Genomic DNA, 56,978 nt, shown 5'->3' on the forward strand with positions numbered 1-56,978 from the left:
AGTATATCTCCGCTTGCGTTCTCACCTAAATCTTGCATGCATCACTACCTGAACATGGCCAAAGGCAATTACCGGATGTATTTGCAAGGGGAGGACGTTAAGATCAAAAAATATTTCTATGTACTGCGTCCAATTCTGGCATGTGACTGGATTCAAACTTACGACGAGATGCCTCCCATGGAATTCGAGCTGCTTACGGATCGCTTATTAGATCAGGGAAGTGCACTGAAGCAGGAGATTGATCAATTGCTGCTTCGCAAACGTTCAGGTGAAGAAATGGATGTTGAACCGAAGCTTCCTAACATTAACGCATTTATTGAAGGGAAATTGAACGAATATGAGTTGTTAGCCAAGGATAAGAAGCATCGAGATACAGATCTGGATCATAGGTTGGATGCTCTGTTTCGGGACGCACTGGTTGAAGCATGGGGAACCGGCGGACCGCAGTCATCTACGGTTTGACGAAAGGAGAGAGTCATTGTGGCAATTATTCAACTAAAATCAACAAATCCGCAGTTTTCGTTTCTCATTAAGAAGAACCCGAACTCCGGTATGCAGCTTCGGAGCATGAGGCAAGGCACGGCTTACGGATGGTATTCCGAGTCATCGGCGTTTAACGTGTATTTTAAGGACGCGGATAACGAAATATCCTTTAAACAGCATCAAGGGGAGAATTTCGAGTATTTGAACGTGTCCCGTTACAACACGCCGTTGTTCCCACTGGCTGCCATTAACGAATTTTTTGCCGCTCCCTTCAAACATCACGATGAACGGGATACGGAGGGACATGAGCATGTTTTTTATATCAATCTCATTCATATCGAGAAGACGCGTTATATTGAATTTTTTCAGAAGCATCTTGAGGAGTATTCATTCTCACATCGGCATGTTGCCCATAAAAGCTATGGGCTCACGATAACGACCCGAAAGAGTCTGTACCATCTGCTCCATACGGTCAATGTGCTATGCCTGTTCCTGGGGATGTTCGGGAACGAGTATCTTGATACCTCGGAGAAAGTGATTGAAAAGCATATTCGCAGCCTCAATATCATTGATGCCCCATACTACATACGAAGCCTGTTTGTACGCAATTTCCTGAATAACCGGGATCGATTCAAGCAGTTCAAGCAGGAGCTTGAGTGTACGCCTAGATACAGCATCGACTTTGTTTATGGAAACACGGCCATGCAGCGCCGAAGTTATATTGCTCATATGCTGCCATTTAATAAGCCGATTCTGGATATCGGCTGCGGAGAAGGATTTTACGCCCTTTCGTTTGCTGGAAAAATAGAAGAGACCTATTATGCGGTTGATATTAATGAAGCTTTGCTCGAAGTGGTGGAGCGCAAAGCGGAAGCGAAGGGGCTGGATAATCTGGTGACCTTTCCTTCGATCGCTCACTTTCTGGAGGGGTATGACGATGAGAGCGTGGACGTTATTTTGACTGAAGTAATTGAGCATATGCCGGAAGCGGAAGCTGCAGACCTCATCCGTCAAGTCGTGCAGGAGATCCGTTTTGGGAAGTTCATTCTTACGACGCCTAATGCAGATTTCAACCCGTATTATGAGCTCGAAGGTTTCAGACATGATGACCATAAGTGGGAAATGGGGCAGGAGGAATTTATATCCTGGTGTGATGAGATCCTCCAGAATTTGGGCGTTCAATATGAATATGTGATGATCGGTGACAGTGTGGACGGATTGCATACAACGCAGGGAATGATTGTTACGAGGAAGGGAGAGTAAGACTGTGGAATTACATACCAAAATGCACACGATTTTTATGCTGGTTGGCCCAACAGAATGCGGAAAGACGACATTTGCGAAAGAAATTCTGATTCCATCCTTGCAGTGGGAATACCCCGAGCGCAACTACAGGAGCAATGTCCAGTATGTCTCATCGGACGCCATCCGTCAGGAGCTGCTCGGTTATGATTATGATAAATACGATCAGGTAATGTTGGAAGCGAGCTCGCATGCGTTTCAGTTATTATTTGAGCGGCTTAAATTAACGACTTCTTTTCCAATCCAGGCTGACTTTGTTGTGGTGGACACAACGGCCTTGGCCGATGATTTCCGGAGCAAGATTTTTGAAATTGCGCATGAGAACAACTACCGAGTGGAAGTTATTTTGTTTGATTATCGGAAACGGGAAGATTACTACGCCTCCGATCGTTCCAAGAAGCTGATATCCACGCATATTAGCCGCTTGAAAAAGGAGGTGCTCCCCGTCCTTGCCCGGGAAGGATACGATGCCATTCATAAAGTGCGAGCGAAGGATTTTCTTAACACGGAGAAGGAGACAGCAAAATCTGCTTACGAAGTGATTGTGGACAATAAAGAGGAGTATCTGTCCTCGATTCTGAGTCAGGATAAGGAATATATTGTGATCGGGGACGTGCATGAGCGTGTGGATGCGCTTCAGGGGCTCTTAAGGAGTTATGGTTACGGGATAACTGACGGGAGGTTAACCATCCCGGAGAAACTGCGAAACACTCAGATCATTCTGGCCGGGGATTGGATCGACAAAGGGAAGCAGACCCGGGCCATGATCGATTTCCTGTACGATAATATGGAGCATTTCCTTCTTGTTATGGGGAACCATGAGAACTTCGTATACAAGTATCTAAAGGGAGAGATCAGAGGTGCTGATCCAGAGCTGCTGCGTTCCTATTTTGATTCTACGGAAACGTTAGGCCAAGATGAAGCACTGCGGCAGCGCTTCGATGAACTTGTAGGAGGGGCTAAGCCATTTTATCGATTTGTGGGCCGGCAGGGACCTTCATATTACGTTACCCATGCTCCTTGCCGGAATAAATATGTCGGTAAACTCGACTCGAACTCCCGGCGCCATCAGCGTTCCTTCCGTCTGGACCGGAGCAACCCGGAAGTTACGACGGAGCAGCAGCTTCAATTTTTAAGCGAAGAAGCGGTCAGTAATCATCCTTATCATGTATTCGGTCATGTCGCCGCTGTGAGACCGTTTCGGATCAAGAACAAAATTCACATCGATACAGGAAGTGTGAACGGGCATATGCTGACGGCCGTGCAAATCAGTCATAAACCGATCTATCGAAGCTTTAAGTCGCCGCTTAGGGAGCAGGACCCTGCATTCCTACTTGAAACATTACCGGATTTGTTTGCAAGATCAGAGCGCAGCAGCAAGGACATCCGGGATTTAGACCGCGAAGACAAGCGGAGATTGTTATATTGCGCGGAGCATAAGATCAATTTTATTTCCGGAACCATGTCGCCCGCGGATAAGGATGTGGCTAAGGGGGAACTGGAATCCCTCACAAAAGGGTTAGATTACTACAAGAATCAAGGGATTGAACATGTGGTGCTGCAGCCTAAATATATGGGATCCAGATGCAGTATTTATCTGTTCCGGGACCTGGAGCGCTGCTATGCCGTCAGCCGTAACGGTTACCGAATCAGCGGGATTGATTTAACTTCGGTGTATGAACGGCTGCTGGAAAGATTCTCGTCTCATATGCAGACCGAAGGTCTCGAAATGATGATGCTGGATGGGGAGCTGCTGCCATGGAAAGCACTCGGCAAAGGCTTGATCGACAGACAGTTTCAACCGATCGCGGCTGCGCTTGAGTCGGAAACAAGTTTTTTGAAAGAGGCGGGTTTTGAGGAGGCTTACGCTCAGCTGCTCACAGCCTATGACGAAAGCGGATTTGAGCAGGAACAGTTTCGACTCTCCAAATCCGCGCTTATGGATAAGCACGGTTCGAGCAGCTATCAATCCTATAAACATATACGGGATGTTCGGAAAGCTTATGTGCCCCTCGGGAAGCATGAGGAAGCTTATCGCTTGTACAAGAAGCAGCTTGAACTTTATGCGGGGGACGCAGAATTGGATTACAAGCCGTTCGCTATTCTGAAAGAGATTCGGGTTAGCGGAGAAGAAAGCATGCCGGGAATGAGCACCTCTGCCATGTTCCGTTTCCTGAATGACGACGAGATTCTGGTGCTGGATTTAGGTGTACAGGACAGCTACGAACAGGCAGAGGCTTTCTTCTCCACGCTGACGATTCAGAACGGTATGGAAGGCGTTGTGATCAAACCGGAAGAGGAGAGAGAGAACACGGCTCCTTATTTGAAAGTGCGAAATCCGGAATACCTCTCGATTATTTACGGTTATGATTATCGGTTTCCGCATAAGCATGCCAAGCTGCTGAAACAAAAGAACACGCACAAAAAGCTCCGTACTTCGATCGCCGAGCATCAGCTTGGTAAGCGGATGCTTGGGGTAAAGTATGAGGAGATTTCTCTGAGCAACGGGGACTACCAGGAGATTGCGATGCAGCTGCTGTTCGAGATGGACAAAGAGAAGGAAATCGATCCAAGGCTTTAATTAATGAGCACCGACATTGCTTTAGATGAAGCAGTCTGAAAGGCAGAGCCTCCGGCATAGGAGTCCGCCTTTTAGGCTGTTTTGGTTTGGTCGGGAATAATCAATCGTCCTATTGTTTCAACCACATGGCTCCTTAAGTAATAGGCATATTTTGGCTGATGGTGGATACAATGGTGAAGGGGGTTAAGGACAAACCTGGCCGGAGTCTATTCTCCAAAAAAATGATCAAAAAATCATGCAAAAGACTTGAAATTTCGAGACAACTTGAGTATCATAAAATTGGTTGTTAGCACTGAGGCTTGTCGAGTGCTAATACATAAAGCTTTGAAAAAAGCATCACAACATATTTAAAGGAGGCTATTTTTTCATGATCAGACCTTTAGGTGAACGCGTATTGGTAGAACCGATCGAACAAGAAGAAACTACAGCATTCGGGATTGTACTTCCTGATTCCGCTAAAGAAAAGCCACAAGAAGGTAAAGTTATTGCTGTTGGCAGTGGCTCCCTAAAAGATGGCGCACGTGTACCTTTGGAAGTTAAAGAAGGCGACCGTGTTATTTTCTCCAAATACGCTGGAACAGAAATCAAATACGAAGGTAAAGAATATTTGATTATGAAAGAAAGCGACATCCACGCGATCCTAGGCTAATGAACGCCTGAATATATCTTTGATGTACGATTATTCCATAATCCACTAGGGAGGTACGTAATACTATGGCAAAAGACATTAAGTTCAGTGAAGACGCCCGTCGCTCCATGCTTCGCGGTGTAGACGCTTTGGCAAACGCAGTAAAAGTAACACTCGGTCCGAAAGGCCGCAACGTGGTGCTTGAGAAGAAATTCGGAAGCCCGCTTATCACTAATGATGGTGTAACCATCGCTAAAGAAATCGAGCTGGAAGATGCATTCGAGAACATGGGTGCACAGCTTGTTAAAGAAGTAGCAACCAAAACCAACGATGTTGCCGGTGACGGTACAACAACTGCAACGGTTCTGGCACAAGCTATGATCCGCGAAGGTCTGAAGAACGTAACGGCTGGCGCTAACCCAATGGTTATCCGCAAAGGTATCGACAAAGCGGTTAGAGCTGCCGTAACTGAGCTTCAAAACATCGCAAAAGAAGTGAAAAACCACCAGGAGATCGCTCAGGTTGCTTCCGTATCCGCAGCTGACGAAGAAGTAGGTCAACTGATTGCTGAAGCAATGGACAAAGTGGGTAAAGACGGCGTTATCACCGTTGAAGAATCCCGTGGTTTCTTGACAGAGCTGGAAGTTGTGGAAGGTATGCAATTCGACCGCGGCTACATCTCTCCATACATGATTACCGATACGGATAAAATGGAAGCTGTTCTTGAGAATCCATACATCCTGATCACAGATAAAAAAGTAACCAACACTCAAGAGATCCTGCCGATCCTTGAAAAAATCGTACAACAAGGCAAGCCGCTCGTTCTGATCGCTGAAGATATCGAAGGCGAAGCGCAAGCGATGCTGATCGTAAACAAACTGCGCGGAACATTCAACGCAGTAGCTGTTAAAGCTCCAGGCTTTGGCGACCGTCGTAAAGCGATGCTGCAAGATATCGCTGCATTGACTGGTGGTCAAGTGATCACGGAAGAGCTGGGTCTTGACCTGAAAACGGCTTCCATCGAGCAATTGGGTACCGCTCGTCAAGTGCGCGTAACCAAAGAAAACACCATCATCGTTGATGGCGCTGGCAACAAAGAAGACATCGAAGCTCGCGTGAAGCAAATCCGCAACCAATTGGAAGAAACAACTTCCGATTTCGACAAGGAAAAGCTGCAAGAGCGTCTGGCTAAATTGGCTGGCGGCGTAGCTGTTGTCAAAGTGGGTGCAGCTACCGAGACTGAACTGAAAGAACGCAAACTGCGCATCGAAGATGCTCTGAACGCTACTCGTGCTGCGGTTGAAGAAGGTATGGTATCCGGTGGTGGTACAGCGCTCGTTAACGTATACAGTGCTGTTGCTGCTCTGGAAGTAGAAGGCGACGAGAGAACAGGCGTGAACATCGTTCTGCGCGCTCTGGAAGAGCCAATCCGCACGATTGCAGCTAACGCTGGCCAAGAAGGTTCCGTCATCGTTGAGCGTCTGAAAAAAGAAGAGATCGGTATCGGCTACAACGCTGCTACAGATACTTGGGTGAACATGTTCGAAGCAGGTATCGTTGACCCTGCGAAAGTAACGCGTTCTGCTCTTCAAAACGCAGCTTCCGTTGCTGCAATGTTCCTGACTACTGAAGCGGTTATCGCTGACAAGCCAGAACCAGAAAAACCAGCTATGCCTGACATGGGCGGCATGGGTGGAATGGGCGGCATGATGTAATAAAGGGCTCAAAAACCCTATAATACCGCATGATTAAAGGCTCCCGAGAGGGAGCCTTTCTCTATAAAATCACGAAAAAATCACATTCCTTGCAAAACTGGATCGTTTGCGGTGTTGAGAGTGTTGAAATTGAAGTTCAAAATATCGGTGAAGTATATACGGATTCTCTCGTTCGCATCTTTTCTCATTTTCTCAGTTACGTGGGTATAGATCCTTAATGTGGTTTCTGGATCATCGTGACCGACCCGCTGCATAATTGTTTTCAAATCCACTCCAGCTTCAGCGAGCATGCTAATGTGTGTATGCCTGAAGATATGAGGTGTTGCTGCTTTTTTTATTGATGTTTTCTTTAGAAGTCTTTCCATTCGATTTAATACGGTTTTCTGAATAAATGGGTATCCGTTATCCCGACAAAATACAAATTAGCGTCATGAAATTCTGGGTTATTCTCTTTATTTTCAATCATGACTTTCTGCTGAGGATCTTTGTAAGTCTTTAGTAAATTCATTACGCTCTCATCAATGTCTACGGTACGGATCGATCCTTTGGTTTTAGGTGTGACAAGTACATACTCTTTCATGTTATTGTTTTCGTTATAAAGCGTCTTTGTAATGCGAATTTGATTTGATTCGAAATATATGTCCGTCCATTTCAATGCGCATAACTCGCCTGAGCGCATACCGGAGAATGCTAATAGGTAAAACCTTTCTAGATCCATCGGCATACCATGAAGGAAAGCTGCTTCTAGAAATTCCGTTAGTTCGTTTTTCTCTAAGAATTCATCCTCGATGGATGGTGTTTTCGATTTCTTCTACTGTAAGTATCTTTTCAGGTATGATTGCACCTGTACAAGGGTTGTCAATCCTTCATTTTATTTTTTATTGCATACTTGATGATCATGTTGGCTGTAACATGAACTCCCTCGATAGTAGTTCTTGCATACTGGACTTATTCGATTTATGAATGTTATCGATTACCGGGACCTAGCGGCTAAAGAATATATCAGCTGATAGATGGATCAAAGAAATGGAATTGTTCTCACGGCTTTATTATTGGAAATTAAACGATCCAAGGGAGAGATAATAGTGAAAATCGATCTATACCCGAACTTATATCGTCAGTGAAGAGCCGGTAATGTGCATTGGAATAGATAAAGAATCTGATTATATTGTGTTCGCACCATTTTATTCAGATACGGAAGAAGGACACCCTGAGTTCATGTAGAGGATGGTGTCATGGTCATACATGTGAGAGACCTCGAAAACGATATCTTCCCGATTTCGCCTTATAGATATGAGCCAAAGTTCAAGCTATGGGCTGAGTTAGTTGGATTTACGGAGGTCAGACAATGAGCGAAGCAAACCAAGGAATTTATAACCTGAACTCTTGGAATGTGACTGGTGCGGCGATCCAGCAACGGAGTTGAGTCATCCTCATATGTTCGACCCGGCCATTGGTAAGCGCATGTGCCGCGGCTGCTGGGATCATGACCGTGATGTTTACAAAGGGGCGTATGGCGAGGATATCGGACCATTCAAACCTATTGAGGGGAAAAGCGCATGAAAGCCATAACCATAATCCAACCCTGGGCGACGCTGATCGCCCTTGGCGAAAAGCAATTTGAGACACGCAGCTGGTCCACAAAGCACCACGGCGAACTTGCGATCCATGCTGGCAAGAAGATCGATCGGGAAGCGTGCCAAACTGAGCCTATACAGTCAACGCTGGCAAAGCACGGATATACAGCAGATAATCTCCCAACCGGAGTGATAGTGGCTCTATGTAATTTAGAGGAGTGCTACATGGTGGATAACAGTCATGTTTATGGGACAATCGGTTTGAAAGCCAAGAGTGGCAAATTCATTATGTGGGGCGGCAGTCGAGGCAACGAGTATTATTTCGGTGATTATACAGATGGCCGTTATGCCTGGCAAACGTCAAACGTTCGGCAGCTACCGGCACCGATCCCGGCTAAAGGCATGCAAGGGCTCTGGAACTGGGCAGGGTAGAATTTGAATGTACTATGATGAGGAATAACTTCAAATGCCGATGGAGTTATTTGCAATATGGGTAGGTAATTGGATATTAAACCAATTAAAAACATGGACAAGAGCAAAAAAAGAGCTGCATTCACAGCTCCTTTTATAAACAAATTATTCTGGCATTATCCAAACGATTTCGGCAATGCGGACAAAAAACTTCTTATGTCTTTGATCAAGAACAACATGGTCTTGTTTGACATCAACGACACATCCGTCGATTCTACCACGTGTGGTTTCCAGTATAACAACTTTTCCAATGTGTGACATTAAAGTTTCAACAACGCAAGTATCTACAGGATTGACCACGATAGTTCGAGGCATGTGATGCATATGTGGCTTATGGTGCATATGAGGCATGTGATGCATCATTGGATAATTGTTCAAAAAATTACCTCCCAAGTATTTATACAGCATTGTACGCAGATGCCTACAAATTGATTGGGCGAATGCCCAGAAATCGTAAATATAACTAACCAGGCAGAAGAAGCAGTAAAGATGCAAAGGAGGTATAGAAGATGTTAGAACAACTCCCTGAACGCTTATCTAATTATCGTACAGTACCAGGTCATGGTCCGGACATATCCAGGAAGACAGATTATGTGAAATTGATGGAGAGCATGTTCGACACTGCTTTTAACGAAGATGCTTACAAGGACAATGATGATATCTAATAGAACGGACGGCAAGCATAAATACTTGATGCCGTTAAACAAAAAGATGCGACGTAAAATAAAGCATCTACAAAAATCTTATCCAAATAAAAAGGAGGACGCGGTAACGTCCTCCTAATCGACCAGGGTATCCCCCGGCTGAGATAGCGGCCCGCCACGCGTGGCATTTTGCAGACATCCGCTATCTCGTATCCAATACTAAATGGAAGCCGAGGGGAACATCAATGGGAACACCTGAGAATAAAGATTTGCTTATGCAGCACGAGTTTCAAGTCATGGAAGGTATCCTCGAGAGCAAGGAACAATACCGCAAAATCGTCAAGGCTGGCATAGCCAAGTGGGTCAAGGACTTTCAAGATGGTCGAATCGAGATCAAGACGGTGGACGATCTGAAAAAGCTGATTGAAATAGATATTGAATTGCAAAGAGATACAATCTGATTGGTTAGAAAAGAGGGCCGGAGTATCCGTTTAGACGGGCAATTACCCCGATTTGTCCCACATGGTATGTCTCATGATCGAACACATGATGAAATATCCAGCGTAGAGTAGGAGGAGAAGGTGGTTGCCAACCATCTGAATAAGTAGGAAGTGGGATCGCGGGATCATCCTCATTAAACAGCATTGAATTGAGTCTGAGATCAGTTTGATTCCGGATGTCTATATAAGCTTGCAAGAGTTGCTGGGGGGATTCTATTTTATGGGGTAATTGCAACTCTGCCTTCAAAGCAATGACATTGATCCATTCATCTTCGCTACGAGCGATATGTTCAACGATCCAGGCTATTGAGTTAGGGTGATCAGGGTGTGTCGCATACCATTGTTCTATCGTTAGTTCTTTTAAGTAGGGAATTAATGTCTTTCTTACATCATTTCGATAGGGGAAAAAAGTTGCAAGGTTCATATGATTCCTCCTGATAGATTTGTACATTCTGGTTCAGTCTATCAAAACCAGTAATGGCGTCAAGGACAAATATCGGAGGTGGTGATGGTGTAGCATGGCTAGAGAAAGAAGTCCAGACCGGGACAAGGCAAAACAGATGTGGCTGGAAAGCGGCGGTTCGATGAAGCTTAAAGACATCGAAGCCGCTCTTTTTATTGGGGAAACGCAGGTCCGAAAGTGGAAATGACATAATCTCAACCAACTAAAACATATGCGGGAGGAGTTGCGGAGTGCGAATGCTTCGTATATGCTATCTAATATCAGGTTGTGATAAAAAGAACTTCAATGAATTAAGAGATGAACTGTACCCTTTAAGCTCGAGGATCTACTTAAGCTAAAGAGAATCTGATAAAGAATAGAGACGTTTTATAACGAAACTTTTTCCTCCAGGCAAGGCAAAAAAATCACTAAAAAAATCACGAAATCGGCGGTTAACGATGAATATCCACGATTAATTAATTTATGGAATACAGAAACAGAGCGAATTATCGACATTAATGAACGACGTCGAACAAGGATGAAGTGATGTGAAAGATGGGCGGCATGATGTAAGTAAGGCCTTAAAAGCCTGTCATATCAATACAAATGAGACCTCTTGGGGTCTCTTTTCTTGTATAAGGTCACAAAAAGGTCACATTTCTTGCGTAAAGATGCCTGCAAGTCATTCTGCTACAGGATTGCAAGGGTTCCTTTTTTTCATGATCCGCAGATGCTGCGGGTCTTTTTTGTATTCAAACGAAAATAAAAAAAATCTGCACAAACGTATTGACATTATTGAACTACAATTGTAGTATTATATCGAAACTACAGATGTAGTTTATGAAAATAAAAATTATAGGAGAGGAGCATTAGCAAATGAAAGTAGCAACAAAAGTAGCAATCGCGACACTAAGCAGCATTTTATTAATGGGTTCTTCCGTAAGCCTCACGGCGAAGGCGCAATCCTACGAAAAAGCCCCAAAAGCTACTGTTAAAAAAGCAACCGAAACAGCCAAGCCTATATCTGAAGAGGAAAAAAAGTTCATCGAAGATGAGATCCAGAGAGTGAAGGAGTTGGCCCAAGAATCGGGTGATATGTATGTCCTGTATTACAAGTACCCAAAATTAAATAGCGGGTTTGATATTAGCTATTGGGGAGGGATACATGAATTCACTTCATACGAGGACTACTTGAAAAAAGCTTCAACCCTGAAGGGATCCATCTTGAAGCAGCCTGCCAACCTGCCTAAGGGGTATAAGTTTTTATCAGCGGTTATTGAAGCCCCGATCGAAGGAAAGTTCGTTGATGAAGTAAGAGCCGAAGGTAAGAAGAGCGGAAAGCCCATCTATGTGAAAAAGATAGATTGGAAAGAGGCCGCAACCATCCGTCTTAAATATACGAACGGAAAAGACACGCTGGGTTTTACCAAGTATACGGCAGACTCGGAAGGAAGTAAGAAAAAAGGTTTCTTTGACGATAAGCTGCCGGCTCATATCTTTCCAAAATACGTTTTTTGGAATGATGGCGGCAAATTCGAATACAGCATTTCAACCTCCTCCAAAGATATGTCCAGAAAACAGAAGATCGAAATGCTAAAAGCAGCCGTAAAAAGATAACATTTTGCATGTAATAAAAACGAGAAAATTACGCTCTGACAAACAAGTTGACATTACTAAACTACAAATGTAGCATGTGTATTATAACTACATATGTAGTCTGAGTAAATTGACTTTGGAGGTTTCATGCATGAATCAAATACCACCGATTACAGATGCAGAGCTGGAAATTATGCGCGTATTGTGGACAAATCCGGACTGCCCTTCCAGCGAGGTCGTAAAACAAATGACGGATCGAATGGGGTGGAGCCCCAATACGACCCGGACGCTCCTCACTCGTCTGGTGCAGAAGGAAGCAGCGGGTGCGAAATTGGAAAAGGGTTCAAAGCGCACCCAACTATTTTATCCGATCATCAGCGAGCAAGAGTATCTGCAGTCCGAAACCAAATCCTTCATGAAAAAGCTTTATGGGGGAGCTTTAAAGCCGATGCTGGCCAACTTTCTGCAGGATAAAAAACTGAATGCGCAAGAAATCGAGGATCTAAAGGCTTTGTTTGACGAAAACCACAGCGACGGGGAAACAGAAAAGAGAGAGCCCTGATGAGTTTTACATTGCATGAACATTTATTGTCTTTTTTTGGCTGGGTGATTCGCGGATCGTTCATGGCCTCCATTCTGATCGTACTTGTCCTCATCCTGCAATTTCTATTAAGAAACAAGATTGAGGCCAGATGGAAATATTGGCTTTGGCTTCCTGTGGCCATTCGCTTGCTGCTCCCTTGGGCCCCGGAATCCTCGCTTAGCCTATACAATGTTTTGTCCCTGGAGGCCATAGCGCCCGGTATTCATCAACAAACTCAAGCTTCATCGGGTGGGAAGGAAGCGGGGAGAATAAGCGAGGCGACGGTTCATGTTGAGCGCTTTATAAACCCGCAAGCAAGCGGAACTTGGGAAGTACCTGCTCCATCCCTTGAATCGGGACCCGGGCAGGAGAGCAGCTTTTGGTGGAATGGGTTCAAGCAAATAGGCTTCACCAATACGCTGATTGCGGTTTGGCTTGCGGGCGTGCTGCTTCTTGCCGCGAAAACGGTATACGACCAGCTTCGATTGAAACAAGCCCTGCGCGCGGGCCGAAAGATAGATACGCCTTTTCTATCGGCAGTGTTTCACGAGACGAAACAGCAATTAGGCGTGAAGCAAAAAGTGCAGTTTGTAGCCAGTGAGCGAATTCCTGGACCTGCCGTGGTCGGTTTTAGCAAGCCGGCGATCGTCCTTTCGCCAAGTCTGCTCATCACGCTGCAAAAGGATCAACTTCAATATATTCTGGCGCATGAGTTTGCACATATTCAGAGGCGGGACGTCGCCGTGAACTGGTTAGTGCATATCATCCTGATCATTCATTGGTTTAATCCGTTATTATGGCTAGCCGTACGTAAAGCAAGACAAGACCAGGAGATGGCCTGCGATGCGTGCGCCTTGAATCGGATGAGTCCGCAGCAAAACAATGCATACGGACAAACGATCATCCATGTGTTGGAGCATTTTTCAGGAAATCAACGCCAGCCGGGGCTTGCCGGCCTATCCGCCACGCATAAACAAATGAAAAGGAGACTTACGATGATTAAACATTTTCACAAAAAATCCTACCGCCTGTCCATTCTGGGGATGGGGATGATTCTCGCGCTTGGCAGCGTGACATTGGTTAATGCCAAGGAAAGCGGTACAGGGAACGTACCACCAAAGGCTTCCGTGCAATCGGAACAGGATTTAAAAGCTGCTGATATGATCTATCCCGAGGGAGATATAGACCGCGAGCTCTACAAGAAAGAACTGGAAAAGGCGCAGAAAAAAGCAGAAGTTGCAGCCAAGGCTCTAACTCCAGAGGAAAAGAAGTATATCGAAGCTGAGACCAATAGAGTGAAGAAGCTAAGTAATGAGACAGGCGATATGTACGTTCTGTATCATAAATATAAGGATCTTAACAGCGGACTCGACCTAAGTTATTGGGGAGGGATAGAAACATTTACCGCTTACGAGGACTACTTGAAAAGAGCCTCCACGCTGGAAGGTTCCATCCTGAAGCAGCCCGCCAACTTGCCGGAGGGATATAAGTTTTCCAAAGCGAGAATTGAAGGTCCAACTGAAGGCAAGTTCCTTGATGAAGTAAGGGCCGAAGGCAAGAAGAGCGGAAAACCCATCTATGCGAAAAAGATAGATTGGGAAGAGGCGGCAACCATCCGTCTTGAGTATACGAACGGGAAAGACACACTGGCCATTTCAAAGTATACGTTGGACTCAGAGGGAAGTAAGAAGAAAGGCTTCTTTGAGGATGACTTCCCGGCGCATATCTATCCAAAATACGTTTTTTGGCATGAAGGCGGCTTTGAATACAGCATTTCAACCACATGGGATATGTCCAAGGAACAGAAAGTCGAAATTCTGAAAGAAGCGGTGCAGAAATAATAACGTAGGTTATCATTTTACGTTCATGTCACAAATTCCTTGATCGGTATTGTTATATAAATAGACAACAACAACTACCGGAATATGCTTATGAAAAAAGATGCGAAAATGACGATTGCTGCCTTAAGCGGTGCATTTCATGCTGGGTTCCATGAATTTTGCAGCCGAGGCAGCACCGGGTAAGTCTGCTAACTCGGCAGCCGCTGTGAGTAAAGCGGAGCAACTTGATAAAGAGGAAACCGCCAGAATTAACAAATTGCTTGAGAACCATCCTGATGATTCTTATGGTATACATCAGCAATGAATTGAGTCGGTCCTTACAGCAGCGAATATCATAATGAACTGAAAGCTGAGGCTCCCGGAAGGGAGCCTATTTTATATAACACTCACATTTTTCGCAAGAAATTCTGATCCTCTTCATTGATAGAACAACAGCAAGCTATTAAATGAGCAGGGTGTATACCCATTAGTTTTTAAAAAAATAATTAATAAAGACACTGTACAAATTAATTAAATCAGTTATAATGTGATAAAAAGCTTGAGGAAAGCGACTGGAAAATAGAGTCGAATATCATGTAAATGGTGATTTGAAAGCGCTTAATGTATGCGTTTCCAATTCAGTGACTGATATTCCACTTATGGGAGGAGTTGTTTAATAAACGAATCTTGAACTTGGAGTACATGAATGAATGGAGCCTAAAAAGGGGAGTTAGGTAGCAAAGAATGAATGCGTTGAAAGGAGTTTGAACATGGCTGGCTTTGAACCGACAATACAGATCGATACGAACAAGAAGAAGGGCACCAAACTTCAGGTAATGGCCAAAGAGCTTGTATACAACAAATGGCTTTACATTATGTTTCTACCTGTTTTTATATGGTACTTCATATTTGCATATTGGCCGATGCATGGATTGTTGATGGCATTTCAGAAGTACAACGTAGTCAAAGGAATATCTGGAAGCAGCTGGGTCGGCTTTAAGTATTTCCAACAATTTTTGGATGACCCCCATTTTTTCAGATTGATAAAAAACACGCTTCTTCTTAATGTTTACAGCTTGATATTCGGATTCCCGGTGCCGATTATTTTAGCTCTTTGCTTCAATGAAATACGAAACCTCCTGTTCAAAAAGATTGCACAGACGATCAGCTATTTACCATATTTTATCTCTACGGTTGTCGTATGCGGGATGGCGCTTACCTTCCTATCGCCAAGTACGGGAATCGTCAATATTATTTTAAATAAACTTGGAATGGAGAGTATTTTCTTCTTTCAAGATCCGGATTACTTTAGAACGATTTATGTGCTACTAGGGATTTGGCAGGGAGCCGGGTTCTCCGCCATTATTTATATCGCCGCTCTTTCGGGCATTAGCCCTGACCTCTATGAAGCAGCCAAGATCGATGGGGCGGGCCGATGGAGTCAGCTCCGTTACATTACATTCCCAAGTCTGGTCCCGACTATTATTATTATGCTGCTGTTAAACCTGGGCACGATTTTAACGGCTGACTTCGGCAAAATTCTGTTGTTATATAATCCAACAATTTATGATACCGCGGATGTCCTGAATACTTACGTGTACAGAAAAGGACTCATCGACAACAACTACAGCTATGCCACAGCGGTTGGCCTGTTCCAGGCGGTAATTGGTTTTATTCTGGTATACGGAGCTAATTACTTGAGCAAAAAGGCTAACCAGACTTCGCTTTGGTAGAAGGGGGAAGAACATGCTTAAGAGCAGAAAGAGAGTGGACGTCAGTGACACCATTTATTTTGTATTCATCTATCTGTTTATTATCGTCACTTGTATCGTGATGCTCTACCCGTTCATTTATATTCTATCCGTTTCAATCAGCAATACGGACAGTGTGATGCGAAATGAAGTGCTTCTTTGGCCCAAAGGAATCAATTTGTCGGCTTATGAGACGGTTTTGAATTATAAGGGAATGATCGTGGCCTATGGCAATACGATTTACTACACGGTGGTGGGAACATTTCTCAGCTTACTGTTAACAACGCTGGCGGCCTATCCGCTGTCACGGAAAAATTGGAAGCTGCGCAATTTTGCCGCTATCTTTTTGGCGATTCCATTATGGTTTGGTGGCGGAATGATTCCATTTTATATGGTCATGAGAGATCTTCATTTGCTTAATTCCCGAATGGGTATCTTGCTTTACGCAGCGATATCTACGTTCTATATCATCATTGTACGGACTTATTTTGAGAGTCTTCCCAAAGAGATCGAAGAATCGGCCAAGATCGACGGAGCCAGCGATATCAGGATATTCCTGCAAATGGCGCTGCCTTTATCCAAACCGGTTCTTGCCGCTATCGGCTTGTATTATGCGGTCGGCAAATGGAACTCCTTTTTTTGGGAATTGATACTGCTTAGCAAGGAACAATTGATGCCGGTTCAGGTGCTATTGGTTCGGATTATCCGGGACAGCTCATTTGATAAGGAATTGGAGAAGGCGCTGGTTCAAAGTTCCGGAGTTCTGCCGATCACCATTCAATATGCGGCTATCGTGGTTACCGCTCTGCCGATTATTATGGCCTATCCGTTTCTGCAAAAGTATTTCGTGAAAGGGGTGATGATCGGCGCCGTTAAGAGTTAGTAGATCAGTAAATGAAGATGTGCTGCGTTTAATGAATAATCCAAAGTGGAGGTCATAAGAATGTACAGACAATGGAGAAAGAATGGGATATCCTTATTGATCATGGTAATCATTATGGCTCTTCTGACATCAGCTTGCGGAGGCGGAGCGTCAGATGGAGAAGCGTCGCCTTCAGACAATAAGAGCGGTGATGATCAGCCGGTGAAATTATCGATTTTTATTGCGAGCCGGGCAACGGATGAAATGTACAGCAACGAAACACTGGTATGGAAGGAAATCGGGAAAAAGTTTAACGTGGAATTTGACTTTATTACAGGTGATGCCAAAACGATGCGTGACAAATTTCCGCTTATGATTTCTTCCAATGAGTATCCGGATATCGTTGCGGATGCGCCTGGCAACTTTAACAAGTACGGTCCGCAGGGCGTGTTCATCCCGCTGAACGATCTGATTAAGGATAAGCCTAATCTGCAAAAATACTTAGTAGAAGACAAAATTGCCAAATCTCAGATTGTGAATGCGGATGGCAATATTTACGCAGTTCCCATGTTGTCCGCGGTTCGTACATCGGAAGGTCCCTTGGTTCGTCAAGACTGGTTGGATCGTTTAAGTCTGCCAGTACCCGAAACGATTGATGATTGGTATAATACTTTGAAAGCGTTCAAAGAGCAGGATGCCAACGGAAATGGTGATCCGAAGGATGAAGTGCCGTTTTCTACGGCCGGCACTTTTTATTTGAACTTTGCCGATGCTTGGGGCATTGACTTGAATGAGGATGGCCGCTGGATGGAGGAGAACGGCAAGATGATCTATACGCCAATCGATCCACGCGCCAAGGAATTTCTTACTACGATGAACAAATGGTACAGTGAAGGATTGTTTGATCAAGAGATCCTGTCGAGACAAGATAAAGACTATACTTCGATGATCTTCAATGATAAGGTCGGTGCGACCAACCATTGGGTTGGATATGTGGCAAGTTTCAATGCGAGACCTGAAGTTGAGAACATTAAAGGATTTAATTTTCAGGTTACGCCACCTCCAGTCATGAACAAAGGCGACAAACCGCTTACGAGCAGGCAGCAGCAAATCGTGGTGCCTGTTGCTTGGGCCATCAGCGGCCACAACAAGCACGTCGACAAAACGATGGAAATTTTTGAGTATGCTTACAGTGACGAAGGTCAATTGCTATTTAACTTCGGGGTTGAGGGCGACACCTATACGAAGGAAGCCGATGGAACGCTGAAGTATACCGACAAGATTATGAACAATCCGGATGGGGCTGCTAAGGCATTAAGTAGAATCGGAGCGCAGCCATGGATCGGTTTCCGTCAAGATGAGCGTTATGAGAAAGCTGCTGCGGTGAGCGAGGATGCTGCCAAGCAACTGTTCTATTACGTCGAACAAGATTATTTCCGGGATCCGGTACCAGCCTTGAAGTACACTGAAGATGATTTTGAGACGAGTACGGAGATCAAAACGCAGATCGATACCTATGTGAATGAGATGATCAGCAAGTTTATTATCGGGCAGGAGCCTTTATCCCAATTTGATGCATTCGTTGAGAAAGTGAGATCCATGCGTTTTGATGAACTGGAAGCGATCCAGAACAAAGCATATCAGGCGAATAAAGAATTAATGAAGTAATGGGTAAGAACAATGGAAACTAGGGGGTTTCTTTTTCTAGAGAACACATTACCCTGGAGAAAGGTATAGCAATGAAACATATTAGAGGTAACGTATATCTTATGAAAGAAATCAACCGAGCGACCATCTTAAGCTTACTTCATAGGGAAAAAGCGATGTCGCGCGCGGATATCGCAAAGGTTACGAAGCTGAGCGCTACGACCGTGTCTTCCTTGGTGGATGAGCTGATTGCCGAAGGATTCATTGTCGAATCAGGTGAAAAGTCATCGGTTGGGGCGGGGCGTAAGGCCATATCGTTGGAGATCAGCAAGGACAAAGGGTTTGTCATTTCAGTCGGTTTGGGAAACAACTCATTTTATTCCACGCTGTCCAATTTCCACAGTGAAATTGTCGCTGAGCTTACAGTTCCAGCCGTAAAAGGAAATGACCAGGTGCTGCAGACGATATTGCATTGTATAAGCGAGATTGCCCGAATTGCAGGAATCCAAGATTTTTCCCAAGTCAAAGGAATCGGTATCGTTTCTCCCGGCATTGTTGACGAGGGTAGCGGGACAATATCGTATGCACGTTACTTGAATCTAAAGGATTTTGAGATCGTCAAGCTGCTTCAATCCCGTTATTATAATCTGCCTATTCACGTCATGAACGACACCAATGCGGCTGCCTTTGCGGAATATTACTTGGAGACGAGTCCGAGCGTTAAGAACGTGTTATATGTATGGATTTATGAAGGCGTTGGAGCCCGGTTTATCGTGAATGGCCAGGTCTATTCTGGGTACAAAGGAAGAGCAGGAGAGGTCGCCCTGCTGCATGATAATTGGTTTAACAGTACCTATGTGCTGGAGCAGGCGCGGAAAAGGGCAGTCAAGCATGGCTGCCCTGTACCTCAAACCATTGAAGAAGTTGTACAAGCGTATGAACGCGGGGAAATTTGGATCGAGACGATGATGAATCGAAGCCTGCTATTTTTGAGTAGGGCGGTTGCGGTTATGATGAACCTGTTTGGTCCGCAAAAGACCATTTTGGACGGGTGGTTCATGATGTCACCGAAATGCCTTCAGAAGATCCACGATCATCTAGCCAAATTTACGGTGGATGGTTTATATGACTCGAATTGGGTTACCCCTGCAAGCTTAGGCAAAAGAAATTATGTGATCGGCGTAACCACGATGGTTTTGCATCAGCTGTTCAAAGGTAAAATTTCGTTAACTTGACCATCGACTTTACAAGCAGAGAGTGCCGAGAATTTTGATCCCGTGAGGGGTCTTGTTAACTTGGATGTAACCATAGAAAAAAGCGAGAATGATACGCGCGGCTGCATGAATGCGGCATATGACTGAGGCGTAAATCTTCTCGCTTTTTTTAGTAAATCAGTCTTACAGAAATCTTTAGAAGAAAGTTTGAATAGGCAATCAGAATAAATAGAAGTACACCAATCAACATGCGACCCCAGAGAGCAAGGTACGTATCGTCTATCATAAACGAAATAAGAAATATGATAATGTTCAAGATTACATACAGAATTGTTATGTACACAAATGTAGTAAGCTGGGACTTTGTGTCTTTGTCCTGGCTTGCATTATTAGAAGCGAGTGCAGCAATCGCAGCAAGTAATGCCCTGTAACCTATTGAAATCGAAATGTTTAAAGTTGCTAATTATGGATGAAGTGATGTGGAAGATGGGTGGCATGCGACCTGTGTTATTTGTTCCAAGACGAATCCGGTTCAATTCATTTTAATTAGCTTCATTGTTGAAACCTCCTTAACAGGTTTTTGGTCTAACTAATTTCAAAGAAAAAGACCCTAATAACGGGTCTTTTTTTAGGATTCGCTTTTTGCCAAAATTCTAGTAAGTAATATGCCACTCAATATTCCGAATATAATGTTAAATAAAACGCTCCATATTTGCTGCAAGGGAAAGCTCACTAATGTATTTGTTCATGGATACGTAGGAATGATCAATAGCGAGTAAGATAACAAATATAACTATTCCAACAACAAGGAATGTGATGATTTTCCTCAATTTTATTTAATCCTCCTCATCTGATTCACTTGCTAAGTCTAATTGCTTTTGTTTCCCTTCCCATATATGTCATGCCTTTATACCTGGACGAACCTCAAGTACATTTCATTTTAGATAGCAAAAAGAACCTACTAGGGATGTGTCAGTAGGTTCTTTTTTACGTCTAGTCGTATTAATCGACTCACATGCTTTATTTCCTCTAATGGCACCCAGACTGGCCCATAAGGACTCCGCATCTTTAAGCGATCTGTACAAGTATCTGGTATGCCTTGTAATACTGCGCCGTCAATAAGGTATATCGTCACGATTTGCTTCTTCTGTATAGCTATTTTCAGTTCTTTATCCCACATTTGATTAATCACATACCTATGCCTAAAGTTATGCTTTCAGTATATCAGAGGTGGGTAAAATTTACTATGAGGCATTTGAACAAAGTAGATGTTTTATTCATGAAATTGGTTTGCTGCTAACTGACTTTTACAATAGGAATCGAACGGCTGGTGGTTCTGGCTGCTGTTGGTGTAATTCCATGTAAAGCCTGAAAAGCGCGGGTGAATGCGTCGGGTGAACTGTAACCATACTTAACGGCGATATCGATCACTTTAAGTGTTCTGTCCTGCAAATCCAATGCTGCGAGTGTGAGACGTCTGCGGCGAATATATTCTTGAAGAGGAATACCTGCCAGGTATGAGAACATCCTTTTAAAATGAAAAACTGAACAGTAAGCACGTTTTGCTATCTCGTGTTCATCAATCTCATTCTCCAGATTCTGTTCAATGTAGTCTAATGCTCCATTTAAGTTTTCAAGCATATTCATCCAACGACCTCCGTTCATCTATAGGATAGCAGGGACTATCGGCAGGCATCCGACAGATCTTGTTCAGCTTCTGCAGGGTGCAGGGAGTAACTAACACTCGTTGGTTAACGTTCTAAAATATAAGGAGATAGAATAATTCCTGAGTGGCTCGATGTGGAGCACTTTCTACAGTCACAAGCATGACCGTTAGTTTATGGGGGGGATTTAAATATTTATAAAAAAGAAAAGCCTAATTCTTTCACTATTGTTGGCGATCATCCTTGCAGCGGCCTGCTATTATTATTTTGCCATTTATAATTCGGTTCGCAATATTAGAACTTACCCAGATTATAAGGGATACTCAACGGGAAGAGCATTATTTTCGGGTGCCGAGCTAGTCGTTATTGGAAGTCCCGTGAAAGATTTTGAGGATCGTGAAATGACGATTAGAACAGTTGAGAATGGTGCAATTATGGACTTTTACACACTAACCGAGATTGAAGTGGAGAGGGTTTTGAAAGGTCCAGAGGAAGACGCGAGTAACTTGAAAGTGATAGAACCCATTGTTCTGAGGCAAACTCTTTCGGGGAAAGAAAAGTTAAAAATGGCAGGATATACTGAAATGAAAAGCGGCAGCAGTTATATGATCTTTATGGTGAAGAATACGTATGGACAATACAGCGTAATTAATATGCAAGCTGGTAAATTCAATATGGATGGGACGGATCTAGAAGATGCGTATACTGAGAGCGTAAGCAAGCAAAGAATTTTCTCAGAATTGAAATCATTGCAAAATTTGCAGTAGAGAAAGAACGAGACTTTATGCGTTCACACCAAACAGATCAAAAAAAGTAACCGAACCGAATGCTAACTAGGCATTTCATGGACGGTTACTTTTTTATTGAAACAGTATGTGATGGTGCAAGCTGGTAAATTCAATTTGGATGAGAATAATCCAGAATGGTGAGAATAAACCTCACTCACTTGTCGACTTTTCCATTCGATTTATCTTTTCTTTCAGGTTTTTGACCTCGATCCTCAACTTAGTAATATCTGTTTTGAGTTCTGAACGGTTAACAGCAAGCTTAACCAATCGATATACTATTAATAAAGTAATTAAAAATATGATTAGCATAGCTATGATACCCGCGTAACCAACTGCTGATGCTGATCCCATTTCAAAAAGCCCCCTTTTTATGATCACCACTTTATCGTAATCCCTCTGTTAGCTGAATAGATAGACGATACCTGCTGCTGCCAGAAAGGCAAGCCCGGCTAGGAAGAACCCGTTGGCCACTTTCTTTTTAGAGGCGCGATCATCCTTGGAGTCTACATAGAAGTTGTCCCTCTGTTGATATCCTGTCGTAAAGGCTTCTGACAACAGCCCGGTAATTGCCAGGCATAATAATCCTGCAGTTATCAGAAAATTCATCATGCCCTTGGTTTTCGCCCTCGTCATTTCTTTACCACTTTTATTCTATCACATTCATTTTTTGGAAGTGCATCAAATTTCCATATCCCCTTTACTTCTCCCTGGGATACTTCTTCTAATGGGTGGGTTAAATTTACATTGATAAAAGAACGAGTGTTCGCATATAATACAAACGAATGTTCCTATTTCATGACTTGAAGGAGGAAATAACCGTGAGATCACCCAAACGGATTGTGATGTTAGGTGATTGCCAATCGTTTTACGCCAGTGTAGAGAAGGCAGAGCATCCGGAATACAAGGATCGTCCGCTCGTGGTTGCTGGCGATCCGGAGCGCCGGTCAGGAATTGTGCTGGCTGCTTGCCCGCTTGCGAAGAAAAAAGGGATAACCACGGCGGAGAGACTTGGGGAAGCTATGGCGAAGTGTCCGGATCTCGTCGTTATCAAGCCCAGAATGCAGCGGTATATTGATGTGTCCATGCTCATCACGGACATTTATAAGAGATATACGGACCTGGTGGAGCCGTACAGTATCGATGAACAGTTCCTGGACGTAACCGGCAGCATGCATCTATACGCCGATACTCCGGAAGAGCTTGCTCAGATGATTCAAACGCATGTTCAGGCGGCAACGGGCGTGTACACTCGCTTTGGAATTGCGGAGACGAAGATTCTGGCGAAGACGGCATGTGATAACTATGCCAAAAAAAATCCCTCAGGCATCTATACCTTGTCCAAGGATATGCTTGCCGAAACGCTCTGGAAGCTGCCGGTGAATAAAATGTTCATGGCTGGCAGCCGGATGACCCGCCATTTTAATGTCATGGGTCTGCCAACGATCGGCAGCGTCGCACAGACGCCGCTTGCCAAGCTCAAACAGATGATGCGGCGCAAGTTTGGAAAGAACTCGGACATCCAGGCCGAGATGTACTGGCGAATTGCTAACGGAATCGATGATAGCCCTGTACGTCCGGGTACGCATCAGGTCGATCCTAAGTCGGTGGGACATATGATGACGCTCCCTCGGGATTACAGCAAGCTTGAGGAGATCAAGGTGGTGCTGCTGGAGCTGACGGAACTGGTGTGCCAGCGCTGCCGCGGTCTTGGTTTTATGGGGCATGTGGTAACGGTCGGCTGCATGGGAGCAGACTTCGATCGACCTACCGGCTTCAGCCGCCAGCTTAAAATGGAAGACCCCTCCAACATTACGAATCAAGTCTACCAATGGGCTTGCCGGTTACTGGAGAAGTATTGGGATGGCTTACCGATTCGGAGAGTGGGCGTAAGTTTATCGCAGCTTAGTCCAGACTCGGAATATCAGATGTCACTGTTTGATACCGGCCGGGAGCGGTCGATGGCTCTGGAGCGGGTGACGGATGCCCTTAAGAATAAGTATGGAAATTCGATTGTAATTCGGGCCGTATCCAAGACAGACGCAGGCCAAGCGCTGGACCGATCAGCCAAGATAGGAGGACACTATAAATGACAACAACACGCAAAAAGCTGGAGGGAAACGGACTATGGGAGTCCAGCCGCATGATGCTTCCCGAGCACAAAGAAACCATTATCCGCCGGCAGCTGGAAGAGGGAAGAAGGGAGCGGCCAATCCTCGATCCACAGGAAATGGAGCTGATCGAAAGTGCTTTGGCCGAGTCCTTTCATGAGCACCACCAAGTTACAGTAAGACTGTTTGATGAATATGGGAATACGGAGCTGGTTGGGATTGTGGTATTGATCCATACATTCAGACGGGAGATCAAATTGTCCATAACCGAAGAGGAATGGCATTGGATTAAGATTGATGACATTGTTTCCGCTAGATGAGAAATCCCTCACAGCTTTCCTGCTACAATAATGACCTAAAGATCAATTTCTAACATCGATCGAGCCGCCGTCATTGGGGTCGGTTACGGTTTGCTCAGCTATAAGCTCCCCTTGTTCATCAAAAGCTTCGATATCAAAAGGAGTAAAAGTGGACGAGGGCAGAAATGCAAACCAGATTCTCTTCCCGCTGCCCACGGCAGCCAGTTCAGCGTTGTAATGGCCCCCGCCTTTGCTCTGAATAGCGATACTCGTGACCGAGGGGTCAAGAATATTTCCGAAAACGATGGGAAAGGTATCTGAAATATGATCAGGCCTAGGCATGATCATATAGTTTAACGCAGACTGTGGGGACTTACTCATACCATATCCTCCACCCCAAGCCCATTTCCATCCAAACCATGTTTTTCGTACATACTCTATCTGAAGATTGCTGCTGTCCTCTTTACCATCCCGGTCCATAAACAAAAGGGTGCCCCCTCTTACAGGTTCATGGTGAATAACCCGCATCGTCGATGGGCCTCTAAACTGTTCAATAGCATCTTCCGGTGACTTGCCAAGCGGGATTCGAATCGTACCCTCGAGTCCCATGGTGCGCGATATACGCCAATCCGAAAACCCGCCAGGTTGTTCTTTCATATAAAGCAGTCCGTAGAACAGAATGACGGAAGACAACATGAGCATGATAGTAATTAGGGTCATACGTTTGTGCTTGAGCAGCATCATTAGATTTCACCACCAACATGTTTTATATAATGAAAATTTCCTCTGAGAATGGAACAACGACTCCACCAATATACCATAAATTAGGGGGTGCTAAGACATGGATTGTGAAAGCAGAAGAAGAAGAATTAAAGTAGGCGATAGGTGAAAATCCCGTTTAATAACTTCGATCCCAGCAGGGAAACCCCGCTTTATGTCGAAGTTTGAAGCGGGGGGGATTTACATGTTAAAAAAGTTGAAGGTTGAGATCTTTTGCGATTCCGAGCTGGATGAACTGCAGGAAAAGGTGAATGAATTCCTGTATAATCTTCATCCGGATGATGTTAAAGATATCAAGATGTCATCGTCAGATGGAACGTTTGATGTCATGATTATTTATAAAGAATAAAGAATAAAGAATAAAGAATAAAGAATAAAGAATAAAGAATAAAGAATAAAGAATAAAGAATAAAGAATAAAGAAAAAAAAGCACCTTGAGTTGGTGCTTTTTCTTTATATCTGTTCATCCTAGAGCAAGAGCCCTGTTCCGGACGATTACGGGGTTTTTTCGATTGTCGAAATGCCCATAAGAACTGAATTTGTAGTCCCGCCACTAATATTTTCAAATGAATAATAGGTAGCCGGCACGCCCCGCATCGTTACGTAATCGTCTTGAAGAATATCGCCAGTAGTATGGGCGTAATAGCCGAAAATGGAGTTATCATAATCATCAATGATATGGATTTCGGTAACGGTAAGACCCTCATCAATCTCTTCTTCCATGATTTCAACAACATATCCGCTGACCTCAATCATTTGTTCTAAATATGGATTGATATTTTTAAACAGATGTCGGGAATCGATGTTTGGGTTGACTTCGGCGATCGCCTTCTTTTGAGTTTCACGTGTTAGTGCTGGAAATAACGTATAGTTCTTAACAATGTAGTTATAGTTTTTTTGGTCAAGTGCTCCGTTTTCGACTTCGATCGGGATGATATAAGCCATCATTTCAGCAAAAAGATTTTCCTCCGTAAGATCGTCGTTGTTCGTGCCAGCGTTAGCATTCGGGTCTGCAACGGCATGGTTAGCGTTAACGATTTCGAAGGAATCTATTATGTTCTGAACAATCGCTTTCCCTCCATTATCGTAAGCATCTTTGGGGGAGGCGATGGAAAGGATATACATCGCTTGGCCATCCGAGACAAAGTATTGCGTTAATATGACCTGCGCGTTCAACTCTCCCTGCGTGTATTCAGCTTCGAGGATCCCTGCAGCTTTATCCGCTATATCCATGTAATTTAATTTTTTGTAATTTTGTATTAGCTCTCCGCCAGCTCCACTGGCTAAACCTTCTGCGGAGATATCAGCTGCTTCCTGAGGTGTGGCAGATGATTCTTCGATAATTAGGTTTACGTTTTCAGCAAAAGGCCCTTGGGGATTCGGATTTACAAACGCAGCAGTAATTTGAGGAACGTCAAGCCCGGCATCCTTCCAAGTCGAGGGGTAGGAAAAGGAGAAGTTCTCCCCTGAAAATTGTTGTGTTTTATTAGGTACTTCTTTCTCCTTTGTATCGTCAGTGGAAGTGTTTTTTACTACTTCTTCTTTCGGCGTAGGAGCGGGTGACTCCTCGGCTGTTTTTTTCTCTGAACTGCAGGCAGTTAGCATGGCCGTTAATAATAGGATGAACAGGGTGAATTTTACGCTTGATCTCATTTTTTCTTCTCTTCTCTTTTCTTTAAGTCCCTATCGGCTAGGGGATTGGCTCAGGCGGAATAATTCCACTTGTTGTTAATGAGGGAATAGCTATAAATAAATACATCCATCATAGGAAGATTATAGACCAGTCTATCAGAACTAGGTATTTATTTCTATAACAGGATGCTAAATTGTGAGAATATTGGAGAAAAAAGAAGTTTAGGTGAGCCGAAAGAACTACTACCGTAAATTTTGATTGAGGCAGTGTATGATCATCGTAATTATGGGAGTGTGCTAACTTTTTATGTTCCCCTAATGAAGCTTTAAGGTTTTATTAAGCTGCATATTTTATGATGAAATCACCTCTTAACAATAGATTAGGAGCCCCTCTAATTCCGTGGTTAGAGGGGCTTCTCTTGTTTACATAAGTTTTTGGCTATAACGAACGAATGGAAGGGCTGCTTCTTTGACATGCCGATACGATGCCGATGCACGCACAAGCATGTTCCACTAAAGGTTTGATTCTTCCTATTTTGTTAGGCTATGATAGAATAGTATTTTTAAAAGACAAATGTGTTTAAAAGATTAGGAGAATTTGTATTATGGGAGATTTCATTTTGTGGTTGAAGTATTTGCTGCTGGGGATCGTGCAAGGGGTTACGGAGCCTATTCCGGTATCCTCCAGTGGACATCTGATTGTCGCCCAGAGACTTATGGGCATGGAGCAGAACGGACTGTCGTTTGAAATTTTGACCAATACGGCATCATTAATTGCGATTGTGTATATCTTTCGTAAGGATGTGCAGCGCCTGATCGTCAATGGCTTAGGTTACTTGCGCACACGAAAACCGGAATATAAATCAGACTTCCTGTTTATTCTGTATATTATTGTAGGTACAATTCCGGCTGTCATTATCGGGCTGTTGTTTAAAGATCAGATTGAGGAGATATTCGCCTCTGTACGTACGGTCGGAATTGCGCTGCTGTTCACGGGCGTCGCCCTGTGGCTGATTCGGAATTTGCGGGGGCGCAAGCTGGATAATGATCTGTCATTTAAGGATGCGCTGATTGTAGGTCTGGCACAGGCTGTAGCGCTGATTCCGGGTATTAGCCGATCGGGCTCAACCGTCATTACGTCCATTGCGGTAGGTATGAAACAGGAAACGGCTCTGCGGTTTTCATTTATGTTGTACATCCCGATTAGCCTGGGGGGCATGGTGCTGGGGGCAAAGGATATTGCATCAGATCCTAACATCTCCTCGCTGTTTATCCCGTATCTGATCGCGTTCATCGCTACGTTGGTCTGTACTTATTTTGCGATGAAATGGTTCATGAATATTATGGCGCGCGGGAATTTGAAATACTTTGCTTATTACTGCTTTGTCGTGGGAACGTTGCTGATTATTTTCCTATAAGAACGAAAACGGGGGGCTTCTCATAGGTTCATTGAACTTGTGGGAAGCTTCTTTGTTTAATAGTGAAATTGGACAAAAATCAGGATATGATTAAATATAGAGGAAAGATATAAGAGGTAACCAATAGGAGAGTGATTGTGATGTCAAAAGTTCCTTTTCAATCGGTTATTACATCAGAGGATGAGCTTCGGGATTTGTTCGGCGAGTCCAGCCCTGTGGTCAAAAACAAGGAAATTGATCGATTGGACCATCACTGCATAGACTTCATAGCAAAAAGTCCATTGTTATTTATATCTACTTCCGATGCATCCGGATCCTGCGATGTCTCGCCCCGGGGCGATGCAGCGGGATTTGTACATATAATGGATGAATCCTATTTGGTTATTCCGGAGCGGCCGGGCAATCGACGGTTTGATTCGTTGCGCAATATCCTGTCTAATCCGAAGGTTGGACTCGTGTTTGTCATCCCCGGCTTGAAGGAGACCTTGCGAATCAACGGCAGTGCCGTCTTGGTAAGGGATGAGGACATTTTGGATCACCTTAGCGTACAGGGCAAACGGCCATGGCTTGGCATCGGAGTCAAAGTTGAGGAATGCTATATCCACTGTGCCAAGTCATTTATGCGTTCGCAGGTTTGGGATCCGGATTCATGGCTGGCCCGCGAACAGCTTCCGAATCCGTCCAGGATCATAGCGGATCATGTGAATCAAGAGAGCGTGACGGAAGAGACCGTTACTAGGGCACTGCAGGACAGTTACACGAAACGGCTTTATTGATATTCATTTTATAATAGGTTTAGTGATATCAGGAAATGATGAGATATGACGGTCAGTTTGAAGATAAGGGGACCCATAACTTTGATAACGACCAGAGAACAGATTTTAGATCGATTACATAGAGGATTACAGACCCAAGAGCGATTGATTGGCGTTGCGGCAGGAGCGGGAATTTCAGCAAAATATGCGGTCAGGGGCGGTGCCGATTTTATATTGGCCCTGAACTCTGGCCGTTTTCGGCAGATGGGGCTCGGCTCTTTGGCTGGGCTCATGCCCTATGCCAACTCCAATGAGATGGTGATGGAATTCGGCTCGAGGGAGATTCTGTCAGCGGTCCGCGATACGCCGGTCATCTTCGGCTTGTGCGGAACGGATCCAACGGTCCAGATGGCGGATTATTTGGCATGGATTCGGGACAGTGGTTTTGCCGGCATCATCAACTATCCGACCGTAGGATTAATTGATGGACAATTTCGAGAAGCTTTGGAAGAGGAAGGCATTACTTACCTGCAGGAGGTCGAGGCCATTCGAATCGCCCATGAGCAGGGGATACTTACGATGGCTTTTGTATTCAATCCGGAGCAGGCGAAGTGGATGCTGGAGGCCGGAGCGGATATGATCTGTGCCCATCTGGGTGTCACAGCAGGCGGCATGATGGGCACCACGAAGTCATGGTCGCTGGAGAAGGGGGCGGAAATCGCCAGAGGCATATTCGAAGTATGTGACGCTTCGAGCAAGCAGCCAATCAAGCTGGTTTATGGCGGCCCGGTTCATACGCCGATTGATGTGCAATACATGTACGACAACACCTCCGCCATGGGTTACGTGGGCGGGTCGAGTGTTGAACGGACGCCGACGGAAGAAGCCATTGTGGATGCAACACATCGCTTTAAGGCTATGGGCCATCTGGAGCAGGATCAGCAGCTGATGAATAAGCTGACACAGCTTGAAGAGCCGCTGGATTATGTTGCTTATGTTAAAGAATATGTCGCCGAGCATTATGCAGACCCGATTTCAATGACGGAGCTGGCAGAGATGATTCATGTTTCAAGAACGCATCTGAGTGCGCTTTTTAACAAGGAGGTTGGATGCACCTTTCCGGAGTATATCGCCAAATACCGGATTCACAAGGCGCAGGATATCATGAAGCAGAGTAAGTTGTCCCTAGGCAGAATAGCAGAGCTGGTCGGGTATCCTGATTATGTTCACTTCAGCAAAACCTTTAAAAAATACACGGGTATATCTCCCCAATCCTATCGTCAGCAGATCAAAGACAAATATACATAAAGATCGTACATGGATACGATCCTTTTTATTTGAAAGCGCTGTATTATGGTCTTGTAGGGATCAGATGCCGGACTGGTCGGGACGGACAAGCGATCCCGCAGGAGACATAAGAGGAGGTCTGTGCGGTGAAGACGGTAGCGATTGCAGGAACTTTTGATTCAAAGGGTGCCGAGTTTTCATATGTGAAATCGATCCTTGAGAGCTTGGGTTTAAAGACGTTCACGATCCACTGCGGTGTGTTTGAGCCCATGTTCACACCGGATGTAACCAATGTGGAGATTGCAGCAGCGGTAGGCATGGATATACACGAAATTGCTGCTCGGAAGGACCGGTCAGCTGGGACCGAAACATTAGCCCGCGGGATGGAGCACATCGTGCCGAAGCTCTATGCAGAAGGTAAATTCGATGCCATGCTGTCATTTGGCGGAACAGGAGGAACGTCCATCGTTACAGCGGGGATGAGAACCTTGCCGATTGGCGTCCCGAAACTAATGGTGTCCACGGTCGCTTCCGGCAATACAGCACCGTACGTAGGGACAAGCGACATTATCATGTTCCCTTCCATCGTAGATGTATCCGGACTGAACTCGTTTTCCACCAAAATATTTACGAACGCGGCTCACGCAATTGCCGGGATGGTGACGTTTGAATCGGCACCTCCGGCGGATAAGAAACCCTTAATTGCAGCAACGATGTTTGGAGTTACAACTCCTTGTATTGATTATGCCAGGGAGCATTTGGAGCAGCATGGTTACGAAGTGCTTGTGTTTCACGCAACAGGTACGGGCGGACAAACGATGGAGAGCTTAATTGAGGCCGGATATATAGATGGCGTACTGGATTTAACGACAACGGAATGGTGCGATGAGCTGGTTGGAGGCGTGTTGGCGGCTGGACCGCATCGACTGGAAGCTGCTGGACGCTGCAAAGTGCCGCAGGTTGTATCGACAGGAGCACTGGACATGGTCAACTTCGGTCCTTATGAGAGCGTGCCTGAGGCATTCCGGGGACGGAATCTGTATAAGCATAACCCTTCGGTTACGCTGATGCGCACGACGGTCGAAGAGAACCGGCAGCTTGGTGAGAAGATCGCTGAGAAGCTGAATGAAGCACAGGGTCCTACAGTGCTGATGCTCCCTTTGAAGGGCGTATCGATGCTCGATGTCGAGGGAGAAGCATTTCATGGAACGGAAGAGGATGAGACGCTGTTTAATACGTTAAGACAACGCATTGATCGTAAAAACGTTGAGTTGATCGAGATGAATACGGATATCAATGATCAAGCTTTTGCAGTGGCTGCGGCCGATAAACTGATGGAATTGATGAAACAGCAGTAAGGTTCGTCCAAGCCTGTATCTTAAAGGAGGAAATGATCATGGGAATGACAACAAGAGCAGAAGTATTAGCAAAACTGAAATCTGAGGTAGCAGCCGGTCATGTATTACTGGGAGCAGGAGCAGGGACGGGCATCTCAGCCAAGAGCGCTGAAGCCGGTGGTGTAGACTTGATCATCATTTACAATTCGGGCCGTTACCGGATGGCTGGTCGCGGCTCGCTTGCCGGGCTGATGGCGTATGGAGATGCGAACCAGATTGTGGTGGATATGGGGAATGAGGTACTGCCAGTCGTGAAGCATACACCGGTACTTGCAGGGGTGTGCGGCACCGATCCATTCCGGATCATGGATATCTTTCTGAAGCAGCTGAAGGAGCAAGGCTTTGCCGGGGTACAGAACTTTCCAACGGTGGGTTTGATTGACGGTGTATTCCGGGCGAATCTGGAAGAGACGGGCATGGGCTATGATCTTGAGGTTGAGATGATTCGGAAGGCACATGAGCTGGACATGCTCACAACTCCATATGTGTTTGATGTTGATCAGGCGAAGAAGATGGCTGAAGCTGGCGCGGATGTCCTGGTTGCTCATATGGGTCTTACTACGAAAGGAACCATAGGCGCTAAAACCGCATTGACGCTGGATGATTGTGTGGAGAGAATTCAGGCGATCTGTGATGCTGGTAAAGCTGTGAACCCGGATATTATGATTCTATGTCATGGTGGTCCGATTGCGGAGCCTGAGGATGCAGCATATGTTCTGTCCCGAACCAAGGGTGTAGAAGGATTCTTTGGAGCATCCAGCATTGAGCGTTTTGCGACCGAGGTGGGCATCAAGCAGCAGACAGAGGCATTCAAGAACATTTTGAAATAAAGTTTTGGACAGAAATGATTCACAATATTGAACCCCACATAAAAGGGACCCCGCTAACGGAGTCCCTTTTGGGTTTTGTCGAAGAACGGCTCCCCCAGTATATTACTTACCTTGGCGATTTAACATAAAAGGCAGAAGCCTTAGCTCTCGCCATCACGCCCTTGTGGTCACGCTGACAATGAATGAAGGCTCCACCCAATTTTAGTGTAAAGTATGAAAAGCATTCCAGATCAAGCTTTTTTATTGCTGTTCATCTCTTGCCTTCATCTTGTAATCCTTCAGCGCACTTAGATTTGCTCTGGAATTTCCAAGGGACGGCTTTATATCACGCGGAAGATGTTGAAGCACTTCCCTAAGCAAGGTATTATTCTCCGACACGATTTCATAGATATCGCCGACTGTATAGAATAGCGCTCCCGAGATGGTGCCGCTTATGAGCCAAGTAATCCCTGTCGGCCAGTCGCCTTCCATAATAATAAATACGATGACACCTCCGATAAAGCCGCCAATAAACCATATAGCAGCAAGTGCCTTGAGTAGTTTAGACATAAGCTACCTCCTAAGGAATGATGTAATTCATCATATCAAAATAAGGGAAATATAGGAACATCCGTGAAACGTCTATGGAACCTTTCCCCCACCGCCTCGGTCTCCTTTTTGAATAGGGGAACCAATCATGATAGTATCAGAAATGAAGCAAGTGGATGGAGAGGGGGAGATGGGTTATGGCTAATATTAAAGAGATTGCCAAGCTTGCAGGTGTGTCGGTATCGACCGTGTCTCGAGTGCTGAACAATCATCCTTATGTCAAAGAAGATAAACGGACACGCGTGCTGGAAACGATGGAGCAATTGAAATACGCCAGAAACATGAACGCGGTCCATCTGATTACAGGCAGGACGATGAATATTGCTATCATGCTGCCGTTTATTCATCACGCCTATTTCTCCTTATTGATGGAGGGCGCCGGCCAAGAAGCGCTTACCGCAAGCTATCGTCTAATTCTGTGCCAAACCGGGTATGCACCGGACAAGGAGCTGGAAGTGCTCGAGATGCTGCGCAATCGCGAAATCGATGGCATCATGATCTTATCGTCGGCGGTTACCCCTGAACAGATTGAAGCTTACTGCACTTATGGGCCGATTGTTTGCTGTCATGATGCGGGTGAACGATTATTTTCTTCAATATATATAAACCATGCGGAAGCCTTTCGCAGTGCCATGCAGTACTTGATGAAGCGGGGCCATCGACATATCGGATTCACGGTAGGTAGACTGGATAGTCCAAGCACGAGAGCACGTCAAGTCGCGTATGGCGAATTCCTTAAAGAGATCGGAGAGCCTTACCGCGAGGAATGGATCCTTGACGGATGTATCAATCTGGAAGACGGCGCTGCGATTATGGATCGGCTGTCCGGCATGGAGGAGCGTCCGAGCGCTTTGTTGGTAACGGGTGACCATGTGGCCGCCGGGTTAATCTATGAAGCGGGAAAGAGAGGAGTGTCCATTCCACGGGAGCTTGCTGTCATCGGTTTCGACAACCAGCCGATCGGCAAAATGCTGGGTTTGACTACCATCGACAATCGGCTGTTTGAGATGGGCTCGGAGGCTTTCAGGATGCTATATGCACATATTCAAGGCGAGCAGAAAGAGCCGGTTCGCAAGGAGCTTGCTTTTGAGTTGATTGAGCGATCCTCGGTGTGATGAATGGCATAGGCAAGTTCTAACAAACGGATTACAAAGTTCGACAATTATGTTATTCTTATTTATGCAAGTTCTATGTTTCACAACGTCCAACGTCTGCAAGCAGTTGCAGGCGTTCTATTCTGTATTTTTACAAATTTCATCAAAGGAAGGAGCATATCTAAAGTGGATGCCCTTGCACAGTTCAAAAAAGCTTCCCGAATCAAAGTGATTCCCGTCATGCTGATTCCGGTTGCTTTGGGAGCGCTTGGGGCTTATGTATGGGAGGGCAAATTTCATATAGGCCTCTTTTTATTGACGTTAATCGGAAGCGGCGCCGCCCATCTGTTCTCCAATATGGTAAATGATTTGTGGGACTATAAGAACGGAACGGATACCGAGGCGCAGGAGCATGTCGATGCGATCTCCACAAACTCCGGCTTTCTTACGAAAGGTGTCTGGTCGCTGCGCAAGTTTGAGATGATCACCTGGGGGCTGTTTGGGATTGCGGCGCTGAGCGGCATCATTCTCAGCTTGATTAGCGGCTGGTGGGCATTTATCTTCGGCGGACTCGGCGGACTGATCGCTTATTTCTATGTTGCACCGCCGATTCAATTCGGATACCGGGGCAAGGGTTATAGCGAAATTGCGATTTTGCTATCCTTTGGTATTTTGCCAGTGATGGGCGCATACTACGTTCAAACCTCACATATGGATGTTCGGGCGCTGCTGCTGTCCCTGCCCATTGGGCTGTTGACGACACTGATTTTGTTCAATCATCACTTCTTGCATTGGCAGGCAGACCGTCAGGCCGGGAAGAAAACCTTGGTCGTGGTATGGGGCGAAAAAAGAGCGCTGATCTTCTCGCGAGTTCTGCTGCTTCTGGCTTGCTTATCCTTAATCGCATGCGTGTTAGTCGGGGCGCTGCCGCCCTATGCATTAATTGCACTACTGACGATGATTCCATTGTATCTGGTTTATGGAAGACTGAAGAGCAGCAACCGTTCTGAAGCGTATTTACCGCTGATGGGCGCATCAACCATGACGACAATGCGCTGCGGCGCTGTATTAATTCTATCGTTGATCATCCAGGGAATCATTCAGACTTTGTAGAAAGAAGGGGAATTAGATGGAACAACAACGTATTTTTGGTGATTTTCACTCCATCCTGTCTGAGAGCGGAACGTGGAAGATTGGTGGCTTTCCGCTGCCGGACGGTTCATTCTGGGAATATCGCGAGCCGAATGCAGTTGTAATCGTACGCAACGACATTCTATATGTGCGTGCGCCGCTGAGCCGTCAGAATAACCAGATTCAAATTCTCGACAATGCCAAGCATATGTACTATTCCAACGAAGAGGTGGAAGTGCCGGAATCCGGAGAAGTGACTTTTGAGCTTCAAATTCGTGCACGCACTCAAGGTACCGTTCCCGGTGATTTGTATGACGGATATGTATCCTTGAACCTGCTTGATTTCAGCACAGGAGCTGCCCTGGATTTCTTTGCTTCGAACGACAAATATGCCAGTGTGTACGCAGTTCTGCCGTTCCCTGGTGTAGAGGTGCCGGAATCGGACAAGACCCGTTTCTTCTGCATTTTTAAAGAGGAAGATACCCATTTTACCCCACGCGAATTCAATACGTACAAAATTACGTATAATCGCGGCGAGGACGAGGCGATCTTCTACGTGAACGGTGAAGAGATCCGCCGGGAGAAGAACATCCCGGTCAAGTTCAACAAATTCACCATCGCCCTTGGAATCATGACCGAAAAAGACCTGACGCCGCAAGGCAGCGTATCCGTGCATGGACAAACCGTTATCGCCGAATACTCTCCTGTGACGGTTACGATAAAAGAGTAGTAGATAGAAGAAATTAGATTTAGGCAGTAAAAAGATCATGCCCATGATGTAGGGCATGATCTTTTTGCTTTCTAGAGCGAGGGAGCCTTGTGGTGGATATAATGCTACAAGGCCGTATGGGGGAGTTGTAAGCTCCCGAGGGGCCGAAGAAGCTGCGCCGACAAGCCTGTTGAGTCTCAGAGGGGGTACGCAGCTTGTTCGGCAATCCGGGTGTAGAAAGATTGTGGCCAGCTCGGGGCCAGACCACAAGCTGCGCCGGCAAGCCTGTGAGTCCCAGGGGGATTCACAGCATGTTCGGCAATCGGTGTGGAGAATGAAGGTCGGCCAGTGCCAGACCTTCAAAGCTAAGCCGACAAGCCTGTGAGTCCCAGAGGGACTCACAGCTGGTCCGGCAATGCAAACCAGGCAAAGCTGACCGTGTAATACTGGTCAGCTTTGCCCCTTCCCCGCCCCGCCCAAAAAGCCATCCCAGAGGAGTGGGATGGCTCTCTTCATGTGGGGGTGGAAAGATTGGAGGCCTTGAGCTAAGAATTGGAGGATGTATCCGTGGAGGAGACCTGGCGTTCGCCTTTGAAACCGGGAAAATACCGCAAAGTATAATCCTCATTTTCCTGGTTTCAACAGCGACCGGAGCGGATACATCCTCTTCCACAGTCAGGCCAACAATCTTGGAACGCATGCCTACATAGAAAAAAGCCACCCCATATACTATGGGATGGCTTCTGCCATTATTTCAAATCTTCAATCGAATTAGCTTCCACATAAGATGGAACGACAAGGCCGGTTTTTACGCCTTCCATGTTAGCGCCAAGGTCTTCCACTTTGTCCTTGAACTTATCCCAGTAGTCGGCATGCGTGAGTGGCAGCCAAGCTGCTACTGTTGCATCCACGTCGCCATTGGCAACACCAGTCCACATTGGGCCTGCTTCTACTTGAAGTGCATCCACTTTATATCCCAGCTTGTCTTCCATGATTACTTTCAGAAGATTCGTGCTGGCAATTTCGGAATCCCAAGCGACATAACTGAATTTGAAGCTTTTACCGTCAACCGGCTGAACGCCTTCAAGCCATGCGTCAACCTTCTCGGTATTGCTGTCTGCCCACTCTTTAGCGGCAGCTTCAGGATCTTGACCTTCTTGAATCGCGGTCATAATTTCACCCATATCATCAGAGGTCCATTTGAAGTTACTCAGGAACTTGTATGCTTCCGGATGATCTTCCTTGAGTCCAAGACGGACAACCGTATGAATCTCTTCAGCTTCACCGTATACTTTCTTCGGATCATCCAAATATTTCAGATCATACTTGGCGAACATCCAGTGTGGAGTCCATCCGGTAATAATGATCGGATCTTCATTCTTGATAGCTTTAGCAAGCGTTGCAGTCATAGCAGCACCGGAACCTTCAATCAGTTTCCAGTCAGTCAATCCATATTCTTCAATAGCAGCAGCCGTTGCTTTCATGATACCTGCGCCTGGATCGATACCGATGATTTCATGTTTAACTTGTTCGCCGAGAGAAGCGGTTGAGCCTCCATTCGTACCTTTGTCGGTGTTTCCATCAGCGCCGTCTTTTCCGCTCTGTCCGCAAGCAGACAGCACTAGAATGGCGACCAAGCTTAGTAACAACCAAAATTTCTGTTTCTTCAAATCAAGCACCCCTCTTTTTAGATTTAAATATATTTTGTGTAAAGCGGTCGAGCACAATCGCCAGAATGACGACAGCCAAACCGGCTTCAAACCCTTTACCAATTTGCAGTTGAGTTACTGCACGGTAGACCTCGGCACCAATACCCTGCGCACCGATCATCGAGGCTATAACAACCATCGACAACGAGAGCATGATGGTCTGGTTAATGCCGGCCATCAAGGTTGGCATCGCGAGTGGAAGCTGAACCTTGAACAGTTTCTGTCCGGAAGTTGAGCCGAATGCATCCGCAGCCTCCGTCAATTCCTCCGATACTTGCATAATGCCAAGGCGAGTCAGACGAATCGTTGGCGGAATGGCGAAGATAACCGAAGCAATAACCCCTGGCACCACACCGAGGCTGAAGAATGTAACAGCAGGCAACAAGTATACAAAAGCCGGCATCGTCTGCATAAAGTCGAGGACCGGTATGATCACTCGGGATGCATTCTTGCTATAAGCAGCCCATATTCCCAGCGGAACACCTAGAATGATGGAGATCAATGCTGCTGTAATAACCAGACTGAGTGTGCTCATCGTTTGTGGCCAGTAACCCAAGTTATCGATAAGCAGAAAACCGATGACAGTGAACAAGGTCAACGGCAGTCGGCCCAATAGATAGGCGATGACAGCCAGAATGACGATGAACAGATACGGATGGGGCAGCATAAACACATCAGTAAACAACTGCACCACGTTTTCGATGATGAAGGAGATCGCGTCAAACAATCCGGAAAAAACATCTCCCAACCACTCGACAAATGAATCAATCCAGCTTGCGAGAGGAATCTTAGGCATCTTGTGTAACCCCCTCATTCTTGCTTTCTCCAGCCAAGGCGCCAAGAACGGCACCGCGGACGATGACGCCCATCAATCTGCCGGTATCATCCACAACGGCGAGTGGCACCTTGGACATGCTCGTAATTTCAAACAATTCATTTAGCAGTGTGTCTGGTCCGACACTTGGACCGTCCGTAATAAGAATATCCGCAAGCTTGAGGTTATTCTTCATCGCATTTGATGCATCCTCGGCGGTAATGACGCCAAGCAGTTTCTTGGAACGGTCAATGACGAACAGGTTGGAGATCCCTCGTTCACGCATAAGCTCCAGCGCAACACGAGGTCCGCGATCCATCGTAATGGTCTCTGGGCGGCGCATAACATGTGCTGCGGTAAGCACCTTGGAGAGATCGACATCTTCCACGAACCGTTCAACATAATCGTTGGCAGGCTGGGTCAGGATTTCTTCCGGCGTTCCGATCTGCACGATCGAACCGTCCTTCATCAAGGCAATGCGGTCCCCGATGCGAAGAGCTTCATCCAGATCGTGTGTAATGAACACGATGGTTTTCTTCATTTTGTCTTGAAGCTCGATCAATTCATCCTGCATGTCTCTGCGGATCAGTGGATCCAATGCGCTGAAGGCTTCGTCCATCAGCAGAATTTCGGGATCATTGGCAAGTGCGCGGGCAAGCCCGACACGCTGCTGCATGCCACCGCTGAGCTGATCGGGCATTTTCTCCTCCCAGCCTTTCAAGCCGACAAGCTCAAGTGACCTCAGAGCCGCTTCGCGGCGCTTGCTCTTGTCTACCTTTTGAATCTCTAATCCGTATTCCACGTTGTCTACAACCGAACGATGGGGGAAGAGGGCGAATTTCTGGAACACCATACTGATTTTCTTACGGCGCACTTCCCGCAGCTGCTCTTTGTTCATTTTTCGCAGATCTTTACCATGAATCAATATTTCGCCTGATGTTGGTTCAATCAACCTATTTAGCAAACGGACGAGTGTGGACTTGCCGCTGCCGGAAAGCCCCATAATCACGAAAATTTCGCCTTCATGAATATCGAAGCTGACGCGGTTGACGCCAACCGTTATATTTTTCTCTTTCGCAATTCGCGCTTTACTCCAGCCTTGCTCTAGCAATTGAATCCCTTGTTCTGGATTCGCGCCGAACAGCTTGCTGACTTTGTTAACTTGCAGAATAGCCAAAAATACTCCTCCTTTTATTGTAGAGAGACTCTTTCCCTTGGACGAGTCTGTATCGCTGTCGTCTCGTAAACCCATGTCACCCATTGTAACAACCGATACGTAAAGTATCAAACGTTATATCCGTACGTAAAGTACGTACAGTAAAAACTGTACAATGTTATCCTTTGAAATGCTCCCATATGCTCCTATATGCTCTTGGGCGACCATCTTTACTTTTAAAATAGCTTTCCCTACAATAGATCAGAGAATGTGTGTGAGTTGGGTTGGTTTAGATTTGTTGGAGATCGTTCACACTACACTTCGAGTCCATCAAGTTATGCTGACATGACTTTATTGGATGGCTACAGAAAGAGGAGGCTGCAAGCATGGGCTTGTACCATTTAGATGATGAACGGCAGGCAGCCGTGCATAAGATTCGTAAGCGAGTCATTGAAAATATTGGACGGAATATGGATTTGTACGGCATTCCAATCTCAACGGGACATTTATACGGGCTGCTTTATTTTGCGGATAAACCGATGAACCTCGATGAAATGGGACAGGAAATGAAAATGAGCAAGACTAGCATGAGTACAGGCGTACGCACATTACTCGATTATAAAATGGTCAACAAGGTGTGGGAGAAGGGCTCCCGCAAGGACTTGTATGAAGTGGAGTACGATTGGTACCAGAGCTTCGTGGATTTCTTCGATATTAAGTGGCGTAAATCGGTGGAGAGCAATATTCATGTCCTGCGAAAAGCGCTGGATGAAACGGAGAAACTGTGCAAAGCGCATGAAGATGATGAAGAACTGACAGCGGTGCTGCAAGAGGATCAGGCGAAGATGCGTGAGGCCGTTGCTTACTATAAATGGCTGGAGCGATTGATTGATACTTTAGTGGATGGCGAGATTTTTAATTATGTGCCGAAAGAGCCGCCGGAGGGCAAAATCTGATATTGAAAATGGAGAAATTGCCCAGTATAATAATGGGTAAGGCAATGCTTACCCAAGAGGTACAACCTGATTTGATCAGGTTGTGCCTTTTTTTGTTGGTTGGATCGCCTTGAGAGATTGAAAAACGCATTTGCAAATGCGACGGGTGCAAAATTAGTCAGGAGGGGTTAGAATGGTCAGTATGTCCTCAAGAATGGTAGAAGTTGCAGATTTTCCATCGGTTAGCTTAGGCAATTCCCGAAGTTTGTATGTATATCTTCCGCCCAGTTATCATGAGAATACGGAGAAGCATTATGCCGTACTCTATATGCATGACGGGCAGCATGTATTTTCGGCCGATGAGCGAGGCGGCTCGTGGGATATGCATCTCACCGCGGATCGGCTGGTTTCCGAAGGACGGATGAAGGAAATTATTATCGTTGGAATTTCAACGGTTCCCCATCAAAGACTGAATGAGTATTTTCACGACAATCCGAGGATGCATCTGGTGTTCGATCCGCCGTTTGCCGGCGAACGGTACGAGTCATTTATCATTGAAGAAGTTATGCCATATATCAACCAGCGCTTTCGGACGCTTCAAGGACCGGAACATACCGCGATGATGGGCTCGTCCGCAGGCGGCATCGTCACCTACAATATTGGCTTCAGAAGGCCGGATGTGTTCGGAAGTATTGCGGTCATGTCGCCTTATTTTGTCAAAGCCCATTTTGATGCTGAGGGCGAGCTGAAAGAACACCCCTTTTATGAAAGATACGGCACGCACCCCAAGCTTCGAATTTGGCTGGATATGGGCGGGGCCGAAGGGGTCTTTATGGAAAAATACGCACGGGAGGAAGCAGAGCGTCTCATTCAAGACGGCTTTGTGCCCGGGGAAGATCTCATGCTGTTCTTGGATCCGGGAGCGGCTCACAGCCAGAGCGACTGGGCTGGAAGAGCGCATGCACCGCTGCTGTATTTTTTCGGCGATATTGGAGAACCTGCTTCGATTAAGCTCTATGGAGATAGCGTCGTAGGCGTAAGAGGACCCGTCAAACAACTGAATCCGGTCATTACATATAATAGTGGTTTTGTTCAAACGTTAATAAACGGAACATACCATGTGGAATCTCCGGAATTGCTTATGCTGCTGCCTGACGGAAAGCTGAAGCCTCAAACAACCGGCAGCACCCGGGTTACTCTGCAAATGGGGAAATTGATCGCAGATAAAGAGATTACAATCGTAGAGGAATTGCCCGAACTTGTGAAAGTTGCGATTCAGGTGAAGGTACCTCCTTCAACGCCGGTTTCTCCTATGATCTATGCCGGATTTGAGATTCCGTACTGTGGGGAAGGTGTGTACAAGGGAAGTGCGATGGTACCACATGGTTTGTCTTTTACGTTCAAGGTGTCCAGAGGGTTTGGATTGCATGAGAAGATTGGGGATCCGGAAGTGAAGCGGCGCTCTTTTACTGCTTTGTCGGATATGGAGCTGTTATATGAGGTTGAGGACTGGGATATTTGATATGAACTAGCAAAAGCAATACATGGAGGTTGAGACATAATTATGACGATAAGATCAGCAAGACCACAGGATGCGCCCGAAGCCGCTAGACTTCTGTATGATGCTCTGCATGATATAGCACATCAACTGACGGGAGAAGCAGAAGAAGAGAAGGCTTTGGAAGTGCTGGAGCAATATTTCCGCGCGGATGAAGGCAGGCTTAGCTATCGTCAGGCAGCTGTGGAAGAGATCGATGGGAAAGTAGCGGGCATTGTGGTTGCTTATGGGGGCGATCAAGCCGCCGAGTTGGATCGTCCGATTCTGGATCGTCTGCGAAAGCTCAAGAGCGACCCTTCCCTGGCGCTGGACAAAGAAGCGGATGAGGATGAATATTATATCGATACATTATCTGTTTCTCCACAGTTTGGCGGAAAGGGGATTGGTTCAGTTCTGATATGTCACGTGGAGCATCAGGCAAAGGAACTAATGTATCGTCAGATCGCCCTTGCCGTGGTGACGGACAATCAACGTGCCTATTCTTTATACGACAGAAGAGGTTATAAAACAGATAAGGAAATCATGATTAACGGGCATGTTTATTATCATATGGTCAAACCCGTTTAGAAAAAAACAACGATAATATAAGCCGCCTATTTACAAATGGTAATAGGTGGTTTATTATTATGCCATATCGATCTAATAAATTAGAATGATAAATTAAATTAGAACGAACTAAATTTATCGTACATCTTAGAAATATTGAACGTATAACTTAATTCGATTGGAGTGTTTCTTTATGAATGAAAATCAGAATCAGAGCATCGAAATATCGGTGGAACAAGCGAAGCTGCTCGGCAGTGCCCAGCGGGTGAAGATTATCGGAACCATGCTGGATACGGCCAAAACCGCCAAGCAAGTCGCGGATGAACTGGGAGAATCGCCAGGGAGCATTCACTACCATATCCTGAAGTTATATGAAGGCGGATTAATAGATTTGGTGGAGACCCGAGCCGTTGGCGGTATTGTAGAGAAATATTATAAGTCCAAAGCAAAGTGGTTTAACACCAAGGGGACGCAGATGGTTGATCCGGTTCTAGCCGACGATTATGCAGCGGCCAGCCGCACAAGGATCAGTTTGCGAATGCAGCTGAATGAAGAGCAGTACGAGGAAATGACACAGGAATTCAGGGAACTGCTTGAAAAATGGGTGAACAAGACTCTCGCAACCAAAGGGGAAGACAGCAAGGAGTATGCGGTAGGAATCAACGTGGTTTCCACGGAAACGTCCGAATAGGAGAGGCCTGTTCAGCCTCTTCCTATTCAAAACTAAACAATCAAACTATACTTAAGGAGTGCTTCCTTATGAACATTTTAAAAAACCGCAATTTCCTGCTGTTATTCGTTGGCCGGATTCTTACCAATATCGGCGACAGCCTGTATGCCGTAGCAGCCATGTGGCTGGTGTACGATCTGGGAGGTTCGACATTGTATACGGGACTTGCCGGATTTCTCTCAATTCTCCCTCGAATCATTCAACTGTTATCCGGTCCGATGATTGACCGCGTGCCTTTACGGGGGCTTCTGGTGTACACCCAATTGGCTCAAGCGCTTCTTCTGTTAATCGTTCCGAGTGCCTATTATTTCGATTTTCTGAATGTCGGACTTGTACTGGCGATTACACCGATTCTATCAACGCTGAATATGTGGGTATACCCAGCCCAAATGTCGGCCCTTCCCAAAATTCTCGATAAGAAGCAGCTCACGCAAGGCAACTCGCTGTTCTCCCTAGCCTATCAAGGCATAGATGTTGCTTGTAATGCCATATCCGGCGTATTGATTATTGTGCTGGGTGCAGTCTCCCTGTATTTATGGAACTCGATTGGATTTTTCATCGGAGCATTGTTATTCTCTCAGTTGAAGATCAAGAAATCTATCAAAACTTCAGATAACAACGCTATTAAGACATCTGCGAAAACAACAGTAACTTCAAAAACAATGCGAAAGGCCCTTAATAAGTATTGGGCAGACATGAAAGAGGGTCTTCGTTACATTCTGGCAACCCCGCTCGCACGGGTACAGATGGGGATTATCGTGATCAATGCTGCGGGCGGCGCTACCTTTACGGTTATGCCTGCTTTTGCCGACAGCCTTGGAGGAGCCGGCGTGTACGGCGTATTGCTTATGGCTCAGGCTTGCGGAAGTTTGCTGGGTGCGATATTGGCTCCATATTTGAAGCTGGAACGACTGCCCCTTGGATATCTTTTTGCCGGAGCGTTTTGTCTGTCGGGCGCTGCCTGGTGTCTTAGTGTATTTACCCCTTGGACTTGGCTAGTAATTCTGGTGTATGGCCTGGCCTGGTTTCCCGGAGGCGTTACAAACGTCATCATCAATTCGGTCATTCAGAAGGCGATTCCTGCGAAAAGATTGGGCACGGTGTTCGCGGCAGCGAGCGGACTTAGTGGGATTGCCATGCCGCTTGGCAGCCTGATCGGAGGTTCCCTTGGCGTGGTTGCCGCAAGTTCCTCTGTTATCGCGGGATGCGGAATTGCTGTATTCTGCGTAGGGATCTTCTGGGTGTTCGACTCGACGACCCGCAGCCTGCCGTCACCTGACCATGTGGATGAAGAATGGTTCGCACCGTATACGAAGACTGTTCCTGAGCAGTCGGTTGTGCATACCTCCTCTTAAATCTTTCCTCTTTCTGGATGAATGGATGAGCTGCACGATATAGAAGATCAATATAGTACTGTTCTACAGAACCTATAAAAACGAGCTATTGGAATCGTGATCGTCCAGGATCGCTAAGCCCATTGTTCGTTTTTTTTGTTACAAGCCGTTATAGAGCCTGCCGTGGTTTACGTTCACGGTGCTTGTCAGGCTAGTCTGCATAATGTGACCAAGTCCCTCATAGACATGTATCAATCAAGTCAAAACAAGTATTGAAGGGGATGATGACATGCGCCGGATTTCATGGGTGCTGCTCGCGGTAGTATTATGCTTAACCACAGTACTGGCGGGATGCGGGAAGAAGAATGCAGACAGCGTTGTGAAGGATCTGGGCAAGGTGGCGGATAAGCTGGAGAGCGCCAAGGGAGCTTACCAGGGAGCGGGTGTTATGACCATACATACCGGTTCGGCGCCGCAGGAATATCAGGTTGAGGTATGGTACCAATCTCCGTCTTACTACCGGATCAGCTTAACCAATGGGCAAAAGAACATTACGCAAATCGTACTTCGTAACGATGATGGAGTGTTCGTGCTGACGCCTAGCTTAAACAAGAGCTTCCGCTTCAAGAGCGACTGGCCGGATAATCAGGGGCAGGTCTATTTGTATCAAACGCTGCTGAGCAGTATTCTGAGCGATAACACCCGTCAGTTTGCCGAGGACAAGGATAGCTACGTATTTGATGTAGCAGCCAACTATCACAGTCATTCCTTGATTCGTCAGAAGATCTGGCTCGCCAAGGACAACTATACGCCGAAACAGGTGCAAGTGTCCGATACGGAGGCGAACGTTGTCGTTGAGGTTAAATTCAATACCTTTACCTTCGATACGAACCTGACCAAGGATTCGTTTGATACGAACAGAAATATGAGTGCAATGAATAATACGGAGGGCACCTTAGCCGAAGTGGACGAGAATGGAGTACCCGTGGCCTCTACGACAGAGGGTAGTGAATCCCAAGGACCCGATGGTTTGACGGAAACGGCCACAGGCCGCGACATGGGATCGTTCGGCATTGTCTATCCGGCCTATGTACCGGCTGGGGTAACGGAGCCGGATACGATGGAAATCCCTGAGAACAAGGATCATGCGGTTATTTTGAAGTATGATGGCATATACCAGTATACAATTATGGAGTCCAGACCCGTGGACCGTGCCGTTTCCCTCGTACCGGGAGAGGCTGTGTATATCGACTTTACAACGGTTGGGCTGCTCACAGGCGATCAACAGAGAACCCTCACCTGGAATTCGGACGGAGTAGAGTACCGGATTACGAGCGCCAACCTGCCTGTCGAAGAAATGAAGAAAGTCGCTGCTTCCATGCAGGGAGAATCGGGTAAATAATATGAAGCAGGCGGATACCGACCATTGAAGGAGGGTTATACTCCGGCAATGAGGCCATTCGCCTCTTTTTCCAAATAGAGGGACTTTGTCGAGTGTCCTGATGCGATTTCTTCCCGGTAATTCGATGTTTCACCAAGTTTCGTCATTGAAAGGGAACCACGAACCTCATAAATAAGCAGTTGGTCTCAATTGACAGTTGCCCTTTGGAACATTACCATTAATCTATTGTAAGCCTAATGCTTTTTTCTCAAAATGGTAAGAAGGTGACTGGAATTGCAAGCGATATATCGACCTACCTTGGCGGAAATCAACCTGGACCATCTGCGCGCCAACTATAACGCGTTTCGTGAGGCGTTGCCGAGCCGAATGACATTACTTGCTTGTGTGAAGGCGAATGCCTATGGTCACGGAGCTGTCGAAGTGGCACGTGAACTTCAGCAACTGGGAGTGGCTTATTTAAGCGTAGCATTCCTCGACGAAGCGCTTGAGCTTCGGCAAGGAGGCATCACAAGCCCGATCTTGGTGCTCGGTTATACACCGCCGGAAGCTGTACAGATTGCTTATGAGCATGATGTAACGCTGACTCTGTTCAGTCCGGAAGTGCTCCAAGCGATCAAGGCTTTGCCGGTTACGCCGGAGAAACCGCTCAAGGTACACATCAAGATTGACAGTGGAATGGGTCGTTTAGGCCTGCTTCCTGGTGAAGATGCGATTTCTTTTATAGAAGAGGTATTTTCACTGCCGCAGGTGATTGTCGAAGGAATGTTTACCCATTTTGCACGAGCGGATGAACACAACAAAGACTATACATTGGAACAGTACCGCCGTTTTCAGGGCGTAGCGGACGCTCTTCGGGATAAGGGCTATCTTATTCCTATTATACATACGGGCAACAGTGCTGCTGCTATCGATACACCGGAGTTATCCTATAATATGGTACGTATTGGTATTGCATTGTACGGACTATATCCTTCGGATGAGGTGAATCGAAGAACAGTGACTCTCCGCCCTGTCATGACGTTAAAGACCAAACTGGTCTACGTCAAAAATTTACCTCCGCATTCCGGAATCAGTTACGGGACGAAGTATGTAACAGAGCAGGAAGAGCGAATTGGAACCCTTCCGATCGGTTACGCTGACGGCTTCTCACGTATATTGAGCGGTAAAGCGGAAGTATTGATACGCGGCCGCCGCGCCCCTGTAGTTGGCAATATCTGTATGGATCAATGTATGGTATCGCTCAAACTTTTCGCCGAAGAGGCGGAACAAATCAAAGCTGGTGAAGAGGTTGTACTCATCGGCCAGCAATCTGGCGAATGCATTTCGGCAGAGGAGCTGGCAGCCAAGCTGGGGACGATCCCCTACGAGGTCGTCTGCATGATTGCCCACCGGGTTCCACGTTCGTATATACGCGGGGATAAACCTGTGAAGACCGTGAACGCGCTCTGGAACAACCTGTAAAGTAGTACCGCGCATGAGTCATTTATTTGAGGAAAGAAGGAATATGTACAGACCATACCGAATTAGGAATTATGTCGTTAATGTCTGTACGAAAGTGTCGATTGTAGTTTATAATGATATGCAGCATACTTGATATACCTTCGGCATATATATTCTTTTGTATAAATTTCCTTAAATAAAGTAATACTTGTGCACAGGGTGAGAAGGTTGTGGGGGTGTAATAGAAGGTGGCCAATATGCAGAACACCAAAAGAATTATGATCAGTTTGCCGGATCATCTTTTGCAGGAAGTGGACGGGATCGCTCAGCTGGAAAATTCCAACCGCAGTGAGCTTATTAGGCAGGCCATGAAGTTGTACCTGAATGAACGGAAGAAACGTTACATTCGCGAATCCATGCAACGAGGTTATATGGAAATGGCCAAAATTAACCTGACCATGGCTTCTGAGGCGTTTCACGCGGAGGAAGATGCAGACAATACTCTAGACCGCTTAGTAAGCGGGGTGTAAACAGTGATCGTTAAACGGGGCGACGTATTTTTTGCGGATTTATCGCCTGTTGTCGGTTCGGAGCAAGGCGGCGTAAGGCCGGTCCTTGTGATTCAGAACGATATCGGCAATCGATTTAGTCCGACTGTAATTGTTGCAGCCATTACGGCACAGATTCAAAAAGCCAAGCTGCCGACTCACGTCGAAATTGACGCGGCGTCGCATGGATTTGACCGGGATTCCGTAATTTTGCTGGAACAGATCCGGACGATTGACAAGCAGCGGCTAACCGACAAAATCACCCATCTTGATGACGAAATGATGCGCAAGGTGGATGATTCCCTGCAAATTAGTCTGGGCTTGATTGATTTTTAACTTCAGTCAAGTGCCGCATAACCACATAGAACAAGAATGCTAGTGAAACCTCAAGGGATGAAATTCCCTTGGGGTTTTTGACATGGATGTATTTTGTTATTAACAGGCCGTACGATTGATTATGTATTGGTGGGGATGAGCATGTACGCTGTAGTGACTGCTGCAACGATAAAGAGAAGGCAGACTACGGACCAGGCAATCGCATGTTTGTCGTTCATCTAGGATGCCCCCTTGATTAGTAAGTGGGATTCGTACCCTAAGTATATGAAGTCAATCTTAAAATCAGATGAAATAGACATTAATCACAGCTTAAAGCCAGGTGATGTGAGCGATGTAGTGGAAATGAACGCTTAAGTTTGGGATAATAGCAATATAGTTTCAATGTAGAAAGAGGGATATCATTGTCTGAATTAGAAGCTGTTGTGGAAGTAAATGAAGAACAGATTCGCAAGGAAGAATTGAAACGGATCGTGAAGCAAATCGCGAAGGAACTTCAATTGTCCGAGAAACAGGTGCGCACGACCGTTGAACTTCTGGATGAGGGCAATACCATACCGTTTATTGCGCGTTACCGTAAGGAAATGACAGGCGAACTGGACGAGAATCAATTGCGTAATATCGAAGAGCGTACAGGCTATTTGCGCAATTTGGAGGTCCGTAAGCGGGAAGTCATCCGCATCATAGAGGAGCAAGGCAAGCTGACAGAAGAGCTGAAAGCATCGATTACAGCTGCTGTTAAGCTGCAGGAGGTAGAAGATCTCTACCGTCCGTATAAGCAGAAACGCAAAACAAGGGCTAGCGTAGCAAAGGAAAAAGGTCTGGAGCCCCTGTCGGAATGGATATGGTCACAGCCGAAGCAAGCGGATGTGATGGTGGAGGCTGCCAAGTATGTCGATGAGGAGAAGGGCGTGGCTTCTGCAGAAGAGGCTGTGCAGGGCGCGATGGATATACTGGCTGAGAACATTGCTGATGACGCCACCATTCGTTCCTGGGTACGCAGATACAGCCTGGATCATGGCATCTTGACTTCTGAGGCGAAGGATACCGAAGTGGAATCTGTATACGAGAATTATTACAATTACCGGGAATTGGCGAAGAAAATGCCGCCGCACCGGATTTTGGCCATAAACCGCGGTGAGCGTGAGAATATTTTGAAGGTCGGACTTGACGTTCCTTCCGAATCCGTTCATACGTATATCGGCAAGCAGGTGCTTACAGGTCCATCCGCGGTGACGGATATTCTTACGGCGGTGATTGAGGACTCTTACAAGCGTCTCATTGCTCCATCGATTGAGCGAGAAGTACGGGGCGAGCTGACGGAAAAAGGGGAAAACCAGGCGATCTCCATCTTTGCGGGGAACTTGCGCAGCTTGCTGCTGCAGCCTCCGGTCAAGGGACGGTGTGTACTCGGCGTCGATCCGGCTTACCGTACGGGCTGCAAGCTTGCGGTCGTGGATGACACGGGCAAGCTGCTTGAGGTAGCGGTGACGTATCCGACGCCGCCTGCTAATAAGAAGCAGGAAGCGGCTGCGAAGTTCAAGGAGCTGATTGCAAAATACGGCATCAAGCTCATCGTTATCGGTAATGGTACGGCTTCACGTGAAACCGAGCAGTTCGTTGCTGAAGAGGTCATTGCGGAACTGGCGGATCCTGAGCTTGCTTACCTGATCGTAAATGAAGCGGGAGCCAGTGTGTACTCCGCCTCCAAGCTAGCCCAAGAAGAATTCCCGGATCTGGATGTTGCCGAGCGCAGCGCAGCCTCGATTGCACGCCGGGTACAGGATCCGCTGGCCGAGCTGGTGAAGATCGACCCGAAGTCGATCGGCGTGGGCCAGTATCAGCATGATGTGAGCCAGAAGCATCTGGAAGAAAGCTTGAAGGCTGTAGTGGAGTCAGCGGTTAACCATGTCGGGGTGGATGTGAATACAGCATCGCCTTCGCTGCTTTCTTATGTAGCCGGCATTAATGCTACCATTGCGAAGAATATTGTGAAGTATCGGGAAGAGAACGGGAAGTTTGTCAGCCGGAAGCAGCTGCAGAAGGTTCCTCGTCTGGGTGCCAAGACATTCGAACAGTGCGTAGGCTTTATGCGAATCTCCGAAGGAGAGAACATGCTGGACCGTACTCCGATTCACCCGGAATCCTATGCGGTGGTTGACCGTTTGTTCCAGGAGCTTCAGGTTGGCCTGGACAAGCTGGGAAGCAAGGAACTGGCTGAACTGCTGGATGCCCAGCAGCCGGAGAGTCTGGCCGTGAAGCTGGAGGTTGGTGTGCCTACCCTTCGCGACATTCTGGACAGCTTGCAGCGTCCTGGACGCGATCCGCGGGAGGAACTGCCTCTGCCAATATTCCGTCAGGACGTATTGAAGATTGAGGATCTTGTACCGGGTATGGAGCTGCAGGGAACGGTACGTAATGTCATCGATTTTGGCGCTTTTGTCGATATCGGCATCAAGAGCGACGGCCTGGTGCATATCTCTCAGCTGAGCGATGGATTTGTGAAGCACCCGATGGATGTTGTCTCCGTAGGCGATAACGTGACCGTATGGGTCCTGAACGTGGATTTGAAGAAAGGCCGCGTTGGATTGACGATGCGCCAGCCGAAAAACCAATAATAGATGTTGTTGAATAAAAAAAGAGCCGTATTCCCCTTAAGGAGAAACGGCTCTTTTTGCATTATGGGCTGGAACGACAGGGAATGAAGTAACTCTGGAGAGTGGTTTAGCCATGGCTCAGTTTTTAACAGAAGGACGTTGTTTTTTCGCACCTCAAAATGTATGTTATGAAGTACTAAGCCCATTCATAAAGCAACGGCTTAATGTGTAGTGTCCGACTGCTGTTTTTTCTTCGCCCGAAACCGTCTGACCTTCATCAGATTGCCGCAGGCCTTATCATCGCAGTACCTTTTGGAGCGGTTTCGCGTGTCGTCGTAATACACCCAGAGGCAATCCGGATTCGTACAGATGCGGAATCGGGATAACTCGCCTTTTCCGATGGCTTGCGCAAAGGATCCGGCGATTTCTGCAGCTGCTGCTTGAAGACCTGAATGCTGCTGGATATAAGACAGTGCCAGGTTTTGATCCTCATCTATTTCCAGCTGGCGAATAACGGGGCCATCGGCCATCCAGCGGTTTAATTCCTCAATCTGCAGGAGGGAAGGCGACTCTCCGGCGACAATGTGCTGCACGCAATTTAGCAGGAAGGATCGTAGCTGTTGGAGCAGGTTCAACTCATCTAAAGTCAGTGGAATGCCGACTTGGAGATCGTATTCCCTGGTAAAATCGGTGAGCCAATCCTCTCGGGTAAGCCGATCCTCGGAGCGGCCGCTGCCTCTCCAATCATGCCATTTGCTGTTAATAAAATCATCCCATAACAATCATACTCATCCTTTCTTCTTCATTATTGTAACAAGTGAAACTTTATGTTGCTAGTTACTTGTAATGAGGAGGTGAAGTGTGTTATTTTTTATGTAACGTTCTATTTTATTTTAGGTGGTTACAAATAAAATGCGGAGGCGATGAGGATGAACTTAAAGGAATTGCTGCTGCAAAATTGGGATTATGCGATGGATCAGGAGGATTGGTATCCTCCGATTCTTCCAGCCCTGAAGGATGTGACGGTGGAGCAGGCACTGTGGAAACCGGAAGGGCAGGCGGCAAATTCCATTTGGGAGAACGTGGAGCATTTGCTGTATTACAAGCAGCGTCTGCTCGCAAGATTGGAAGGAACACCGCTTCTTAATGAAGGGATCGGCAATGACGAGACGTTTCTCATTCATGACACAAGTGAGGAGGCATGGAATACGGCTCGGGAGCAGCTTAAGGATGTTCATGCCGCTTTAAGACAGAAGTTTGAGGAGATGCCGGAGACGGAGATCATCGAATCGCCTCAGCGAATACTTAGCTTAATCATGCATGATGCATATCATACGGGACAAATTGTTTTTCTCCGGAAGCTTCAGGGCTCTTGGCCAGCTAAGCGCAGCGATCTATAGTGCACAATTCGACCATTCAGCCATCATACTAGAATGCAAAAATAAGCCGGACAGACGTCCGGCTTATTGTCATACCTATGGATCGATTGCAGTGCCCTTAACGGACATTCGAGCTTTCTTGGCCGGGGGAATTCCGGTAAAAGTACCAGCATTCGTTCAGCAGCTTGATCTGACGCCGGTCCTTTTTGCGAAAAGCGCGTGTTAATTGATTGCAGAGCCATTGCGGCAAGGGTATCTCCTCCTCTTGCTAATTCCATCTGTATGGATAGCATATGGGGAAAATGCCCAAAGCGTGCAGGTCTACCTCGATTATTGCGCTTCTTCCTCGTACCACTGCTCAAGCTGAGCTTGGAGAGCCCGTATTTCGGTGAGCAGCGAGATGAGCGGATACTCTGTTTCGTTTAGGGAAGCAAAGGCTTGTTCAAGCTCGTTTATGTATTCCAGACCACCTTGAATGCTCAGCGATTCCTGGAGCAGATCCAGATTGTCGCATTCGGCTATAGCAAGAGGAAGCGAAGGCTTGCTTGAGGTGGTGAGCTTACTGATTTCTTTGTTCAGACGTAAATTTAATGCACTGAGCTGATAGGCATAGTCACTGGGCATCTCGACAAATTGAAGCTCGTCCTGCCCTTTAAGAATAACGTAGCGCATGTTCGGCATGATTGCAGGTTCTCCCTCCATACTTTCTACTTGACAGTGTAGCCCAGAGGGAAGTTAAAATTCAAGTAGATTTATAAGGTGAGGAAGGATTAGACACAGTGATGAAAAATGAGATGAGCAATGAGGAGCTGCAGGCTTGGGTTGAGAAAATCTCGCTGGAGAGCTTCCGGGTTCCATTCAGGCATCAGGCGACGTTTAACCCGCGCTTGTCCTCGACAGGCGGCCGTTATTTCATGAAAAGCCATCATATCGAGATCAATCCCCATCAGCTTGCTACGCATGGCAGGGAAGAGGTGGAGAAGATCATCAAGCATGAGCTGTGCCACTATCATCTGCATATTGCGGGCAGAGGATATCGGCACCGGGATGCAGATTTCAAAAGCCTTCTGCAAGCCGTTGGAGGAAGCCGCTTCTGCAAATCCTTGCCGAAGGGCAAGGGAACGGGACGCCAACCTGAACCCTACCGCTATATGCTTCGCTGCAGCGCCTGCGGGACCGAATACCTGCGTAAACGTAAAATGAATCCTGCCCGGTATCGCTGCGGAAAGTGCAGTGGTCGACTTACGCTTCTGGAACTTGACTCCCCCAACAAGTCATGATAAATTATTAGTATTGAATTTAACGTTCCCTGATAGCTCAGTTGGTAGAGCACTCGACTGTTAATCGAGTTGTCACAGGTTCGAGTCCTGTTCGGGGAGCCATTTATGGAGAGATACCCAAGTGGCTATAAGGGGACCCTCTGCTAAGGGGTTAGACTGCGTAAGCGGTGCGAGGGTTCGAATCCCTCTCTCTCCGTTTAGCGTTACATCGAAGAAAGCTCCCATCGCGAAGGCGATAGGGAGCTTTTTTGCATAGGAATGAGAAGCCTAGATAGGGTTCGTCGGAGCATAAGCAGCGTTAGGTATACTTCGCAGTCTCGACCGAAGGGCGTCAAGGTAAGAACAAGCAGGATACGCTGCTGATGATGGGGCTGCACTTCATTTTATGGATGGAAGGTTGCATAAAGTCGTAAGCTCGAGGAGAAATGCAGAAGCATATTATGTGCAACTAGAAGGAAACAGTGTTCGAGAAACGTACTTAACGCCAGATTTTTTAGGCCGAATATAACCGGGACAAGTCTCTAAAAATAAATTCTATAATTCATGAAAAAAAAGCTTGCCAGCATTTTTGAAATTATGCTATACTCAATCTTGTCGTCACGGCGACGTGGTTAAAGTGGCCCGTTGGTCAAGGGGTTAAGACACCTCCCTTTCACGGAGGTAACAGGGGTTCGAATCCCCTACGGGTCACCACTTTCTATATCACTTCGGGATGAGAACCCCGCCGGTTCGTCGAAGCATAACCCTCGTTAGGATAAGCTACGCAGTCTCGAACGAAGAGAGAGTATCCCCTACGGGTCACCACTTTCTATATCACTTCGGGATGAGAACCCGTCGGTTCGTCGGAGCATAACCTTCGTTAGGATAAGCTACGCAGTCTCGAACGAAGAGAGAGTATCCCCTACGGGTCACCACTTTTCTTATATGGCAGCTGCACGATTGTCATCGAGAGCCATTAGCTCAGTTGGTAGAGCACCTGACTTTTAATCAGGGTGTCGAAGGTTCGAGTCCTTCATGGCTCACCAGTTTTATTATGTATCACAATGAGGTTTCCCTTATATTATGCGGTAGTGGTGGAATGGCAGACACGCTATCTTGAGGGGGTAGTGGGTGTATACCCGTGGAGGTTCGAGTCCTCTCTACCGCATACGAAGAATGTAGAAGAATCCCGCATACTATGCGGGATTTTTTTTGCGTGTTTATCCGAATATATATCTGAAATATCCCGGGTTTCATCAGTTTTCGCTGCGCAATTATGTATAGTTGATGTTTCATCTCTGACAAAGAGGTTAATATCATAGCGTGGACGAGTAACAACTTTTAAAACTTCCAAAAACCTATAAGGAGTGATTCAGAATGGCTAAGAACAATAACGGGAAAATGAGCCGTGAAGAAGCAGGACGTTTAGGTGGAGAAGCAACAGCGAACAATCATAACAAAGAGTTCTATCAAGAGATTGGCAAAAAAGGTGGAGAAGCAACCTCCAAGTCTCATGACAAAGATTTCTATCAGGAAATCGGTCAAAAAGGCGGCGAAGCTACATCAAAGTCGCATGATAAAGAGTTCTATCAGGAAATCGGCCAGAAGGGCGGAGAAGCTACTTCCGACTCCCATGGCAAGGATTTTTATGAGGATATCGGCCGCAAAGGCGGCGAAGCGACCTCGGAAAGCCATGGACGCGAGTTCTATCAAGAGATTGGACAACAAGGCGGCGAAGCTCGAAGCAACAGCGGCAACGGGGATGGCAAGATGAGCCGTGAAGAAGCGGGACGCAAAGGCGGAGAGGCGAGAGCTCGCCAACGCGATCGACGAAATTAAGAACAACAATGCGGATAAGAGAAGAACGTCTCCTTGGAGGGGACAAGTATTCTCGCATACGAAAGATCCGCCTATATACACCCAATAAGCAGCCACGACTCCGGAAGGAGGCGCGGCTGCTTTCTTTTTGCCTAAAATCAGCGTATGGACAGAGGCTTTAGTGACAGTTCTGCTGGACATTTGAAATGACGTGTGATACTTATATGATAATGATAACCATTCTCAATAAAAGTTAGGATCGATGAATATGTTAAATCTACCGACGAGTGGCAGTATAGGAGATTCGCGATCATATAGCGGTCTCATGGCACGTTTATGGAATATAGATATTGTCCATGGACAGGAACTTTACTTGGAACAACAGCTGGCAGTACAACCTGCATTAATTATACCCCTTAGCGGTGAATTATGTTTACAGCAGGCAGAGCAATTCACTCGCATGAATAAAGACTGTGTTTATGTTTGTGGGGCAGGATCTACCTTCGGAATCACAATTGATAGTCAGCCGGCTTCCGCGGACCGCGAACAGGCTGCCGTCGCTATCTTGCATTTTGATTTTTATGGAGGGGGACCAGGCTGCGATCCATTACATAAGGTGGATTTTGCTGATCTCATGCCCAGTGAGGGTGTTTATAATATCAAGGCCCAGGAGCGTTTGCAGCTGATCTGCCGCGGGATCTATATGGATTTTCACAGTGAGGAACCGATGAAGCATTGGCGGGCTCAGTTGGATTTTCAGGAGCTGTTGTACAGATTGATGGCCGACAGCAGCCCTTATACCAAGCATAATAAACGGCAAGGGTTGCAGCGGGTGAAGGAATTTATTGATACGCATTATAACGAGGATCTAACGATGGAGCAATTGGCCAATCTCTCCGAACTGAGCCCTAAATATTTTGTTGAGGTATACAAGAAGATGTATGGCTGCAGCGCCATGGATTATTTGGCTCAGGTGCGTTTGAACAAGGCGAAGCAGCTAATGCTGGGAACGGATTCTTTGCTGCGTGAAGTGGCGCATATGGTGGGATATAAGGATGAATTTTATTTTAGTCGTAAGTTTAAGAAGATGTTTGGCATCTCGCCTTCCGCATATATGAAGACCC

At 46.2% G+C, this 56,978-nt stretch carries 58 protein-coding genes, 5 tRNA genes and 1 pseudogene (2 of these 64 running past the window's edge); 48 read left to right on the forward strand and 16 right to left on the reverse strand.

Features of this window, described 5'->3' with window-relative positions:
* From ABEQ74_RS15670 to groL, 5 genes are all read left to right on the forward strand, one after another.
* Window positions 1-462, forward strand: the 3' portion of a protein-coding gene (locus ABEQ74_RS15670; RefSeq protein WP_430123081.1) for a nucleotidyltransferase domain-containing protein. The gene continues 357 nt to the left of window position 1, outside the view; the window shows 462 of its 819 coding nt (coding positions 358-819); the start codon falls outside the window, past its left edge; its stop codon occupies window positions 460-462.
* 18 nt (window positions 463-480) lie between these two features.
* A complete protein-coding gene (locus tag ABEQ74_RS15675) occupies window positions 481-1,746 on the forward strand; it encodes a methyltransferase domain-containing protein (RefSeq protein ID WP_430123082.1) in 1,266 nt (421 codons plus the stop codon).
* Between the two features lie 4 nt (window positions 1,747-1,750).
* Complete coding sequence (locus ABEQ74_RS15680; protein ID WP_430123083.1) at window positions 1,751-4,366, forward strand: metallophosphoesterase; 2,616 nt, start codon at window positions 1,751-1,753, stop codon at window positions 4,364-4,366.
* Window positions 4,367-4,733: 367 nt separating this feature from the next.
* On the forward strand, window positions 4,734-5,015 hold the full coding sequence (gene groES / locus ABEQ74_RS15685; RefSeq protein ID WP_006212454.1) for a co-chaperone GroES: 282 nt from the start codon (window positions 4,734-4,736) through the stop codon (window positions 5,013-5,015).
* Window positions 5,016-5,080: 65 nt separating this feature from the next.
* Window positions 5,081-6,709: a chaperonin GroEL gene (gene groL, locus ABEQ74_RS15690; RefSeq protein ID WP_054404080.1), complete on the forward strand. Its 1,629-nt coding sequence runs from the start codon at window positions 5,081-5,083 to the stop codon at window positions 6,707-6,709.
* A gap of 80 nt (window positions 6,710-6,789) precedes the next feature.
* Here groL and ABEQ74_RS15695 read toward each other — a convergent pair whose 3' ends face one another.
* Together ABEQ74_RS15695 and ABEQ74_RS15700 are read right to left on the reverse strand one after the other, a co-directional pair.
* Window positions 6,790-7,074, reverse strand: coding sequence for a tyrosine-type recombinase/integrase (locus ABEQ74_RS15695; protein ID WP_430123084.1), 285 nt, complete (start codon window positions 7,072-7,074; stop codon window positions 6,790-6,792).
* A gap of 5 nt (window positions 7,075-7,079) precedes the next feature.
* Entirely contained in the window at window positions 7,080-7,433 is a 354-nt protein-coding gene (locus ABEQ74_RS15700; RefSeq protein ID WP_430123085.1) for a site-specific integrase, read from the reverse strand.
* An 835-nt stretch (window positions 7,434-8,268) separates the two neighbouring features.
* Between ABEQ74_RS15700 and ABEQ74_RS15705 the strand changes: the two genes are divergently transcribed.
* A complete protein-coding gene (locus tag ABEQ74_RS15705; protein WP_430123086.1) occupies window positions 8,269-8,718 on the forward strand; it encodes an ASCH domain-containing protein in 450 nt (149 codons plus the stop codon).
* A gap of 144 nt (window positions 8,719-8,862) precedes the next feature.
* Here ABEQ74_RS15705 and ABEQ74_RS15710 read toward each other — a convergent pair whose 3' ends face one another.
* A complete protein-coding gene (locus ABEQ74_RS15710; RefSeq protein WP_430123087.1) occupies window positions 8,863-9,135 on the reverse strand; it encodes a DUF2642 domain-containing protein in 273 nt (90 codons plus the stop codon).
* A gap of 131 nt (window positions 9,136-9,266) precedes the next feature.
* On the opposite strand from ABEQ74_RS15710, the gene ABEQ74_RS15715 reads away from it, so the two are divergent.
* Complete coding sequence (locus ABEQ74_RS15715; RefSeq protein WP_430123088.1) at window positions 9,267-9,422, forward strand: hypothetical protein; 156 nt, start codon at window positions 9,267-9,269, stop codon at window positions 9,420-9,422.
* Between the two features lie 224 nt (window positions 9,423-9,646).
* A complete protein-coding gene (locus tag ABEQ74_RS15720; RefSeq protein WP_430123089.1) occupies window positions 9,647-9,862 on the forward strand; it encodes a hypothetical protein in 216 nt (71 codons plus the stop codon).
* Between the two features lie 4 nt (window positions 9,863-9,866).
* Here the strand turns inward: ABEQ74_RS15720 and ABEQ74_RS15725 are convergent, their stop codons facing one another.
* Entirely contained in the window at window positions 9,867-10,325 is a 459-nt protein-coding gene (locus tag ABEQ74_RS15725) for a DinB family protein (protein WP_430123090.1), read from the reverse strand.
* A 94-nt stretch (window positions 10,326-10,419) separates the two neighbouring features.
* Between ABEQ74_RS15725 and ABEQ74_RS15730 the strand changes: the two genes are divergently transcribed.
* The 9 genes from ABEQ74_RS15730 (at window position 10,420) to ABEQ74_RS15770 (ending at window position 19,837) form a co-directional block, all read left to right on the forward strand.
* Window positions 10,420-10,551, forward strand: a complete 132-nt coding sequence (locus ABEQ74_RS15730; RefSeq protein ID WP_430123091.1) for a phage terminase small subunit-related protein — start codon at window positions 10,420-10,422, stop codon at window positions 10,549-10,551.
* Window positions 10,552-11,219: 668 nt separating this feature from the next.
* Complete coding sequence (locus ABEQ74_RS15735) at window positions 11,220-11,960, forward strand: hypothetical protein (RefSeq protein WP_430123092.1); 741 nt, start codon at window positions 11,220-11,222, stop codon at window positions 11,958-11,960.
* Between the two features lie 130 nt (window positions 11,961-12,090).
* The gene (locus ABEQ74_RS15740) at window positions 12,091-12,501 is read left to right on the forward strand and encodes a BlaI/MecI/CopY family transcriptional regulator (RefSeq protein WP_430123093.1); all 411 of its coding nucleotides are present in this window, start codon (window positions 12,091-12,093) and stop codon (window positions 12,499-12,501) included.
* Window positions 12,501-14,363 (forward strand): M56 family metallopeptidase, encoded by a 1,863-nt coding sequence (locus tag ABEQ74_RS15745; protein ID WP_430123094.1) that lies wholly within the window; start codon window positions 12,501-12,503, stop codon window positions 14,361-14,363. The genes ABEQ74_RS15740 and ABEQ74_RS15745 overlap by 1 nt, the downstream gene beginning before the upstream one ends.
* Before the next feature lie 139 nt (window positions 14,364-14,502).
* A complete protein-coding gene (locus ABEQ74_RS15750) occupies window positions 14,503-14,667 on the forward strand; it encodes a hypothetical protein (RefSeq protein WP_165593441.1) in 165 nt (54 codons plus the stop codon).
* A gap of 445 nt (window positions 14,668-15,112) precedes the next feature.
* Window positions 15,113-16,075 (forward strand): ABC transporter permease, encoded by a 963-nt coding sequence (locus tag ABEQ74_RS15755; protein ID WP_430123095.1) that lies wholly within the window; start codon window positions 15,113-15,115, stop codon window positions 16,073-16,075.
* Between the two features lie 13 nt (window positions 16,076-16,088).
* Window positions 16,089-16,976: a carbohydrate ABC transporter permease gene (locus ABEQ74_RS15760; RefSeq protein WP_430123096.1), complete on the forward strand. Its 888-nt coding sequence runs from the start codon at window positions 16,089-16,091 to the stop codon at window positions 16,974-16,976.
* A 60-nt stretch (window positions 16,977-17,036) separates the two neighbouring features.
* A complete protein-coding gene (locus ABEQ74_RS15765; RefSeq protein ID WP_430123097.1) occupies window positions 17,037-18,623 on the forward strand; it encodes a hypothetical protein in 1,587 nt (528 codons plus the stop codon).
* 71 nt (window positions 18,624-18,694) lie between these two features.
* Window positions 18,695-19,837, forward strand: coding sequence for an ROK family transcriptional regulator (locus ABEQ74_RS15770; protein WP_430123098.1), 1,143 nt, complete (start codon window positions 18,695-18,697; stop codon window positions 19,835-19,837).
* Between the two features lie 1,296 nt (window positions 19,838-21,133).
* On the opposite strand, the pseudogene ABEQ74_RS15775 reads toward ABEQ74_RS15770, so the two are convergent.
* Window positions 21,134-21,463: pseudogene (locus ABEQ74_RS15775) on the reverse strand (helix-turn-helix transcriptional regulator); the annotation flags it as partial.
* A 394-nt stretch (window positions 21,464-21,857) separates the two neighbouring features.
* Here ABEQ74_RS15775 and ABEQ74_RS15780 point away from each other — a divergent pair.
* Window positions 21,858-22,247 carry a hypothetical protein gene (locus ABEQ74_RS15780; RefSeq protein ID WP_430123099.1) on the forward strand — a complete coding sequence of 130 codons (390 nt, stop codon included), beginning with the start codon at window positions 21,858-21,860 and terminating at the stop codon, window positions 22,245-22,247.
* A gap of 171 nt (window positions 22,248-22,418) precedes the next feature.
* On the opposite strand, the gene ABEQ74_RS15785 is transcribed toward ABEQ74_RS15780, so the two are convergent.
* Entirely contained in the window at window positions 22,419-22,619 is a 201-nt protein-coding gene (locus ABEQ74_RS15785) for a hypothetical protein (protein ID WP_430123100.1), read from the reverse strand.
* 48 nt (window positions 22,620-22,667) lie between these two features.
* Window positions 22,668-22,901 carry a DUF5316 family protein gene (locus tag ABEQ74_RS15790; protein ID WP_430123101.1) on the reverse strand — a complete coding sequence of 78 codons (234 nt, stop codon included), beginning with the start codon at window positions 22,899-22,901 and terminating at the stop codon, window positions 22,668-22,670.
* Window positions 22,902-23,110: 209 nt separating this feature from the next.
* On the opposite strand from ABEQ74_RS15790, the gene ABEQ74_RS15795 reads away from it, so the two are divergent.
* Window positions 23,111-24,358 (forward strand): DNA polymerase IV, encoded by a 1,248-nt coding sequence (locus ABEQ74_RS15795; protein WP_430123589.1) that lies wholly within the window; start codon window positions 23,111-23,113, stop codon window positions 24,356-24,358.
* Window positions 24,355-24,696, forward strand: a complete 342-nt coding sequence (locus ABEQ74_RS15800) for a YolD-like family protein (protein WP_430123102.1) — start codon at window positions 24,355-24,357, stop codon at window positions 24,694-24,696. Before ABEQ74_RS15795 ends, ABEQ74_RS15800 begins: the two co-directional genes overlap by 4 nt.
* Before the next feature lie 42 nt (window positions 24,697-24,738).
* On the opposite strand, the gene ABEQ74_RS15805 is transcribed toward ABEQ74_RS15800, so the two are convergent.
* Entirely contained in the window at window positions 24,739-25,419 is a 681-nt protein-coding gene (locus ABEQ74_RS15805; protein ID WP_430123103.1) for a hypothetical protein, read from the reverse strand.
* Window positions 25,420-25,639: 220 nt separating this feature from the next.
* Here ABEQ74_RS15805 and ABEQ74_RS15810 point away from each other — a divergent pair, with 220 nt between their 5' ends.
* Window positions 25,640-25,804: a sporulation protein Cse60 gene (locus tag ABEQ74_RS15810; protein ID WP_430123104.1), complete on the forward strand. Its 165-nt coding sequence runs from the start codon at window positions 25,640-25,642 to the stop codon at window positions 25,802-25,804.
* A 146-nt stretch (window positions 25,805-25,950) separates the two neighbouring features.
* Here the strand turns inward: ABEQ74_RS15810 and ABEQ74_RS15815 are convergent, their stop codons facing one another.
* On the reverse strand, window positions 25,951-27,108 hold the full coding sequence (locus ABEQ74_RS15815; RefSeq protein WP_430123105.1) for a hypothetical protein: 1,158 nt from the start codon (window positions 27,106-27,108) through the stop codon (window positions 25,951-25,953).
* Between the two features lie 584 nt (window positions 27,109-27,692).
* On the opposite strand from ABEQ74_RS15815, the gene ABEQ74_RS15820 reads away from it, so the two are divergent.
* From ABEQ74_RS15820 to ABEQ74_RS15840, 5 genes are all read left to right on the forward strand, one after another.
* Window positions 27,693-28,505, forward strand: coding sequence for an undecaprenyl-diphosphate phosphatase (locus ABEQ74_RS15820; protein WP_430123106.1), 813 nt, complete (start codon window positions 27,693-27,695; stop codon window positions 28,503-28,505).
* 140 nt (window positions 28,506-28,645) lie between these two features.
* Window positions 28,646-29,281, forward strand: a complete 636-nt coding sequence (locus ABEQ74_RS15825) for a pyridoxamine 5'-phosphate oxidase family protein (protein ID WP_430123107.1) — start codon at window positions 28,646-28,648, stop codon at window positions 29,279-29,281.
* A gap of 45 nt (window positions 29,282-29,326) precedes the next feature.
* Entirely contained in the window at window positions 29,327-30,568 is a 1,242-nt protein-coding gene (locus tag ABEQ74_RS15830; RefSeq protein WP_430123108.1) for a phosphoenolpyruvate hydrolase family protein, read from the forward strand.
* 125 nt (window positions 30,569-30,693) lie between these two features.
* Window positions 30,694-31,905: a Tm-1-like ATP-binding domain-containing protein gene (locus tag ABEQ74_RS15835; protein WP_430123109.1), complete on the forward strand. Its 1,212-nt coding sequence runs from the start codon at window positions 30,694-30,696 to the stop codon at window positions 31,903-31,905.
* A gap of 38 nt (window positions 31,906-31,943) precedes the next feature.
* Window positions 31,944-32,774 carry a phosphoenolpyruvate hydrolase family protein gene (locus ABEQ74_RS15840; protein WP_053491716.1) on the forward strand — a complete coding sequence of 277 codons (831 nt, stop codon included), beginning with the start codon at window positions 31,944-31,946 and terminating at the stop codon, window positions 32,772-32,774.
* A 240-nt stretch (window positions 32,775-33,014) separates the two neighbouring features.
* Here the strand turns inward: ABEQ74_RS15840 and ABEQ74_RS15845 are convergent, their stop codons facing one another.
* Window positions 33,015-33,323 carry a hypothetical protein gene (locus ABEQ74_RS15845; RefSeq protein WP_053491717.1) on the reverse strand — a complete coding sequence of 103 codons (309 nt, stop codon included), beginning with the start codon at window positions 33,321-33,323 and terminating at the stop codon, window positions 33,015-33,017.
* A gap of 176 nt (window positions 33,324-33,499) precedes the next feature.
* On the opposite strand from ABEQ74_RS15845, the gene ABEQ74_RS15850 reads away from it, so the two are divergent.
* The 3 genes from ABEQ74_RS15850 (at window position 33,500) to ABEQ74_RS15860 (ending at window position 36,317) form a co-directional block, all read left to right on the forward strand.
* Complete coding sequence (locus ABEQ74_RS15850) at window positions 33,500-34,477, forward strand: LacI family DNA-binding transcriptional regulator (protein WP_430123110.1); 978 nt, start codon at window positions 33,500-33,502, stop codon at window positions 34,475-34,477.
* Window positions 34,478-34,642: 165 nt separating this feature from the next.
* On the forward strand, window positions 34,643-35,569 hold the full coding sequence (locus tag ABEQ74_RS15855; RefSeq protein ID WP_430123111.1) for a prenyltransferase: 927 nt from the start codon (window positions 34,643-34,645) through the stop codon (window positions 35,567-35,569).
* Between the two features lie 16 nt (window positions 35,570-35,585).
* Complete coding sequence (locus ABEQ74_RS15860) at window positions 35,586-36,317, forward strand: DUF6081 family protein (RefSeq protein ID WP_430123112.1); 732 nt, start codon at window positions 35,586-35,588, stop codon at window positions 36,315-36,317.
* Between the two features lie 728 nt (window positions 36,318-37,045).
* Here ABEQ74_RS15860 and ABEQ74_RS15865 read toward each other — a convergent pair.
* The 3 genes from ABEQ74_RS15865 to ABEQ74_RS15875 are packed head-to-tail and all read right to left on the reverse strand — an operon-like array spanning window position 37,046 to window position 39,996.
* Window positions 37,046-37,966, reverse strand: a complete 921-nt coding sequence (locus ABEQ74_RS15865; protein ID WP_430123113.1) for a glycine betaine ABC transporter substrate-binding protein — start codon at window positions 37,964-37,966, stop codon at window positions 37,046-37,048.
* A 1-nt stretch (window position 37,967) separates the two neighbouring features.
* Window positions 37,968-38,801 carry an ABC transporter permease gene (locus ABEQ74_RS15870; RefSeq protein WP_430123114.1) on the reverse strand — a complete coding sequence of 278 codons (834 nt, stop codon included), beginning with the start codon at window positions 38,799-38,801 and terminating at the stop codon, window positions 37,968-37,970.
* The gene (locus ABEQ74_RS15875; protein ID WP_430123115.1) at window positions 38,794-39,996 is read right to left on the reverse strand and encodes a quaternary amine ABC transporter ATP-binding protein; all 1,203 of its coding nucleotides are present in this window, start codon (window positions 39,994-39,996) and stop codon (window positions 38,794-38,796) included. Before ABEQ74_RS15875 ends, ABEQ74_RS15870 begins: the two co-directional genes overlap by 8 nt.
* A gap of 365 nt (window positions 39,997-40,361) precedes the next feature.
* Between ABEQ74_RS15875 and ABEQ74_RS15880 the strand changes: the two genes are divergently transcribed.
* The 10 genes from ABEQ74_RS15880 (at window position 40,362) to ABEQ74_RS15925 (ending at window position 51,419) form a co-directional block, all read left to right on the forward strand.
* Entirely contained in the window at window positions 40,362-40,931 is a 570-nt protein-coding gene (locus ABEQ74_RS15880) for a GbsR/MarR family transcriptional regulator (RefSeq protein ID WP_430123116.1), read from the forward strand.
* Window positions 40,932-41,103: 172 nt separating this feature from the next.
* The gene (locus ABEQ74_RS15885; RefSeq protein WP_430123117.1) at window positions 41,104-42,432 is read left to right on the forward strand and encodes an alpha/beta hydrolase; all 1,329 of its coding nucleotides are present in this window, start codon (window positions 41,104-41,106) and stop codon (window positions 42,430-42,432) included.
* A 42-nt stretch (window positions 42,433-42,474) separates the two neighbouring features.
* Entirely contained in the window at window positions 42,475-43,035 is a 561-nt protein-coding gene (locus ABEQ74_RS15890; RefSeq protein ID WP_430123118.1) for a GNAT family N-acetyltransferase, read from the forward strand.
* A gap of 172 nt (window positions 43,036-43,207) precedes the next feature.
* A complete protein-coding gene (locus ABEQ74_RS15895) occupies window positions 43,208-43,705 on the forward strand; it encodes an ArsR family transcriptional regulator (RefSeq protein WP_430123119.1) in 498 nt (165 codons plus the stop codon).
* Between the two features lie 68 nt (window positions 43,706-43,773).
* A complete protein-coding gene (locus ABEQ74_RS15900; protein ID WP_430123120.1) occupies window positions 43,774-45,099 on the forward strand; it encodes an MFS transporter in 1,326 nt (441 codons plus the stop codon).
* 268 nt (window positions 45,100-45,367) lie between these two features.
* On the forward strand, window positions 45,368-46,480 hold the full coding sequence (locus tag ABEQ74_RS15905) for a DUF4367 domain-containing protein (protein WP_430123121.1): 1,113 nt from the start codon (window positions 45,368-45,370) through the stop codon (window positions 46,478-46,480).
* A gap of 273 nt (window positions 46,481-46,753) precedes the next feature.
* On the forward strand, window positions 46,754-47,941 hold the full coding sequence (gene alr, locus ABEQ74_RS15910; RefSeq protein WP_430123122.1) for an alanine racemase: 1,188 nt from the start codon (window positions 46,754-46,756) through the stop codon (window positions 47,939-47,941).
* 227 nt (window positions 47,942-48,168) lie between these two features.
* Window positions 48,169-48,450 (forward strand): CopG family ribbon-helix-helix protein, encoded by a 282-nt coding sequence (locus tag ABEQ74_RS15915; protein ID WP_028406492.1) that lies wholly within the window; start codon window positions 48,169-48,171, stop codon window positions 48,448-48,450.
* A gap of 3 nt (window positions 48,451-48,453) precedes the next feature.
* Window positions 48,454-48,804, forward strand: a complete 351-nt coding sequence (locus ABEQ74_RS15920; protein ID WP_023962512.1) for a type II toxin-antitoxin system PemK/MazF family toxin — start codon at window positions 48,454-48,456, stop codon at window positions 48,802-48,804.
* A 401-nt stretch (window positions 48,805-49,205) separates the two neighbouring features.
* The gene (locus tag ABEQ74_RS15925) at window positions 49,206-51,419 is read left to right on the forward strand and encodes a Tex family protein (RefSeq protein WP_430123123.1); all 2,214 of its coding nucleotides are present in this window, start codon (window positions 49,206-49,208) and stop codon (window positions 51,417-51,419) included.
* A 200-nt stretch (window positions 51,420-51,619) separates the two neighbouring features.
* Here the strand turns inward: ABEQ74_RS15925 and ABEQ74_RS15930 are convergent, their stop codons facing one another.
* The gene (locus ABEQ74_RS15930) at window positions 51,620-52,180 is read right to left on the reverse strand and encodes a CGNR zinc finger domain-containing protein (RefSeq protein WP_430123124.1); all 561 of its coding nucleotides are present in this window, start codon (window positions 52,178-52,180) and stop codon (window positions 51,620-51,622) included.
* Window positions 52,181-52,327: 147 nt separating this feature from the next.
* On the opposite strand from ABEQ74_RS15930, the gene ABEQ74_RS15935 reads away from it, so the two are divergent.
* Complete coding sequence (locus tag ABEQ74_RS15935) at window positions 52,328-52,798, forward strand: DinB family protein (RefSeq protein ID WP_430123125.1); 471 nt, start codon at window positions 52,328-52,330, stop codon at window positions 52,796-52,798.
* Between the two features lie 97 nt (window positions 52,799-52,895).
* Here ABEQ74_RS15935 and cmpA read toward each other — a convergent pair whose 3' ends face one another.
* Both cmpA and ABEQ74_RS15945 read right to left on the reverse strand, forming a co-directional pair.
* Window positions 52,896-53,027, reverse strand: a complete 132-nt coding sequence (gene cmpA, locus ABEQ74_RS15940) for a cortex morphogenetic protein CmpA (RefSeq protein ID WP_430123126.1) — start codon at window positions 53,025-53,027, stop codon at window positions 52,896-52,898.
* An 80-nt stretch (window positions 53,028-53,107) separates the two neighbouring features.
* Window positions 53,108-53,458 (reverse strand): hydrolase/acyltransferase, encoded by a 351-nt coding sequence (locus ABEQ74_RS15945; RefSeq protein ID WP_430123127.1) that lies wholly within the window; start codon window positions 53,456-53,458, stop codon window positions 53,108-53,110.
* Between the two features lie 101 nt (window positions 53,459-53,559).
* Between ABEQ74_RS15945 and ABEQ74_RS15950 the strand changes: the two genes are divergently transcribed.
* The 8 genes from ABEQ74_RS15950 to ABEQ74_RS15985 all read left to right on the forward strand — a co-directional run.
* Complete coding sequence (locus ABEQ74_RS15950; RefSeq protein WP_430123590.1) at window positions 53,560-54,057, forward strand: SprT family protein; 498 nt, start codon at window positions 53,560-53,562, stop codon at window positions 54,055-54,057.
* Between the two features lie 26 nt (window positions 54,058-54,083).
* Window positions 54,084-54,159, forward strand: a tRNA-Asn gene (locus ABEQ74_RS15955).
* Window positions 54,160-54,164: 5 nt separating this feature from the next.
* Window positions 54,165-54,253 (forward strand) — tRNA-Ser (locus tag ABEQ74_RS15960).
* 422 nt (window positions 54,254-54,675) lie between these two features.
* Window positions 54,676-54,750: transfer RNA gene (locus tag ABEQ74_RS15965), tRNA-Glu, on the forward strand.
* 256 nt (window positions 54,751-55,006) lie between these two features.
* Window positions 55,007-55,082, forward strand: a tRNA-Lys gene (locus ABEQ74_RS15970).
* A gap of 39 nt (window positions 55,083-55,121) precedes the next feature.
* Window positions 55,122-55,204 (forward strand) — tRNA-Leu (locus ABEQ74_RS15975).
* Window positions 55,205-55,413: 209 nt separating this feature from the next.
* A complete protein-coding gene (locus ABEQ74_RS15980; protein WP_430123128.1) occupies window positions 55,414-55,875 on the forward strand; it encodes a KGG domain-containing protein in 462 nt (153 codons plus the stop codon).
* Window positions 55,876-56,122: 247 nt separating this feature from the next.
* A protein-coding gene (locus ABEQ74_RS15985; protein WP_430123129.1) for a helix-turn-helix domain-containing protein crosses the window boundary here: on the forward strand, window positions 56,123-56,978 show its 5' portion. The gene runs 803 nt beyond the window's last position; 856 of the gene's 1,659 nt are visible here — the first part of the coding sequence; it begins with the start codon at window positions 56,123-56,125; its stop codon lies off the right edge, out of view.

Origin of the sequence: Paenibacillus solani (genome assembly GCF_050475945.1) — a bacterium.
GTDB lineage: Bacteria > Bacillota > Bacilli > Paenibacillales > Paenibacillaceae > Paenibacillus_AQ > Paenibacillus_AQ solani_A.

Excerpts from the sequence above, each read along its gene's own strand:
- groES (WP_006212454.1), top strand. The coding sequence starts at position 4,734 with ATGATCAGACCTTTAGGTGAACGCGTATTGGTAGAACCGATCGAACAA.
- groL (WP_054404080.1), top strand. The coding sequence starts at position 5,081 with ATGGCAAAAGACATTAAGTTCAGTGAAGACGCCCGTCGCTCCATGCTT.
- ABEQ74_RS15695 (WP_430123084.1), bottom strand. The coding sequence starts at position 7,074 with ATGGAAAGACTTCTAAAGAAAACATCAATAAAAAAAGCAGCAACACCT.
- ABEQ74_RS15700 (WP_430123085.1), bottom strand. The coding sequence starts at position 7,433 with ATGCCGATGGATCTAGAAAGGTTTTACCTATTAGCATTCTCCGGTATG.
- ABEQ74_RS15705 (WP_430123086.1), top strand. The coding sequence starts at position 8,269 with ATGAAAGCCATAACCATAATCCAACCCTGGGCGACGCTGATCGCCCTT.
- ABEQ74_RS15715 (WP_430123088.1), top strand. The coding sequence starts at position 9,267 with ATGTTAGAACAACTCCCTGAACGCTTATCTAATTATCGTACAGTACCA.
- ABEQ74_RS15720 (WP_430123089.1), top strand. The coding sequence starts at position 9,647 with ATGGGAACACCTGAGAATAAAGATTTGCTTATGCAGCACGAGTTTCAA.
- ABEQ74_RS15725 (WP_430123090.1), bottom strand. The coding sequence starts at position 10,325 with ATGAACCTTGCAACTTTTTTCCCCTATCGAAATGATGTAAGAAAGACA.
- ABEQ74_RS15730 (WP_430123091.1), top strand. The coding sequence starts at position 10,420 with ATGGCTAGAGAAAGAAGTCCAGACCGGGACAAGGCAAAACAGATGTGG.
- ABEQ74_RS15735 (WP_430123092.1), top strand. The coding sequence starts at position 11,220 with ATGAAAGTAGCAACAAAAGTAGCAATCGCGACACTAAGCAGCATTTTA.
- ABEQ74_RS15740 (WP_430123093.1), top strand. The coding sequence starts at position 12,091 with ATGAATCAAATACCACCGATTACAGATGCAGAGCTGGAAATTATGCGC.
- ABEQ74_RS15745 (WP_430123094.1), top strand. The coding sequence starts at position 12,501 with ATGAGTTTTACATTGCATGAACATTTATTGTCTTTTTTTGGCTGGGTG.
- ABEQ74_RS15750 (WP_165593441.1), top strand. The coding sequence starts at position 14,503 with ATGCTGGGTTCCATGAATTTTGCAGCCGAGGCAGCACCGGGTAAGTCT.
- ABEQ74_RS15755 (WP_430123095.1), top strand. The coding sequence starts at position 15,113 with ATGGCTGGCTTTGAACCGACAATACAGATCGATACGAACAAGAAGAAG.
- ABEQ74_RS15760 (WP_430123096.1), top strand. The coding sequence starts at position 16,089 with ATGCTTAAGAGCAGAAAGAGAGTGGACGTCAGTGACACCATTTATTTT.
- ABEQ74_RS15765 (WP_430123097.1), top strand. The coding sequence starts at position 17,037 with ATGTACAGACAATGGAGAAAGAATGGGATATCCTTATTGATCATGGTA.
- ABEQ74_RS15770 (WP_430123098.1), top strand. The coding sequence starts at position 18,695 with ATGAAACATATTAGAGGTAACGTATATCTTATGAAAGAAATCAACCGA.
- ABEQ74_RS15785 (WP_430123100.1), bottom strand. The coding sequence starts at position 22,619 with ATGGGATCAGCATCAGCAGTTGGTTACGCGGGTATCATAGCTATGCTA.
- ABEQ74_RS15790 (WP_430123101.1), bottom strand. The coding sequence starts at position 22,901 with ATGACGAGGGCGAAAACCAAGGGCATGATGAATTTTCTGATAACTGCA.
- ABEQ74_RS15795 (WP_430123589.1), top strand. The coding sequence starts at position 23,111 with ATGTTAGGTGATTGCCAATCGTTTTACGCCAGTGTAGAGAAGGCAGAG.
- ABEQ74_RS15800 (WP_430123102.1), top strand. The coding sequence starts at position 24,355 with ATGACAACAACACGCAAAAAGCTGGAGGGAAACGGACTATGGGAGTCC.
- ABEQ74_RS15805 (WP_430123103.1), bottom strand. The coding sequence starts at position 25,419 with ATGATGCTGCTCAAGCACAAACGTATGACCCTAATTACTATCATGCTC.
- ABEQ74_RS15810 (WP_430123104.1), top strand. The coding sequence starts at position 25,640 with ATGTTAAAAAAGTTGAAGGTTGAGATCTTTTGCGATTCCGAGCTGGAT.
- ABEQ74_RS15815 (WP_430123105.1), bottom strand. The coding sequence starts at position 27,108 with ATGAGATCAAGCGTAAAATTCACCCTGTTCATCCTATTATTAACGGCC.
- ABEQ74_RS15820 (WP_430123106.1), top strand. The coding sequence starts at position 27,693 with ATGGGAGATTTCATTTTGTGGTTGAAGTATTTGCTGCTGGGGATCGTG.
- ABEQ74_RS15825 (WP_430123107.1), top strand. The coding sequence starts at position 28,646 with ATGTCAAAAGTTCCTTTTCAATCGGTTATTACATCAGAGGATGAGCTT.
- ABEQ74_RS15830 (WP_430123108.1), top strand. The coding sequence starts at position 29,327 with ATGACGGTCAGTTTGAAGATAAGGGGACCCATAACTTTGATAACGACC.
- ABEQ74_RS15840 (WP_053491716.1), top strand. The coding sequence starts at position 31,944 with ATGGGAATGACAACAAGAGCAGAAGTATTAGCAAAACTGAAATCTGAG.
- ABEQ74_RS15845 (WP_053491717.1), bottom strand. The coding sequence starts at position 33,323 with ATGTCTAAACTACTCAAGGCACTTGCTGCTATATGGTTTATTGGCGGC.
- ABEQ74_RS15850 (WP_430123110.1), top strand. The coding sequence starts at position 33,500 with ATGGCTAATATTAAAGAGATTGCCAAGCTTGCAGGTGTGTCGGTATCG.
- ABEQ74_RS15860 (WP_430123112.1), top strand. The coding sequence starts at position 35,586 with ATGGAACAACAACGTATTTTTGGTGATTTTCACTCCATCCTGTCTGAG.
- ABEQ74_RS15870 (WP_430123114.1), bottom strand. The coding sequence starts at position 38,801 with ATGCCTAAGATTCCTCTCGCAAGCTGGATTGATTCATTTGTCGAGTGG.
- ABEQ74_RS15880 (WP_430123116.1), top strand. The coding sequence starts at position 40,362 with ATGGGCTTGTACCATTTAGATGATGAACGGCAGGCAGCCGTGCATAAG.
- ABEQ74_RS15885 (WP_430123117.1), top strand. The coding sequence starts at position 41,104 with ATGGTCAGTATGTCCTCAAGAATGGTAGAAGTTGCAGATTTTCCATCG.
- ABEQ74_RS15890 (WP_430123118.1), top strand. The coding sequence starts at position 42,475 with ATGACGATAAGATCAGCAAGACCACAGGATGCGCCCGAAGCCGCTAGA.
- ABEQ74_RS15895 (WP_430123119.1), top strand. The coding sequence starts at position 43,208 with ATGAATGAAAATCAGAATCAGAGCATCGAAATATCGGTGGAACAAGCG.
- ABEQ74_RS15900 (WP_430123120.1), top strand. The coding sequence starts at position 43,774 with ATGAACATTTTAAAAAACCGCAATTTCCTGCTGTTATTCGTTGGCCGG.
- ABEQ74_RS15905 (WP_430123121.1), top strand. The coding sequence starts at position 45,368 with ATGCGCCGGATTTCATGGGTGCTGCTCGCGGTAGTATTATGCTTAACC.
- ABEQ74_RS15935 (WP_430123125.1), top strand. The coding sequence starts at position 52,328 with ATGAACTTAAAGGAATTGCTGCTGCAAAATTGGGATTATGCGATGGAT.
- ABEQ74_RS15945 (WP_430123127.1), bottom strand. The coding sequence starts at position 53,458 with ATGCCGAACATGCGCTACGTTATTCTTAAAGGGCAGGACGAGCTTCAA.
- ABEQ74_RS15950 (WP_430123590.1), top strand. The coding sequence starts at position 53,560 with ATGAAAAATGAGATGAGCAATGAGGAGCTGCAGGCTTGGGTTGAGAAA.
- ABEQ74_RS15980 (WP_430123128.1), top strand. The coding sequence starts at position 55,414 with ATGGCTAAGAACAATAACGGGAAAATGAGCCGTGAAGAAGCAGGACGT.